This window comes from Arthrobacter sp. E44, assembly GCF_041877125.1.
GTDB lineage: Bacteria > Actinomycetota > Actinomycetes > Actinomycetales > Micrococcaceae > Arthrobacter.
Genome location: NZ_JBHDJA010000010.1, coordinates 112,184 through 161,990, shown reverse-complemented (window position 1 = coordinate 161,990; position 49,807 = coordinate 112,184). Strand labels below are relative to the sequence as shown.

At 66.4% G+C, this 49,807-nt stretch carries 52 protein-coding genes and 1 pseudogene (1 of these 53 only partly in view); 27 read left to right on the top strand and 26 right to left on the bottom strand.

Going from position 1 to position 49,807, the window contains the following annotated elements; genetic code table 11:
• Window positions 1–373: hypothetical protein (locus tag ACETK3_RS11295; RefSeq protein WP_373992890.1), on the top strand; the 373-nt coding region annotated here is incomplete at its 5' end.
• A gap of 283 nt (window positions 374–656) precedes the next feature.
• On the opposite strand, the gene rpsN is transcribed toward ACETK3_RS11295, so the two are convergent.
• From rpsN to rpmB, 3 genes are read right to left on the bottom strand one after another with little or no spacing between them, the layout of a single operon-like run.
• A complete protein-coding gene (gene rpsN / locus ACETK3_RS11290) occupies window positions 657–962 on the bottom strand; it encodes a 30S ribosomal protein S14 (RefSeq protein WP_009358853.1) in 306 nt (101 codons plus the stop codon).
• Between the two features lie 2 nt (window positions 963–964).
• On the bottom strand, window positions 965–1,132 hold the full coding sequence (gene rpmG / locus ACETK3_RS11285) for a 50S ribosomal protein L33 (RefSeq protein ID WP_013602737.1): 168 nt from the start codon (window positions 1,130–1,132) through the stop codon (window positions 965–967).
• On the bottom strand, window positions 1,132–1,368 hold the full coding sequence (gene rpmB / locus ACETK3_RS11280) for a 50S ribosomal protein L28 (RefSeq protein ID WP_003798559.1): 237 nt from the start codon (window positions 1,366–1,368) through the stop codon (window positions 1,132–1,134). The genes rpmG and rpmB overlap by 1 nt, the downstream gene beginning before the upstream one ends.
• Window positions 1,369–1,682: 314 nt before the next feature.
• On the opposite strand from rpmB, the gene ACETK3_RS11275 reads away from it, so the two are divergent.
• Genes ACETK3_RS11275 through ACETK3_RS11265 form a run of 3 tightly spaced genes read left to right on the top strand, consistent with a single transcriptional unit; the run spans window position 1,683 to window position 4,538 of the window.
• Entirely contained in the window at window positions 1,683–3,152 is a 1,470-nt protein-coding gene (locus ACETK3_RS11275) for a ferric reductase-like transmembrane domain-containing protein (protein ID WP_373992889.1), read from the top strand.
• The gene (locus ACETK3_RS11270; RefSeq protein WP_373992888.1) at window positions 3,149–3,736 is read left to right on the top strand and encodes an FMN-binding protein; all 588 of its coding nucleotides are present in this window, start codon (window positions 3,149–3,151) and stop codon (window positions 3,734–3,736) included. The genes ACETK3_RS11275 and ACETK3_RS11270 overlap by 4 nt, the downstream gene beginning before the upstream one ends.
• Before the next feature lie 46 nt (window positions 3,737–3,782).
• Complete coding sequence (locus ACETK3_RS11265; protein WP_373992887.1) at window positions 3,783–4,538, top strand: FAD:protein FMN transferase; 756 nt, start codon at window positions 3,783–3,785, stop codon at window positions 4,536–4,538.
• Window positions 4,539–4,568: 30 nt separating this feature from the next.
• Here the strand turns inward: ACETK3_RS11265 and ACETK3_RS11260 are convergent, their stop codons facing one another.
• Both ACETK3_RS11260 and ACETK3_RS11255 read right to left on the bottom strand, forming a co-directional pair.
• Entirely contained in the window at window positions 4,569–5,330 is a 762-nt protein-coding gene (locus ACETK3_RS11260; RefSeq protein ID WP_236800194.1) for an SGNH/GDSL hydrolase family protein, read from the bottom strand.
• A gap of 56 nt (window positions 5,331–5,386) precedes the next feature.
• On the bottom strand, window positions 5,387–5,872 hold the full coding sequence (locus ACETK3_RS11255; RefSeq protein WP_236800195.1) for a MarR family winged helix-turn-helix transcriptional regulator: 486 nt from the start codon (window positions 5,870–5,872) through the stop codon (window positions 5,387–5,389).
• A 59-nt stretch (window positions 5,873–5,931) separates the two neighbouring features.
• Between ACETK3_RS11255 and ACETK3_RS11250 the strand changes: the two genes are divergently transcribed.
• Entirely contained in the window at window positions 5,932–6,237 is a 306-nt protein-coding gene (locus tag ACETK3_RS11250) for a YciI family protein (RefSeq protein WP_236800196.1), read from the top strand.
• Here ACETK3_RS11250 and ACETK3_RS11245 read toward each other — a convergent pair.
• The 6 genes from ACETK3_RS11245 to ACETK3_RS11220 all read right to left on the bottom strand — a co-directional run bounded on the left by ACETK3_RS11245 (window position 6,234) and on the right by ACETK3_RS11220 (window position 12,525).
• A complete protein-coding gene (locus ACETK3_RS11245; RefSeq protein WP_373992886.1) occupies window positions 6,234–7,076 on the bottom strand; it encodes an SGNH/GDSL hydrolase family protein in 843 nt (280 codons plus the stop codon). The two genes, ACETK3_RS11250 and ACETK3_RS11245, sit on opposite strands and share 4 nt — an antisense overlap.
• Window positions 7,077–7,365: 289 nt before the next feature.
• Complete coding sequence (locus ACETK3_RS11240) at window positions 7,366–8,373, bottom strand: siderophore-interacting protein (protein ID WP_306971160.1); 1,008 nt, start codon at window positions 8,371–8,373, stop codon at window positions 7,366–7,368.
• Window positions 8,374–8,432: 59 nt separating this feature from the next.
• A complete protein-coding gene (locus ACETK3_RS11235; protein ID WP_306971141.1) occupies window positions 8,433–9,248 on the bottom strand; it encodes an ABC transporter ATP-binding protein in 816 nt (271 codons plus the stop codon).
• Window position 9,249: 1 nt separating this feature from the next.
• Entirely contained in the window at window positions 9,250–10,323 is a 1,074-nt protein-coding gene (locus ACETK3_RS11230; RefSeq protein WP_306971161.1) for an iron chelate uptake ABC transporter family permease subunit, read from the bottom strand.
• 20 nt (window positions 10,324–10,343) lie between these two features.
• Window positions 10,344–11,426 carry a FecCD family ABC transporter permease gene (locus ACETK3_RS11225; RefSeq protein ID WP_373992885.1) on the bottom strand — a complete coding sequence of 361 codons (1,083 nt, stop codon included), beginning with the start codon at window positions 11,424–11,426 and terminating at the stop codon, window positions 10,344–10,346.
• Window positions 11,427–11,436: 10 nt separating this feature from the next.
• A complete protein-coding gene (locus ACETK3_RS11220) occupies window positions 11,437–12,525 on the bottom strand; it encodes an iron-siderophore ABC transporter substrate-binding protein (protein ID WP_306971143.1) in 1,089 nt (362 codons plus the stop codon).
• 356 nt (window positions 12,526–12,881) lie between these two features.
• Between ACETK3_RS11220 and ACETK3_RS11215 the strand changes: the two genes are divergently transcribed.
• Window positions 12,882–13,376: an FBP domain-containing protein gene (locus ACETK3_RS11215; protein ID WP_237429216.1), complete on the top strand. Its 495-nt coding sequence runs from the start codon at window positions 12,882–12,884 to the stop codon at window positions 13,374–13,376.
• 76 nt (window positions 13,377–13,452) lie between these two features.
• On the opposite strand, the gene ACETK3_RS11210 is transcribed toward ACETK3_RS11215, so the two are convergent.
• The 4 genes from ACETK3_RS11210 to ACETK3_RS11195 form a co-directional block, all read right to left on the bottom strand.
• A complete protein-coding gene (locus ACETK3_RS11210; RefSeq protein ID WP_237429217.1) occupies window positions 13,453–14,136 on the bottom strand; it encodes a hypothetical protein in 684 nt (227 codons plus the stop codon).
• 124 nt (window positions 14,137–14,260) lie between these two features.
• A complete protein-coding gene (locus ACETK3_RS11205) occupies window positions 14,261–17,740 on the bottom strand; it encodes an ATP-binding protein (protein ID WP_237429218.1) in 3,480 nt (1,159 codons plus the stop codon).
• Window positions 17,737–18,555, bottom strand: coding sequence for a DUF4194 domain-containing protein (locus ACETK3_RS11200; RefSeq protein WP_236800204.1), 819 nt, complete (start codon window positions 18,553–18,555; stop codon window positions 17,737–17,739). Before ACETK3_RS11200 ends, ACETK3_RS11205 begins: the two co-directional genes overlap by 4 nt.
• Window positions 18,548–20,005, bottom strand: coding sequence for a DUF3375 family protein (locus tag ACETK3_RS11195; RefSeq protein ID WP_237429219.1), 1,458 nt, complete (start codon window positions 20,003–20,005; stop codon window positions 18,548–18,550). Before ACETK3_RS11195 ends, ACETK3_RS11200 begins: the two co-directional genes overlap by 8 nt.
• A 268-nt stretch (window positions 20,006–20,273) precedes the next feature.
• Between ACETK3_RS11195 and ACETK3_RS11190 the strand changes: the two genes are divergently transcribed.
• The 3 genes from ACETK3_RS11190 to ACETK3_RS11180 all read left to right on the top strand — a co-directional run bounded on the left by ACETK3_RS11190 (window position 20,274) and on the right by ACETK3_RS11180 (window position 23,611).
• Entirely contained in the window at window positions 20,274–20,576 is a 303-nt protein-coding gene (locus ACETK3_RS11190; RefSeq protein ID WP_237429220.1) for a hypothetical protein, read from the top strand.
• A gap of 61 nt (window positions 20,577–20,637) precedes the next feature.
• Window positions 20,638–22,638, top strand: a complete 2,001-nt coding sequence (locus ACETK3_RS11185; protein ID WP_237429221.1) for an acyl-CoA dehydrogenase family protein — start codon at window positions 20,638–20,640, stop codon at window positions 22,636–22,638.
• A gap of 64 nt (window positions 22,639–22,702) precedes the next feature.
• Window positions 22,703–23,611, top strand: a complete 909-nt coding sequence (locus tag ACETK3_RS11180; RefSeq protein ID WP_236820788.1) for a TIGR04086 family membrane protein — start codon at window positions 22,703–22,705, stop codon at window positions 23,609–23,611.
• On the opposite strand, the gene ACETK3_RS11175 is transcribed toward ACETK3_RS11180, so the two are convergent.
• On the bottom strand, window positions 23,612–23,980 hold the full coding sequence (locus tag ACETK3_RS11175) for a YchJ family protein (RefSeq protein WP_237430565.1): 369 nt from the start codon (window positions 23,978–23,980) through the stop codon (window positions 23,612–23,614).
• A 196-nt stretch (window positions 23,981–24,176) separates the two neighbouring features.
• Between ACETK3_RS11175 and ACETK3_RS11170 the strand changes: the two genes are divergently transcribed.
• From ACETK3_RS11170 to ACETK3_RS11150, 5 genes and pseudogenes are all read left to right on the top strand, one after another.
• The gene (locus ACETK3_RS11170; protein ID WP_236800210.1) at window positions 24,177–24,827 is read left to right on the top strand and encodes a hypothetical protein; all 651 of its coding nucleotides are present in this window, start codon (window positions 24,177–24,179) and stop codon (window positions 24,825–24,827) included.
• 39 nt (window positions 24,828–24,866) lie between these two features.
• The gene (locus tag ACETK3_RS11165) at window positions 24,867–25,871 is read left to right on the top strand and encodes an aldo/keto reductase family protein (protein ID WP_236820790.1); all 1,005 of its coding nucleotides are present in this window, start codon (window positions 24,867–24,869) and stop codon (window positions 25,869–25,871) included.
• Window positions 25,872–26,732: an SDR family oxidoreductase gene (locus tag ACETK3_RS11160; protein ID WP_237429222.1), complete on the top strand. Its 861-nt coding sequence runs from the start codon at window positions 25,872–25,874 to the stop codon at window positions 26,730–26,732.
• A 91-nt stretch (window positions 26,733–26,823) separates the two neighbouring features.
• Window positions 26,824–27,939 (top strand): annotated as a pseudogene (locus ACETK3_RS11155) (sulfite oxidase).
• Between the two features lie 34 nt (window positions 27,940–27,973).
• Window positions 27,974–28,357, top strand: coding sequence for an RNA-binding S4 domain-containing protein (locus ACETK3_RS11150; RefSeq protein ID WP_236800214.1), 384 nt, complete (start codon window positions 27,974–27,976; stop codon window positions 28,355–28,357).
• Window positions 28,358–28,374: 17 nt separating this feature from the next.
• On the opposite strand, the gene ACETK3_RS11145 is transcribed toward ACETK3_RS11150, so the two are convergent.
• The gene (locus ACETK3_RS11145) at window positions 28,375–28,887 is read right to left on the bottom strand and encodes a hypothetical protein (RefSeq protein ID WP_237429224.1); all 513 of its coding nucleotides are present in this window, start codon (window positions 28,885–28,887) and stop codon (window positions 28,375–28,377) included.
• Window positions 28,888–29,097: 210 nt separating this feature from the next.
• On the opposite strand from ACETK3_RS11145, the gene ACETK3_RS11140 reads away from it, so the two are divergent.
• The 8 genes from ACETK3_RS11140 to ACETK3_RS11105 all read left to right on the top strand — a co-directional run bounded on the left by ACETK3_RS11140 (window position 29,098) and on the right by ACETK3_RS11105 (window position 37,839).
• The gene (locus ACETK3_RS11140) at window positions 29,098–30,594 is read left to right on the top strand and encodes an HNH endonuclease signature motif containing protein (RefSeq protein WP_237430566.1); all 1,497 of its coding nucleotides are present in this window, start codon (window positions 29,098–29,100) and stop codon (window positions 30,592–30,594) included.
• A complete protein-coding gene (locus ACETK3_RS11135; RefSeq protein WP_236800217.1) occupies window positions 30,581–31,462 on the top strand; it encodes a cytochrome c oxidase assembly protein in 882 nt (293 codons plus the stop codon). The genes ACETK3_RS11140 and ACETK3_RS11135 overlap by 14 nt, the downstream gene beginning before the upstream one ends.
• Before the next feature lie 102 nt (window positions 31,463–31,564).
• Window positions 31,565–32,182 (top strand): uracil-DNA glycosylase, encoded by a 618-nt coding sequence (locus tag ACETK3_RS11130; protein WP_236800218.1) that lies wholly within the window; start codon window positions 31,565–31,567, stop codon window positions 32,180–32,182.
• A gap of 182 nt (window positions 32,183–32,364) precedes the next feature.
• On the top strand, window positions 32,365–33,000 hold the full coding sequence (locus ACETK3_RS11125) for a DedA family protein (protein ID WP_236800219.1): 636 nt from the start codon (window positions 32,365–32,367) through the stop codon (window positions 32,998–33,000).
• A 42-nt stretch (window positions 33,001–33,042) separates the two neighbouring features.
• Window positions 33,043–33,750, top strand: a complete 708-nt coding sequence (locus tag ACETK3_RS11120; protein ID WP_236800220.1) for a FadR/GntR family transcriptional regulator — start codon at window positions 33,043–33,045, stop codon at window positions 33,748–33,750.
• 30 nt (window positions 33,751–33,780) lie between these two features.
• Window positions 33,781–34,863: an asparaginase gene (locus tag ACETK3_RS11115; RefSeq protein WP_236800221.1), complete on the top strand. Its 1,083-nt coding sequence runs from the start codon at window positions 33,781–33,783 to the stop codon at window positions 34,861–34,863.
• Between the two features lie 8 nt (window positions 34,864–34,871).
• Complete coding sequence (locus ACETK3_RS11110) at window positions 34,872–36,302, top strand: aspartate ammonia-lyase (protein ID WP_236800222.1); 1,431 nt, start codon at window positions 34,872–34,874, stop codon at window positions 36,300–36,302.
• A gap of 22 nt (window positions 36,303–36,324) precedes the next feature.
• Entirely contained in the window at window positions 36,325–37,839 is a 1,515-nt protein-coding gene (locus tag ACETK3_RS11105; protein ID WP_236800223.1) for an amino acid permease, read from the top strand.
• 91 nt (window positions 37,840–37,930) lie between these two features.
• Here ACETK3_RS11105 and ggt read toward each other — a convergent pair whose 3' ends face one another.
• Window positions 37,931–39,763: a gamma-glutamyltransferase gene (gene ggt / locus ACETK3_RS11100; protein WP_237429225.1), complete on the bottom strand. Its 1,833-nt coding sequence runs from the start codon at window positions 39,761–39,763 to the stop codon at window positions 37,931–37,933.
• Between the two features lie 87 nt (window positions 39,764–39,850).
• On the opposite strand from ggt, the gene ACETK3_RS11095 reads away from it, so the two are divergent.
• Together ACETK3_RS11095 and ACETK3_RS11090 are read left to right on the top strand one after the other, a co-directional pair.
• Window positions 39,851–40,798, top strand: a complete 948-nt coding sequence (locus ACETK3_RS11095; RefSeq protein ID WP_237429226.1) for an L-lactate dehydrogenase — start codon at window positions 39,851–39,853, stop codon at window positions 40,796–40,798.
• Window positions 40,799–40,872: 74 nt separating this feature from the next.
• The gene (locus tag ACETK3_RS11090; RefSeq protein ID WP_236800226.1) at window positions 40,873–42,189 is read left to right on the top strand and encodes an ATP-binding protein; all 1,317 of its coding nucleotides are present in this window, start codon (window positions 40,873–40,875) and stop codon (window positions 42,187–42,189) included.
• Here ACETK3_RS11090 and ACETK3_RS11085 read toward each other — a convergent pair.
• Complete coding sequence (locus tag ACETK3_RS11085) at window positions 42,186–42,794, bottom strand: HD domain-containing protein (protein WP_237429227.1); 609 nt, start codon at window positions 42,792–42,794, stop codon at window positions 42,186–42,188. The two genes, ACETK3_RS11090 and ACETK3_RS11085, sit on opposite strands and share 4 nt — an antisense overlap.
• Window positions 42,795–42,803: 9 nt before the next feature.
• Complete coding sequence (gluQRS, locus tag ACETK3_RS11080; protein ID WP_237429228.1) at window positions 42,804–43,703, bottom strand: tRNA glutamyl-Q(34) synthetase GluQRS; 900 nt, start codon at window positions 43,701–43,703, stop codon at window positions 42,804–42,806.
• A gap of 341 nt (window positions 43,704–44,044) precedes the next feature.
• Between gluQRS and ACETK3_RS11075 the strand changes: the two genes are divergently transcribed.
• Window positions 44,045–44,515 (top strand): Lrp/AsnC family transcriptional regulator, encoded by a 471-nt coding sequence (locus ACETK3_RS11075; protein WP_236802963.1) that lies wholly within the window; start codon window positions 44,045–44,047, stop codon window positions 44,513–44,515.
• Window positions 44,516–44,517: 2 nt separating this feature from the next.
• On the opposite strand, the gene ACETK3_RS11070 is transcribed toward ACETK3_RS11075, so the two are convergent.
• On the bottom strand, window positions 44,518–44,973 hold the full coding sequence (locus ACETK3_RS11070; protein WP_236800229.1) for an Lrp/AsnC family transcriptional regulator: 456 nt from the start codon (window positions 44,971–44,973) through the stop codon (window positions 44,518–44,520).
• A gap of 106 nt (window positions 44,974–45,079) precedes the next feature.
• On the opposite strand from ACETK3_RS11070, the gene ACETK3_RS11065 reads away from it, so the two are divergent.
• Complete coding sequence (locus tag ACETK3_RS11065; protein ID WP_373992884.1) at window positions 45,080–45,721, top strand: LysE family translocator; 642 nt, start codon at window positions 45,080–45,082, stop codon at window positions 45,719–45,721.
• Between the two features lie 32 nt (window positions 45,722–45,753).
• Here the strand turns inward: ACETK3_RS11065 and ACETK3_RS11060 are convergent, their stop codons facing one another.
• Window positions 45,754–46,731: a hypothetical protein gene (locus tag ACETK3_RS11060; RefSeq protein WP_237429230.1), complete on the bottom strand. Its 978-nt coding sequence runs from the start codon at window positions 46,729–46,731 to the stop codon at window positions 45,754–45,756.
• Between the two features lie 139 nt (window positions 46,732–46,870).
• On the opposite strand from ACETK3_RS11060, the gene ACETK3_RS11055 reads away from it, so the two are divergent.
• Window positions 46,871–47,101 carry a hypothetical protein gene (locus tag ACETK3_RS11055; protein ID WP_236800232.1) on the top strand — a complete coding sequence of 77 codons (231 nt, stop codon included), beginning with the start codon at window positions 46,871–46,873 and terminating at the stop codon, window positions 47,099–47,101.
• Between the two features lie 20 nt (window positions 47,102–47,121).
• On the opposite strand, the gene ACETK3_RS11050 is transcribed toward ACETK3_RS11055, so the two are convergent.
• The 4 genes from ACETK3_RS11050 to ACETK3_RS11035 form a co-directional block, all read right to left on the bottom strand.
• Window positions 47,122–47,496: a nuclear transport factor 2 family protein gene (locus ACETK3_RS11050; RefSeq protein ID WP_237429231.1), complete on the bottom strand. Its 375-nt coding sequence runs from the start codon at window positions 47,494–47,496 to the stop codon at window positions 47,122–47,124.
• A 40-nt stretch (window positions 47,497–47,536) separates the two neighbouring features.
• Window positions 47,537–48,040 (bottom strand): DUF456 domain-containing protein, encoded by a 504-nt coding sequence (locus ACETK3_RS11045; protein WP_236800234.1) that lies wholly within the window; start codon window positions 48,038–48,040, stop codon window positions 47,537–47,539.
• 108 nt (window positions 48,041–48,148) lie between these two features.
• Window positions 48,149–49,348, bottom strand: coding sequence for an NADP-dependent malic enzyme (locus tag ACETK3_RS11040; protein ID WP_236820799.1), 1,200 nt, complete (start codon window positions 49,346–49,348; stop codon window positions 48,149–48,151).
• A 287-nt stretch (window positions 49,349–49,635) separates the two neighbouring features.
• Window positions 49,636–49,807: the end of a TetR/AcrR family transcriptional regulator gene (locus ACETK3_RS11035; RefSeq protein ID WP_237429232.1), read on the bottom strand. Its footprint extends 437 nt past the window's final position; 172 of the gene's 609 nt are visible here — the last part of the coding sequence; its start codon lies off the right edge, out of view; the stop codon is at window positions 49,636–49,638.

Sequence of the window (49,807 nt, the reverse complement as noted above, 5' to 3'; positions counted from 1 at the left end):
AGACACAACCACAACCACCGGAAATAACGGCGACCACGGCTGCACAAAATTTGAAACCAGCCAAAAACACCATGCACACCACGGGGTGGCGGCACAGCACAATCAACCAATCACATTACATTACATAATCGGTATCAACAAACTTGGCACACTATTGAGTTCTCAAACAACAGACACACCCGGCACCACCCAAACCAACGTTCAGGATCGCTCCGGAGCAACTTTTCGAACTTACCCGATCCCCGCATCCGACGCAAATCCGTCTTTCAGGATTCTCATCGATGTGGAGGTCGGTTCCCCACCAGTTTCCAGCGCCCTAAAGAGCAACCAGAGTCTGGCTTTGATTTTTGGGGGTTTTGGCCGCCCGTGGTGATCAGTTCTTCACTGTCTCCCCCGCGGCGACTTAGAAAACAATACACGGAGTCGGGGCCCACCGCAAACCGTCGTCCGGAAGCGGTGAAAACCCCGGAATTGCGCGGCAGGACGGGCCATTGTGCCGCCCAGGCTGCCTGCCGTCGTCGTGATTCCCGTCTGTGGTCTCCGGCACAGCGCCCGCGTGGCGCTCCCAGCGCGCAGGGGAGGGACTTAAACGCAGAAGGGCCGGCAACCCTAAGGTTGCCGGCACTTCTCAGGCAGCTGGTATCAGCGGTGCTGGATTACCAGGATGACTTGGTGATGCCCGGGAGTTCGCCCTTGTGTGCCATGTCGCGGAAGCGAACACGGGAGATGCCGAACTTCTGGAAGGTGCCACGGGGGCGGCCGTCGATGATGTCGCGGTTACGCAGACGGATCGGGGACGCGTTGCGGGGCAGCTTCTGCAGGCCCAGGCGGGCTGCTTCGCGTGCTTCGTCGGTTGCGTTTTCGTCAACCAGGGTCTTCTTCAGCTCGAGGCGCTTTGCAGCGTAACGCTCAACGATGACCTTGCGCTGCTCGTTGCGAGCAATCTTGGACTTCTTAGCCATGTTTAGCGCTCCTCTCGGAATTCGACGTGCTGGCGGATCTTGGGGTCGTACTTCTTCAGGACCATGCGGTCAGGATCGTTACGACGGTTCTTGCGGGTTACGTAGGTGTAACCCGTGCCCGCGGTCGACTTGAGCTTGATGATGGGACGTACGTCCTTGTCCTTAGCCACTAGAGCTTCACCCCGCGAGCCAGAATGTCGGCGACGACAACGTCGATGCCGCGTACGTCGATGGTCTTGATGCCCTTTGCAGAAACCTGCAGCGTGACATTACGGCGCAGGGACGGAACCCAGTAGCGCTTCTTCTGAATGTTCGGATCGAACCGACGCTTGTTGCGGCGGTGCGAGTGCGAAATGCTGTGCCCAAAGCCCGGCTCGGCCCCGGTCACTTGGCAGTGTGCTGCCATGACTTCTCCTCAAGAATTGAAAGTAATGATCCGCATATCTGCTGCTGGACCATGCTGCTAAGGGCGACCCACAGAATGTACGGGCAACGGTTAGTTACGCAACTTGAGCCCCTAACTACCGGCCACCCTGGAGAAAATTACCGGGCAACCGGAGCAATTGCGCACGCTCCGCGCACTTAGCGCCTACCAAGTCTACGAGTTGACGCAATTAAAGACCAATCGGGTGTATAAGGGAGCCGCCGCCGTCCAAGGTCACAGCTTGCGGTTGACCCTTTTCACAGCAGCGGCATAGCTTCGCCCAGCATGTTGGATGCATGAACACGCAGCTCCTGCCGGCATCACCGGCCGCAAGCAGCTCCGGCCGCCCGGAGCTATCACCGACCACAAAGAGCCCCGCCCGCAGCTGGTTCTCCCGGCAACACCGCCAGCGCATGCTGCGGACGGATCTCCTGACCGTCATTGCCTGGGCGTCCGTTGCCGCCGCAATCGCTCTGTGGCTTGCCGACGGCGGGGCCACCGACATCACGTCGCCCGCCTCTTTGTTCACGGCGGCAGGGGTCGTAGCCGGACTGGCGGGCATGGACCTGGTCCTGCTCATGCTGCTCCTGGCCGCAAGGATCCCCTTCATTGACCGCACCATCGGGCACGACCGCGCGCTGGAGTTCCACGGCAAACTGGGGAAACCCTCCCTCTACCTGCTGCTGGCACACGGCGTGCTGCTGGCCATCGGGTATGGCATGGCAGAAGGACTGGATCCGGTCAGCGAGTCCATCAACCTGTGGTTGCAGGTGCCCGACATGTGGCTGGCCTTCGTCTCCATGGCGCTGTTCATCGCCGTCGTGGTGACGTCGCTGGTGGCTGTCCGCCGCCGCTTCCCCTACGAGTTCTGGTACGTGGTCCACCTGTTGACGTACGCGGCCGTTGCCACCTCGATCCCTCACCAGTTCAGTGTGGGCGGCCTCTTTGCGGCCGGGACGTGGCAGCGCTGGTACTGGCTTGCCATCTGCATCTACACCGGTACGGCCCTGGTGTACTTCCGCATCCTGGAGCCGGTACTGGCATCGGCACGGCACCAGCTGACCGTGGCCCGCGTTGAGCCCGTGGCACCGGGCGTGGTGAACATTGTGATGCGGGGCCGGAAGCTTGACCAGCTGGCGGGAACGGGCGGACGCTTCTTCATCTGGCGCTTCCTCTCCCCGGGCATGTGGTGGCATCCCCACCCCTTCAGCCTGTCCGCCGAACCCGTCTTCAACGGCCCGGACGGCCAGGGGACCCTGCGGGTGACGGTCCGCAACCTTGGCAATGGCTCCGCCCAGCTCCTCCGGCTGCGGAAGGGAACCAGAGTGGCACTGGAGGGCCCTTACGGCCTGCTCAGCACAGCTGCCCGGACCAGGAACAAGGTGGTGATGATCGGCGCCGGCATTGGCATCACGCCCCTGCGGGCATTGCTGGAAACCACGCCTTTTGCACCCGGCGAGGCGACGGTCCTGCTCCGCGGCCATACAGACCAGGAGCTGTATCTCAGCAGCGAGATCCTCGACCTCTGCCAGGCCCGCGGCGTCCGGCTCTTCCACCTCACGGGACAACGCTCCCGCACCACGTCCACGTGGCTTCCCGAGGACGCCGTCCGGAGCGGTTACAGCCTCACCTCCTACGTGCCGGACATCGCGGATGCGGACGTCTACGTCTGCGGCCCGGCGGTGTGGGCGGCCAACGTCATAGCGGACGCCGGGAAGGCCGGCGTCCCCGAGGAACAGATCCATCACGAAAGGTTTGACTGGTGAAAATACGCGGAACAGTTGCAGCGGCCCTGGCCTCCGCCGGGATCCTCCTGGCGGGCTGGCAGACGGGCACGCAGGCAGGCGGCATCAGCACCGTCGCATCGAGTACGACGGCGGCAGGCACCACGGGGTCGACGGGTACCGGTTCGTCCGGCACGGGAACGTCCGGGTCTGGGTCCGCTGGCTCGTCCAGCTCCTCAGGCTCCGCAGGTTCCGCCGGCCCGTCCAGCTCCGCAGGTTCCGCCGGCCCGTCCAGCTCCTCAGGTACCTCAGGGTCGTCCGGCTCCTCCGGGTCCTCGAACTCCTCGGCCGCCGGCACCTACAAGGGCAACACGGTGCAGACCCGGTTCGGTCCCGTGCAGGTCCAGATCACGGTGGCCAACGGGAAAATCACGGATGTCACAGCCCTCCAGCTCACCAATACCGACGGCAAGTCCATCCAGATCAGCAACCGCGCGGCTCCCCTGCTTCGCAGCAAGGTCCTCGCGGCACAGTCGGCAAATGTCCAAACCGTCAGCGGCGCCACCATCACCAGCGACGCGTACCTGACCTCACTCCAGGCAGCCATCGATGCAGCAAACCTCTGACCCCCGGACGGCGACCAGCACATTGAAGGCGCGCACTTTTCAGTGCATGGGAACCGTCATCGGGCTCACCATGCCCGTGGACTCCCCCGCGGAAGGGCAGCCGGGGTTCGATGAGCTGGGCGCCGCCACCGCCGTCGTCGAATGCCTTTTCCGGGACCTGGACGAAACGTTCAGCCTGTACCGCCCCGATTCGGAGGCCAGCAAACTGGCCCGGGGTGACCTGAAGCTTCCGCAGGCCTCGGCGCAGATGCGCGAACGGTACGCCGAGGCGCATGAATGGCGGCTCCGCACGGAAGGCGCCTTCACCCCGGAAAGGCCTGACGGCGTGCTGGACCTGTCCGGGATCGTCAAGGGCCATGCCATCCGCGAGGCAGGAACGTCGCTGCTGGCCCTGGGCCGGCGGGACTGGTGCCTCAACGCCGGCGGCGACGTCCTGGTGAGCGGCTCGCCGCATCCCGAAAGAACGCAGCCGTGGAAGGCCGGCGTCGTGGGTCCCGCGGACCGCCGCCGCCGCACCCTGATCACCGGTTATCCGCTGGGCGGGAACAGCCGCCACGCGGCAATAGCCACATCCGGCTCTGCCGAACGCGGCGAGCACATCTGGCGGGTGGGAAACGGCGGCGAATTCGTCCAGGTCACCGTGGCAGCCGCGGACATCGTTACCGCCGATGTCCTGGCCACCGCAATCGTCGCCGGCGGGACGCGCATGCTGAACCGCGCCGCGGTCGGGTGGGATGTTGCTGTGATGGCCATCCGGGCCGACGGCTCCATGCTGGCCACGCCGGGCTTTCAGCCCTCCTGACGCGGGTTGGGCGGTTGGCCGGTATTCCCGCTACAGCCGGGTGAACTGCGGGTACTTGGGCTGCAGGTTGTCCCCGGATGACTTGCCGGTGACGCGGCGGACCACCCACGGCGCTGCATACTCACGGAACCACTGGGCGTTGGCGCGGATGGCTTCGGAACGGCTCAGCTCCGGGACGGGCGTCATGGGCGGGACGTCGATGGAGTGGTCGTATTTGAGGACCTCAAGGACGCGCTTGGCCATGTTGCCGTGGCCGGCGGCGGACATGTGCATCCGGTCGTGCCCCCACATGCCCCAGTCGTAGTACTCGCTGAAGCGCCAGTAATCCACCAACAGGGCGCCATGGTCCCCCGCGATCCCCCGGACCAGCTCGTTGTAGATGGCCGTGCGGCCGCGCATGGTGCCGAAAACCTTTGAACCCCGGGCATCGAATCCGGTGAACATCACCACGGTGGCGCCGGTTGCAGACAACTTTCCGACGGCGTCGTTGTATTCCGCCAGGAGGTCGTCGATGTCCACTTTGGGACGCAGGATGTCGTTGGCACCGGCGTAGATGGTCACCAGGGTGGGGTTAAGTTCGACGGCGGCGTCCACCTGCTCTGCCAGAATTTGGCGGAGTTTCTTACCCCGGATGGCGAGATTGGCGTAACCGAAGTTGGGATCGGCGGCGCAGAGCTGTTCAGCTACGCGGTCTGCCCAGCCGCGGACACCGTTGGGGCGCGTGGGATCGTCGTCACCAACACCCTCCGTGAAGGAGTCGCCAAGTGCCACGAACCGGGAAGTGAAATCCATGCGGCTAGTTTGCCATCCGTTGCCGGAAGCAACCAATCGACCGGCGTCTGCCCGGGTCAGGCCGGCTTTTCGCGAAGAATCCAATGGTCCGTGTCCAGCCGGCCCACCACTTTTTCGCCGATGCGGGCCAGGTCCAGCACATCCTGCTCAGTCAGGGCGTCGAGGAACAGGTCCCGGACGTCCTCCACGTGGGTTGGGGCCAGCCCCACGATGGTGGCCATGCCTTCCTCGGTGAGGTGCGCGGTGGTCACCCTGGCATCGGAGGGGTGCGGACGGCGTTCCACCCAGCCCCGTTTCTGCAGCTTGGTGACCACGTGCGAAAGGCGGGACAGCGACGCGCTGCTGCGGGCGGCGAGTTCGCTCATGGGCAGGAACCGGTCCTCCGCTTCGGAGAGCATGGCCAGCACGGTGTAGTCGAAGAGGGACAGCTTCCCCGCAGCGTGCAGCCTGGTGTCCAGGGCCGCCGGCAGCAGGGTGTTGATGCTCACCAGTGCCAGCCAGGCACGGCGTTCGTCAGCGGTCAGCCAGCGGGGTTCGGTCATGGTCCCCATTCTACGATTGATCCTTCAACCAGCCGCTCCGGCCCCGGTAGGCTTGCCGCATGTATGTTGTCTCCCTCACCTACCGCGTGCCCCAGGAGATTGTCGACTTCCACAACGACGCCCACATCGCCTGGCTGCAGAAGGCGTTCGACGACGGCGTGTTCATCGCCGCCGGCCGGAAGATCCCCCGGACCGGAGGGCTGCTCCTCTCGCAGGCCGAACGGGAAACCCTCGATGCGAGCCTGGCGCAGGATCCGTTTTACACCAACGGTGTTGCCGACTTCGAAGTGATGGAGTTCCACGCCGGCCGGGTGGCCTCCGGGTACGAAATCCTGCTGGACACCCCGCCCGCGCCTACCGCTTAAGGCACCGTCCCGCTGTCGTATTCTTCTGCGGCCAGCTTCTTCAGTCCGCCTTTCCGCGGCACCTTCACCGGCTGCGGCCAGCGCGGGGTGAGCGTGTCCCCCAGCGTGACGCCGCGGAGCTTGCGGCCAAAGAGCGGCAGGACCCAGTCGTGGACCCAGCGCCGTTGCCGCCGCTCCCATTCGCGCAGCCCCAGCCTGGGCGGCGGTTCCCAGTCCTTGGGCTTGATCTTGTGCGGTACGCCCAACTGGCCCAGAACTTGGCCCGCCAGGTATTTGTGCCCGGCTTTGGACATGTGGAGCCGGTCCGAGTCCCACATCCGGCGGTCGTGGAACGCGTCCAGGCACCAGTAGTCCACCAGTACGGCCCCGTATTTCTCCGCAATCTCCCGAACCCGCTGGTTGTAGTAGGTGTTGCGCTTCTTCAGCGGCTCCAGCAGCGCGGACACCTTGACGTCGAAACCGGTGAAGAGGACAAGAACCGCACCCGTGCCGGCGAGTTTCGCGACCAGTTGCTCGTACGCCTCCATGAGCGCGGGCATGTCCGTTTTCAGATCCAGGATGTCATTGCCGCCGGCGTACAGGGTGACCAGTGTGGGCCGCATCCGCAGTGCGGGTTCCAGCTGCTCAACGATGATGTGCCGCAGGCGCTTGCTCCTGATGGCCAGGTTGGCGTATCTCCACCCGGGCTGCGCCTTGGCAAGTTTCTCGGCCACCCGGTCGGCCCAGCCCCGCACCCCGTTGGGCAACCGCTCATCCCGGTCCCCCACCCCTTCGGTAAACGAGTCCCCAAGGGCAACAAACACCCGCCGCCCGGAATCAGGAAGCAAGGATTCAGGCACCGCCCCAACGTAACGGCGGAAGGAAAAGGAAGTACGACGCCGGGATGAACAGTAAGTGAGCGCGCGTCGCGAAAAAACCAGCAAAATCTGATGAGGCGTTGGCGGGAAAGTGATCAAAGGTGAGCGCGCGTTTAGGTGCCGTGCGCGACAAGCCAGCGGCGCGGTTTTGCGTAGGAGCGCATCGCCGACCAAAGCGGAGCAAGGCCGCCCGCGGCCGAGCGAAGCGTCGGGAGGTGTCTAAGCGACGGCAAAACGGCGCCGGTGGCGAAGCCAGCCCGGAGGAAGAAACCTACCCCTCGGCCTTGCCCTGCCGCCAGTAACCCATGAACGCCACCTGCTTCCGGTCAATCCCTACGTCCCGGACAAGGTACCGGCGGAGGTCCTTGATGACGGCGGCTTCACCCGCGATCCAGGCGTAGAAGGGCAGGGCACCGGCCGGCAGGTGCGGGGTTCTGGTTGCGCTGATCTCCCCGGTGTCCAGGCGGGCGGGTGTCTCCCACAGGATGTCTTCATCGACGTTGACGTCTTCGGGCTCGGGCCCTGCGCCGCCGTCGTCCACTTTGACGCCCACCCAGCCGGGCACGGGGACGGCTTTGCGGACCGCCTCCTGCAGCAGCTGACCGTGCGGCCGGGACCTGCCGATAGCGGCACCGCGGGCCAGCCACGTAATCTCGATGGCGGCCGGAGAGTTGAGTTCCAGGAAGTCGCCCGCCTGTGGAACCTCCAGGAACGCGTGGCCGCTCATGTATGACGGGAGGGTTTCGAGGATGGCGGAGATGGCCGGGACGGCTGTTTCGTCGCCGGCGAGCAGGATGCGCTGGGCCAGGCCCGGGCGCCACTCGATGCCGGAGTAGGTTTCCGCCGTGATGCAGTGCGCGGCCCGGTTGTTGGGGCCGATGATGGTCAGTGCGTCGCCGGGCTGGGCGTTCCATGCCCAACCCGCGGCCGGCCCGGCCTGCCCGTCCCCGTCCACGTGCATCACGAAGTCGACGTCGATCTCCGGGTACACCCCGTCCAGCCGGGCTTCCCGGACGGTGTAGGTGCGCATCGAGCCGCGCAGATCCGGATCCATCGCCAGCCAGTTCCGGTACCAGCCGGCATCACTCGTCTGGAAGGCTGGGAGCGGCAGCGGTGTGCCGTCCGCGGCCAGCGACGGAATCACGAGCTTGATCCGCAGGTCCCGCGTCTCCCCATGAACGCCGAAGTCCCGCAACGAGTAGCCGCCGAACGTGATCCTCCGGAACGTGGGGCTGAGCTGCCGGACGGCGGAGACCGTGACCTCGAAAGCCAGGCTCATGGGCTGGGCCGACACCGGCTGCGCGGCGATTGGCTGGGCTGCTGCGGTTTCGCGGGTTCTCACGGGATGAGCTCCAGTTCGTTGGCTGTGGCGTGGTGGCGGCCAATGGGAATGATGAGTGGGGTACCGGAAACGGGATCGGGGATGACACTGCTGTCCAAACCGAACACGTCACGGACCAGGCCTTCGGTCACCACCTCAGCCGGTAAACCCATGGCCACTACCGCACCGTCCTTCATGGCGATGACGTTGTCCGCGTACCGTGCAGCGAGGTTTAGGTCGTGCAGGACGATGGCCACTGTGGTGCCGCGGGTGCGGTTCAGGTCCGTCACCAGGTCCAGGATTTCCACCTGGTGAGCCAGGTCGAGGTAGGTGGTGGGCTCGTCCAGCAGCAGGACCTCGGTTTCCTGCGCCAGCGCCATCGCGATCCAGGCCCGCTGCCGCTGCCCGCCGGAGAGCTCGTCCACGTCGCGCCCGGCAAGCTCCAGCGTTCCGGTGGCTTCCAGCGCGCGCTGCACCGCGGCGTCGTCCTTTTCGCTCCAGCTGCGGAAGAAGCCCTGGTGCGGGTAGCGGCCCCGGCCCACCAAGTCGCGCACGGTGATGCCGTCCGGAGCGGTGGAGTGCTGGGGCAAGAGGCCCAAGGTACGGGCCAGCTCCCGGGCCGGGCGGGTGTGGATGTCCTTGCCGTCCAGGGCCACCGTGCCGGCAGCGGGCTTCAGGAGCCGGGACAGGCCGCGGAGCAGGGTGGATTTTCCGCAGGCGTTGGCGCCCACGATCATGGTCACCTTTCCTTCGGGGATCCGGACGCTGAGCCCGTCCACGACGCAGCGCTGGTCGTATTTGAGGGTCAGGTCCTGGGCTTCGAGAACTGCCACGTCAGGCATCCTTTCGGTTGGCCGTGACCAGGAGCCACAGCAGGAACGGGGCGCCGAGCGCACCGGTAATGACGCCCACCGGCAGGACGGTGCCGTCCAGCAGCAGGGGCGCCAGGTTGGCAGCGAAGTAGTCCGCGGCCAGGACAATCAGTGCACCCACAAGGGCCGACGCCGGCAGGCTGGCTTTCCCGGTCACGCGGCGGGCGATGGGCCCGGCCAGGAAGGCGACGAATGAGACCGGCCCGGCTGCCGCCGTCGCCACTGCTGCCAGTGACACCGCAACGAACACCAAGACCAGCCGCGCTGTGTTCACCCGGACGCCGAGGCCCGCAGCGGCGTCGTCACCGAGCTCAAGGATTCGCAGCGGCCCGGCGATGAGCGCGACGGCGGGGACCAGCGCCGCGAGCGCGAGGATCAGGATGCCTGCGCGTTCCCAGTTGGCGGAGTTCAGGGATCCGTTGAGCCATACGAGGGCGTCGGCGGCGGTGCGGATGTCGGCGCGGGTCATCAGGAAGCTGACCACAGCCTGCAGGGCAGCGGCGATGCCCACGCCGGCCAGCACCAGCCGGTTTCCCGCAGCGCTGCCCCGCCCGGTTCCGCGGCGCTTCCCGCCGCTCGAGATTGCGTGAATCAGGGCAGCAACGGCCAGGGCCCCCGCCAGCGCCGCCCCGGACACCGCGGCGCCGGCTGCCCCGAATACGACGATGGCAACCACGGCGGCGGCACTGGCGCCGGAGCTGATGCCGATGACATCCGGGCTGGCCAGGGGGTTGCGCAGCATGGTCTGGAAGAGAGCGCCCGCCAGGCCGAAGGCAATCCCGATCAGGGTGCCGATCACGGCCCGGGGCAGCTTGCTCTCCATCACGATGAAGCTGGCGCCTGGCATCCTCGGTCCGCCGGTCAGGTGGTTGGCGACGATGGTGAAGAAATCCGGAACGGTCACCGTGTAGCTGCCCAGCAGGACCGATGCGAAAAACATCAGCATCACACCGGCGGCCAGGATCGCGGTCCGGTTTCCTCCGCGAGATGGCAGATAACCCCAATGTCTGCGCGCAGGACTGCCGTTAAGTGCCATCTCGCGGGGTTTGGTGAGGCTCACAGCCCGGCTCCCTTCCCGCGGCGGATCAACCACACGAACACCGGGGCACCGACCAGGGCGGTCATGATGCCCGCCGGGACTTCGCCGGGCAGCAGCGCCACCCGGCCGATGATGTCCGCGCCCAGGAGCAGCACGGGGGCGGCGACCAGGGAGAAGGGCAGGATCCAGCGGTAATCGGGGCCGGTGAGGAACCGTACCGCGTGGGGCACCACCAGGCCCACGAACCCGATGGGCCCCGCCAGCGCTGTTGCCGTGCCGCACAGCAGGACGATTCCCAGGGCGGTCACGGCACGGGACAGGCCAACCCGCTGCCCCAGTCCGCGGGCCACATCGTCCCCCAGGGCCAGGCTGTTGAGGCTGCGCCCGGCCAGCAGCACGATGAGCGCACCGGCGGCCAGGAAAGGCAGGCAAGGCAGGAGAACGGACCAGTCCCGGCCCGCGATGCCCCCCACTTGCCAGAAGCGGAACCTGTCCAGGGTGTCCTGGCTGGAGACCAGGATGACGTTCATGAGCGAGGACAGCCCGGCGCTGAGTGCCGCACCCGCCAACGCGAGTTTCACGGGTGTGGCACCGTCCCTCCCCAGCGAGGCGATGAGGTACACCACGACGGCGGCTGCGGAGGCCCCGAGAAAGGCGAACCAGATGTAGCCGGAGAAGGTGGTGACACCAAAGAGGTAGATGCCGGTGACCACTGCCAGGGCGGCGCCGGCGTTGACGCCGATGATGCCGGGGTCGGCCAGCGGATTGCGGGCAACGCCCTGCATCGCGGCCCCGGCCAGGCCCAGCGCGCCGCCGGCCAGCAGGCCCAGGACAGTCCGCGGAATGCGGGCGTGGACCACGGCATGGTCACCATTGGCGGGGTCGAATGCGGTGAGGGCACGCCATACGCTGCCGAGCGGAACGTCACGGGCACCCACGGCCAGCGATGTGCCGGCCAGCAGCACCAGCACGACGACGGCGGCACCCAGCCAGGCAGTCCGCTTCCCTCTCGAAAGATCACCGCGGAGGGTGGCGCCGGCTGCCTTGCCAGGCACATGCGTGCCTGTGCCTCCTGCGGGGCGCGCCGTCGTCGTACTCATGGGAATTCCCCTACTTCACGGCATCTGCGGCGGCGGCCAGCCGTGGCAGGAATGTATCCAGCGACCAGGGCAGGCTCAGCGGCGATGAAGCCGAAATGGACAGGGTGAGGGTGTTGTCCGAATCGGCCACCAGGGCGCCATTTTTGATGGCCGGAATCTGGCCGAGCAGCGGGTCAGCCTTGATGGCGTCCGCGGTGGACGCGTCGGGAACCCAGGTGACGAAGATGTCCGACTTGAGTTCGTTCGCCTTCTCAGCCGACCACGGAATGTAGAACTCCTTGGAGCCCTGGGACTTGTCCGCAACCACCGGGGCCAGGGTCATGCCGATTTCCGTGAGGAAGCGGGGGCGGTTGTCGTTGGCGGTGTAGACGTTGACCCCATCACCCTTGGCGGGTTCCAGGTTTCCGTAAATGAAGCTCTTGCCCTGGAGCTGCGGGAACTCGGAGACCTTGTCCTTGACAGTGGCCTCGGTGTCGGCGACGAGCTTGGCAGCCTCGGTGTCCTTCCCCAGTGCCTTGCCGATAATGGTGGTTGCGTCCTGCCAGGAGGTTCCATAGGCCACGTCCGGATGGGCCACCACGGGGGCAATCCCGCTGAGTTTCTTGTAGTCCTCTTCGGTGAGACCGGAGTAGGCGGCGAGGATGACGTCGGGGCTGAGCTTGGCGATCTCAGTGAAGTTGATGCCGTCGGCCTCCGAGTACTGGACCGGCGCCTTGTCCGAGCCGAAGCCGGCGCCCAGCTTTTCGAGGGCCGCGTCCTTCCAGGGTGTCGAGCCCTGGGAGTTGCCGCCCCAGTCATTTTTTGGAACGCCCACCGGGACAACACCCAGGGCGATGGCGACGTCGTCGTTCACCCAGGAGACAGTGGCAACGCGGGTGGGCTGCTTCTCGATGGTGGTCTCGCCGTAGACGTGCTTGATGGTGACCGGGAATGCGGTGCTGCTGGTTGCGTTGCCTGCATCCGCAACTGAGGAGGTTGGCCCCGTGCTGCAGGCGGAAAGCGTGAAGGCTGCGGCGGCTAACACCGCCGCAGCCTTGCCGGCGGAAGAGAAGAGCGTCCGGCGGGTGGGTGCGGGGCCGGGGAATGAGGGGCTGGTCACGGGACTCCTTGAATCAGGCTGACGAAAACTTAAGTAAGGCTAACCTATCTAAATGGCTATTACGCAACACTTTCATTGCCTAATGCAGGGAAGGTGATGGAGAGCACAAACCAGCGCAGGTCCTTGGACAGGAAGCCACTGAACTGGCAGGATGTCCTTGCCGGACCGGCGGCAGAGACACCGGGATGCTGAACAGGAACAGGACAACGGGAACAATGCGCACGCAGATGGTCACTTGGACCGCCGCTGCCGTGGAAAGCGGGGTGGCCGCTTTGGCCTGCACCGCGGAGACTGACTGACTCCCCCGTTACCCCTGGCCCGGCTCCGGGCCGCCCACCCTTTACGAAAGTTCAGCCATGCAATCAGTCACGCCTCAACAGATCCGCTCATCCTTCGTCAACGCCAGCCGCTCGGAAGCTGCAAAGCTCACGCTGCCCAAGAACTTTGACTCCCTCGCCTGGGACAGCCTGGAGTTCCTGGGCTGGCGCGATGAGAAGATGCCGCTGCGCGGCTACCTGGTGGTTCCCGGACCCAAAGGCCTCACCGGAATCATGCTCCGGGCGCCTGAAGGAGGGGCCCGGAAGAAGCGCTCCGTGTTGTGCGAGCTCTGCCGCGACGTGTTCTCAAAGGAGGATGTGCTCCTCTGGGTCGCCAAGCGCGCCGGCCAGTCGGGTCGTGACGGCAACACCGTGGGAACGCTGATCTGCGCCGAATTCCTGTGCTGCGGCAATGTCCGCAAGGAACCGCCGGCCAACGAGATCAATCCGGACCCGGCCGTCGTCGTGGAACGCCAGATCCGGGGCCTGCAGGACCGCACCGCGCAGTTCCTGGCCCGCGTCCAGTCGAAATAGGAGTGCCGGGCAAGTAGGCAGTCATATGGGAGCCCTCCCCCACGCTTGGGAGGGGGAGGGCTTCCCCGCTTGCCGCTCACCGGTAGGAGAAACTCATCAGCAGGGCCTTCAGCATTTGGCCTTCGCCGCTCCAGTACCAGGCTTTTGCCGCCTCATCGTCAGGGAACGGGGCACCGGCGAACAACACATCTGCGGTCAGGATGCGGTCGCCGAGCATCACGAGGCCATATTGCACCTTGCCGTCCGGCGACACCGGCGGTCCCGCCGTTAGCCCCATGTGGTAAGTGGCAGTGCCGAAAGCGTGATCAACAAAGAACGATGAACTGGGCGTGGGAACAGCAGCCCCGATCAACCCCGGCACCGGGTCAGTATCGAGTACGAACCTGGAGACGTTGCCGGCCGTGACGTCACCCACCTGGCTGTAGTAGATGGCCACCTGCTCCTTGCCGCCGGCATCGGAGACCGTCGCGATTTCCACTGCCGGGGACGCCGATACCTGTTCATGCTTCACGTCCCAGCCCTCCGGCCGCGCAAAGGACAGGCGGCCGTCTGCGAATGTGAAGATCACCGGCCCGGCGGGAGCGGGAGACGAGGTGGCGGCGGGAATGATTGATGCAGGCGGACCTGCTGCACTCGTCCCGGCGGCAGACCCCGTCGAGGCACCTCCGCCGCCGGCCGTGCCGTCCGCACAGCCCGTGAGGCCGAGGGCCCCAGCCGCGGCGAGCGCCATGAAGGTGGAGGCGCGATGTGCTGGGCGCATTTGCGCTGCCTTTCATGAAGGCAAGTGGTTAACGCCCACAGGATGGCACCAGGACAGCACCGTTCAACAGCACCCGAACGATAATATCCATTGATTTGTTATAAAGTACGGGCGCCGGCAGCAGCTAACGCAGGACGATGTCCACCGGGTTCGCCTCGGACCGCCAGGCCCCTTCCTCCCCCGGACGGGGCCGGATCACCGGCGCGGTGAGGATGCCCGAGCGGTTGGTGCGGCGGTCGCGGAGGATCTCCGTGACCGAGCCCAGGTGCCGGGACAGGTCGATCACGTTTTCAGGCGCAGCCAGCAGCAGCTGGAACCCGAATTCGTGCAGGGCCTTGATCCCGGCGCCTGCGAACTCCTCCGAGGCGAGGACGAACGCCTCGTCCATCATCACCGTGCCGTAGGTGGTGAAGCCCTGCTCCGCGATGCCCAGCTGGTAGCTGAGGGCCGCGGCCATGATGAAGGCCGTAAACCGCTGCCGCTCGCCGCCGGACATGGATCCTGTGTCGGCGTGCATGAACACCTCGGTCTTCCTGACGCCGCCCTTCTTTCCGGCGGCCGGGCCGGTGACCTCCCGGTGCTCCTTGCACTGGATGAACAGGTGCCCGCGGACATCGAGCACCTCGGCGCGCCACCGACGGTCCTCGGGCGCCTGCGAGCCGAGCCTCTTGACCAGGGTTTCCAGGGTCTTGTAGCGGGCGGTGAGCTCGCCGTCGTCGTCCCTCTCCGGGCCGGAACCCTCTGCACGGCCAGCTTCCGACTTTGCAGGGCGGGTATGACGCGCCTTCAAGGCGTTCTGGATGGCGTCCTTGAACTGCTTGGCCGTGGGCGGCAGCGTCTGCTTGATGTCCAGTTCCAGGTAGCTGCCCTCGTGGAAGTTCACCTGCGACAGGATGCCGTTCAGGGGCAGGATGCGGCTGGTGATGGAGCGGCGTTCCTCGTCCAGCAGGTGCAGCAGGGTGCTGAAGGACTCGTGCGTGCGCTGGTTGAAGAACTGCCGGAACTCCGCCTCCTGCGCGGGCAGCCCGTCGTTCACGATCGCGTGGTAACGGGCCTCGAATTCGCTGGCGGCGCCGATGCTGGTGCCATGGTCCGCCGAAATGGCACTGCCCCACTCGCGCACGAAGCCTTCGAAAATGCGGGTGAGCCGCTCGGCCGTCGCCTGTCCGCGGGACTCCGCGGTGTGCAGCTCACCCAGCAGGGCGGTCCGGACCCGGTTGGCCAGGTTGTCCAGCTCGTGCATCTCGGTGACGTCGCCGAATTCCGCGAAGTACGGTTCCAGGGCCTTGACGGTGGCGTCCGACGGCGGCGCCTGGGCAAGGCGGTCGCGTGCAGCTTCCAGCAGGGTGTCCGCAGCCGTCAGCTGGCGGTCGAGTGCCTTGTATTCGCTCTGCAGCACAGCAGCGGACTCGGTGCTGGACTGGTGCTTCTGCCGGACCTCCTCGATGGTGGCGCGGAGTGGCTCCAGGTCCGCCTGCGCGGCGAGGGCGTCCTTGAGCCGCTGCTCGATCCGGGCGAGCTCGTCGGCCGCAACCGCAGCGGAGACCTGTTCCCAGGGGCGGTCGTCTTCGGCGATCCGTCGCAGCGCATCGAGCTGCCGGCTCATGCCCTGGTGTGAGTCCTCGCGGCTCTGCGCCAGCTCGGCGGCCTTGGCCACTTCCTGCCGAAGGTCCTCCACCTGGGCTGCCACGAGTTCCAGCTTGGCGGCGTTGTCGAAGCCGAGGACGTAGTCCTGGCGGCTGGTGAAGCGGTCGTCCTTCTCCACCGTGTGCCGGTTGCGCTTGACCACCCCGCCCAGGCTCAGGCCCTTGTCCAGCGCCGCCAGCTCGTCGGGGTCCTCCACGCAGGGGAAAGCGAAGTCCAGCGCGATGCGTTCGCGCACCCATTCGCCGGCTTCGGCAGCCGTGCCCGAGGCGAGGATGTCCAGCTTGTTGAGCAGGTCGCCGTCGCGCGCGTCCTCCACGGCCAGCGCGCCGCCGGCGAGCGGCTTGGAGACATCCACTGCACGCAAGGCGCCGCGCACATTGTGGTCGTTGAGGTAGCGGGTCACGGCGCCGAAGTGCTCACCCGGCACCAGCAGGGTGGTGGCCAGGCTGCGGAGCGCGCGCTCGGCCGCGGGGCGCCACCGTTCCTCACCTTCAGCGAGGTCCATGAGCTCGCCGGCGAACGGCATGCGGTCCTCGGGGATGCCTGTTGCGGCGGCAATGGCGGCGCGGTTTTCAATGCTCGACGGCGGCAGCAGGGACTTGCGCGTCTTCAGCGAGACGAGCTCCTGCTCGGCTGCCGCCAGCTCACGTTTCCGGCCGGCGTGCGCATCGAACGCCTCAAACCGCAGTTCCTGCAGGGCCTGCGAATCATCCTTCAGCTCGGCGGACCGGGCGGCCGCCTGCTCGTGGGCCTGCTCCCAGCCGGATGCGCTCCACTCAAGCTGCAGCCCGGCGTCGGCCAGTGCCTGCTGGGCCGCCTCCTCCACCTGTTGGCGGAGCTTCAGCCCCACCCGGGCGTTCTCCAGCGACTGCTCGATCGCCGAGATCGCGTTGCCGCCCTGGTTGTTGTAGTCGGTTTCCAGCTGCCGCAGTTCCTTGGCCAGTCCGTCCCGGACCGTACGCTCGGCGCCCAGTTCCTTGGCTTTCGCCTGGGCGAGCTCGCGGAAGCGGAGCAGGGTCTTCTGGTGGACCGTGACGGCGAGCTGCTGCCTGTAGGCCTCGAATTCCTCGCCCACCAGCTCCCGAAGCCGGTTCGCGTCCAGCAGCGACTGCGCGTACTCCCGGTTCAGCCCCGGCACCGGCGCCAGCTGGTCGCGCTGCTGCCGGACGTCCTCCAGCCGCTGGCGGATGGACATCAGGTTGCTGAACTCCTCCACCACATCATCCGCGGCGGCCAATGTTGCGGGCGCGTCCAGGACCTGGTCGCGGAAGAACGTGTTGACGCTGCCGCCCAAGCCCTTGCCGGCCTGGATCACGCGCAGGAGGGGCAGGGCCTGGTCCGAGTTGATGCCCAGCAGCCGGCGGAACCGCTCTGCGAACGCCTTGTGCACGTCGAAAACCTGGGCGTGCGGGAAGATCGCCTCCAGCGCACCCTTGGTGAACCGCTTGTCGGCGATGCCCTCCAGCGCCTCCAGGTCCAGGGGCACGTTGTCCACCAGGTAGAACCGGCCCACGCTCGATTCCGTGCCGTTCTTGGGCAGGTCGAACAGCGCCGACACCGTCACCCGCGTGCCGGCAGCGTTATCGAACGTCAGCGCGACGGCGGACCATGTGGCACCGGGGCGCTGGAAGGCACTCGCCGACCCCTCGCCCACGGCCTTGTCGCCCACCTTGCCGCGCATGTACGTGAACGTGGTCCGCTTGTCCTCCACGGCACCGCCCGACCGCTGCGCTGCCGCCTCATTCGACCGCGGCCGCGCATCGAAAACCCGCAGCATCGCATCGAACAGCGTGGACTTACCCACGCCCGAATTACCCGTCAGCAGCGTCCCGTTCCGGTCCACGTGCATCGTGTGGGCCCCATGGAACGTCCCCCAGTTGACCACCTGCACCAACGCAAGGCGCATCTGGCCGGGGTTCGTGACATCCCCCAACGGAAGCATGCTCGCGATGCTCACTTGGCGTCCTCCGTGTCGTCGTTGTCGTCCCCGGTTTCGGCAGGCTCAACCGCAGGATCTGGCTCAAGGTCGAGCATCGCTTCTGTGCCAGTGGGGTCGGCCGAGGCGGCTACCAGGGCTTCGATATGGGCCGGGATGTCGCCGATGTTTTCGAACGGCAAGGCCAGGGGCAGGGCGTTCGAGATGGTGTACACGTCGTCCAGGCCCGTGGGGAGCAGGAGTTGGCGGGCCAGGAGCTTGGTGATGGCGCGGGTCACCACGTCGGAGTCGCGGAGGGCGTCCTGCTGACCGGCGGGCTGGTAGTGCGCCACAAGGTCCGTGATTTCCTCGCGGGTGATCGTGGGGTCTGTCTGGGCGGTGACGTGCCGGTCCAGCAGCAGGCGCAGGCGGAGCAGCACGATGGTTTCCACCCGGCTCAGGGCGCGCTGCTGGCGCAGGATGCTGGACCGGGTGCTGCCGCCGATCACCTCCGGATCAACGGGGCGAAGAACCGCGATTTTCCGCTCGTGGTCCAGCTGCAGGGTCAGGAACAGCTCGGAGAGGCGGCTGCGCAGGATCACCTGGTTGTCCAGGAGCACCGTCCACAGCTTCTCGTCCCGGCCGCCGTCGATGTACGGTCCCTTGAGCAGCTTCACCAGGGCCTGGCGCACCTTCATGGACAGGACGCCGGTGTCGCCGGGGAACAGCGCAGCGCCGTCGACGAAGGTGTCGCGCGGGGAAACGGTAAACGGGCGCTCGGCCGCCGGCACCTGCTCGGCGTCTGGCTGGATGTCCTCCGCCTCATCGAGCCCGTTGTCGTGTGAAACCTCAGTCATCTGAATCCTTTGCGAGCGTGACCACCGGCAGGTAGGCCCTGCGGGTGGAGCCGTCTATCTGTTCGAAGTCCAGGCCGTCCCAGGCGCCGCGGTCAAAGTCAGCCCCGGCGTGCAGGGCTTCGGACAACAGGGCCCGGATGGAATTGATGTGCTGCTCCCCGGGCGGCAGCTGCTGCCAGGCATCGGCGAGCGTGGCAGCTCCTGCCATGGCCGCCCGGACCACCGCCGGTTTGGCCTTGCCCGTCCGCGGCGAGCGCACCCGGTCCGAGTCGGTGAAGGCGATGGGGTCCGCCAGGCGGGGCGGCGCCGCAAACTCGTCCGGGTCGAAGAGCTTGACCATGGACAGGGACTCGAACCCGGCGTTGTACAGGACCGGCCCCGGAACAAGGCCGGGGCGTTCCCGCTCGTACGGGAGGGAGCGGATGGCCTGCTCGGCTTCGCGCAGGACCTGCCGCAGCCGGACCGACTGGCGGAAGTCGTCGCTCTGCACGTACGTGTTGAGGCTTTCGCTGAGCTTGCCGTAGATGCGCTGGATCTGGCTATGCTGCTGGCGGAGCTCGGCCACCAGGCTCTTCAGGGTCTCCCGGTCCTCGGGTGAGAGGTCGTCCGCGAACTGCCGGCTCAGGACCTCGCCGATTGCGGAGCGGAAGCGAAGCTGCTGCTGCGGGTCCTCTAGGAACGCGGTGAAGGACCGGAACGTCCTGCCCTCGGGGCTCTGGCGCAGCCGCTTGTCGGCTTCAAGGACCTGGGCCATGGTGGCGCCCTTGGTCAATGACTCCTCGATGATCTGGTTGCGGAGCTCGCCCACCAGTTCCTCGATCCGGTCGCGCATCTTCTTGTAGTCCGCCGGCAGGCTGGCAGCGAGGTCCAGAATGTTCCCGGCGGCTTCCAGGGCTTCGTCGTCGTCGAGCAGGCCGTCGAACTCGCCGGTGCTGATGTCCTGGATCAGCTGCTGCCGCTCTTCGATCTCCTCTTCCAAGGCTTCGAGGCGGGCGCTTTGGTCCGGGTTGGTTTCGTTGGCGAGCTTTTCCACGTCCCCCAGCAGGGTGCCCAGGCGGGAACCGTTCAAAGTGGACCGTTCACTGGAGAGGCTGTCGAGGAAGGCGAGCACACGGGCGGCAGGCTCGGTGGCCTCGTAAACGATCTGGCCGGACTGGTTCCGGCGCGTCAGGAACTGCCGCCGGGTCCACTCATCGCCAAAAGCCTTGCCATTGGCACCTCCTCCCAGGCCGGGATCCTGGCGCCGGAGCTCCTCAAGGAAGGTGTCGACGTCGGCATGGAATTCCTCGAGCGGCACCTGCGGACGTGTGCGGGTGAAGGAAGCCTGCAGTACCGCGATCACCCACGGGGCCGAGCGCGTCAGGGCCCAGGCAGGTCCCTTTGTGAGGAGTTCGAGGTCCCGGAGCCGGGCGCTGATGGCGTCAGCAGATGACCTGGCGGAGCGGGGCACACACTCTCCTTGGGCTGTTGGCTGGTAGTTGTTCGGGGTCTGGGCAGGGCGCTCCGAACAGAACGGACCGGAAAACTGCCAACTACAAGGTTAACGCAGGCCGCCGCTACCGCTCCGTGACCTACCTGCCGGTAGTGTTTCAATCCCGTATCAAGAGTCACATAGGCCCCACCGGCTCTGGCTGGGCGCGCACCCGTCCCCCTACGCTTCTGCTACTGGTTCTCGCCACAGCAGTCTTTCGCAAAGCAACGTCGCAGCAGGGGGATTCATGCAGTTCGATCTAAGCTCCGTGGAAACAGCCACTTTGGTCTTCATCGGGACACTGGTGTTTGGCGCAATTCTGGCCGCATTCGTGCTCACCGCAGGACTGATCGCCCTGGTGGTGCTGGGCGCGGGCAAGCTCACCTGGATGGTGGTTATCAATACGCTCATGGCATTGGTCCACGGGATTAATGCAGGGTGGGACAAGCTGGTCCACCGCGCTTCCGCCGTCGAGCTTCCGGGAGATTTCCAGGGCCAAACGTCCCCTAGTACCGGAACCTACCCGCGGGTAATCTTGAGGGACAGCTGAAGGGTTCTCCAACCCCGGCGGATCCATGGCTACACCGGCCATCCGGCCAAGGAGATGACCCATGACCTCCGCCACTGACAGCCAGGCCAAGGACGCCCCGGCTGATGAGACACCCGTCCCGACCGGCAAGATCGGCGCCGGGGCCACCGCTGAAGATGCACGGGCCGTCGCCGAAGCCGCCCGTGAATCCGGCTGGGACCGTCCAAGCTTCGCCAAGGGCCTCTACCTTGGCAGCTTCGACCTGGATCTGGTCCACCCCTGGCCCGCCGCTGACCCTGCGTCCGTGGAACGGGGCGAGGAGTTCATGGGCCGCCTCACGGAATTCGCCAAAACGATGTCCGGCCGCGTCATTGAGCGGGAAGCGAAGATTCCCGACGACTACATCAAGGGCCTGGCGGATCTGGGCGTCTTTGGCATGAAGATCCCGGAGGAATACGGCGGGCTTGGGCTCTCGCTGGTGTACTACGGCCGCGCCCTTGCCCTGCTGGGCAGCGTGCACCCCAGCCTGGGCGCCCTCATCTCTGCCCACCAGTCCATTGGCGTGCCGGAGCCGGTAAAAGTCTTTGGTACGCCGGAACAGAAGCGCGAGTACCTGCCGCGCTGTGCCGCCGGCGCCGTCACCGCGTTCCTCCTCACCGAACCGGACGTGGGCAGCGATCCCGCCCGCCTGGGCAGCACCGCAACGCCAACGGACGACGGCGACGCGTACCTTTTGGACGGCGTGAAACTTTGGACCACCAACGGGGTGATCGCTGAACTGGTGGTGGTGATGGCGGTGGTGCCGGCGCACACCGACCCGGACGGCACCAGGCACAAGGGCGGCATCAGCGCGTTCGTAGTGGAAATGGACTCGCCGGGCATCACGGTGGAAAACCGCAACGCGTTCATGGGCCTGCGCGGCATCGAGAACGGGGTGACCCGCTTCCACCAGGTGCGGGTGCCGGCCACCAATCGATTGGGCCGCGAAGGGCAGGGCCTGAAGATCGCGCTCACTACGCTTAATACCGGCCGTCTGGCGCTGCCCGCCCTCTGTGTGGCCTCCGGGCGGTGGAGCCTGAAGATTGCCCGCGAATGGTCCAACGCCCGCACGCAGTGGGGCCGGCCCGTGGGCGAACACGAAGCCGTAGGCAAGAAGATCGCTTTCATCGCGGCCTCGGCCTTTGCCCTGGACGCGGTCTTTGAACTCTCGGCCGAGCTCGCGGATGCCGGACAGAAGGACGTGCGGATCGAAGCGGCGCTTGCAAAGCTGTGGGCCACGGAGATCAGCTGCACCATCGCGGATGAGCTGGTCCAGATCCGTGGCGGGCGGGGCTTTGAGACCGCGGAGTCGCTCGCTGCGCGCGGCGAACGTGCGGTGCCGGCCGAGCAGCAGTTGCGGGACCTGCGTATCAACAGGATTTTCGAAGGCTCTTCCGAAATCATGCGGCTGCTGATCGCCCGGGAAGCGGTGGATGCGCACCTGGCGGCCGCGGGCGACCTTGCGTCCCTGGATGCGAGCCTTGCCGACAAAGCGAAGGCCGCCGTCGGGGCTTCCAGCTTCTATGCCAAATGGCTGCCCAAGCTGGTGGCCGGCGCCGGCATGGACCCCCGCTCCTACAGCGAGTTCGGCAGGCTGGCCAAGCACCTCCGCTTCGTGGAACGCTCGTCGCGGCGGCTGGCGCGGCAAACCTTCTACGGCATGGGGCGGTGGCAGGCCAAGCTGGAGCGGAAGCAGGCATTCCTGGGCCGCGTGGTGGACATCGGCGCTGAACTCTTCGCCATGACGGCCTGCTGTTCCCGCGCCGAGATGCTCCTCAAGACCTCCCCTGACAAGGCCGCCGGCGCCTATGAGCTGGCCGACGCCTACTGCGAGCAGGCCAAGGTGCGCGTTGACGAGTACTTCGACCAGCTGTGGCGGAACACGGACGACGCCGACCGGGAGCTGACGCGCAAGGTCCTGGCCGGCGACTACACCTGGCTTGAGGCGGGAGTCCTGGACCAGTCGGAAGGCACCGGCCCGTGGATTGCCGACGCGTCGCCGGGCCCGTCAAAAAAGCAGGACCTGCACCGGAAATACCGGTAAAACCGCAGGTCACAAAATAGTAAGCACGCTTGCTATCAGGTGGGGCGGGTGGTTGAGTTGAGGCATGAGCAGCTCAACGGACCCAGAGAACCTGCCTCCCCGCCGCGCCCGGGAGGACGAAACCACCCGCAGCGGAAGCTACCGCGACGCAGCCGCGGACGACACGGCCACGCGCTCGTTTGACCAGGCGCCTGCCCGGGAAGGAGCACCGGCCCGGGACGGGGCAACTGCCCGTTCAGTGGACCGGGAGCGCCTCTCTGACCGGGAGCGCGCCAGGGACCTCAGCGCCGAACGCGACTACGACGCGACCCCGCCCAAGGCGGAGCGGGAGTACCAGCCCGCCCCCACCACTGCCACCCCCGTGGTGGACGCCGGCCTCGCGGACAGGGAAACCGCCGTCGCCCGCCAGAGGGAGCGGTTCGGCGGCATCAAGGTGGGTTCGGCGTTCTTTGGCTGGCTGACCGCCACCGGCATGGCTGTGCTGCTGACTGCGCTTGTGGCCGCCGCCGGGACCGCGGTGGGGCTCGCCAACAACACGGACGTCAACCAGGCGGTGAACCAGGCCGCGCAGAACAGCGGCACGGTTGGACTGGTGGGCATCATCGTCCTCCTGGTGATCCTGTTCCTTTCCTACTACAGCGGCGGCTACGTTGCCGGCCGGATGGCGCGCTTTAACGGCGCCAAGCAGGGGCTCATGGTGTGGGTGTGGGCGTTGATCGCGGCCATCGTAGTAGCGATCCTGGGGCTGGTGGCAGGGCAGCAGTTCAACGTTTTGGCCAACCTGAACAGCTTCCCCCGCATCCCCATCAACGAAGGACAGCTCACCACCACCAGCATCATCGCCGCGGTCGTGGTGGCAGCGGTGGCCCTCATCGGGGCCATCCTCGGCGGCCTGGCCGGCATGCGCTTCCACCGCAAGGTTGACCGCGCCGGCTTCACCCCGGACAGCGAGTTTTACGACGACGAAGAGTAGTCAGGCGAGGATGTCGCCGTCCACGTAGAACCACCGGCCGCCCTCGCGGACGAACCTGCTGTTCTCGTGCAGGACGCCCCGTTCCTTGCCGTGCCGGTAATACGCCTTGAACTCCACAGTGCCCTCGGTATCGAATGGGCCTCCCTTGCCGGTGGCCACGATGTCCAGGCGGCGCCACTCCATGGCCGGATCCAGGTCAAGGCTCGCCGGCGCAGTGGAGGGATGGTGGGTGCGCAGCAGGTAATCCTCATCCAGCCGGACAAATGCGCTGTACCGTGACCGCATCAGCTGCTCCGCGGTGGCCGCTTGGGCGCGGCCCGAATGGAACCGGCCGCAGCACTCGTTGTACGGCTCCCCGGACAGACACATGCAGTTTAAGGAATCAATTGGGTCGGTCACCCGGCGATGCTGTCACATCCGGTAACAGGTTCGCTACAACCCCGGCCATGATGCTGTGGACGGCGGCACGTCCGGCCAAAAATCCGTATGGTGGAGAAGGAGCTTGCGGGTCCGGCATTTGTTACCCGGACGCAGGCCCAGGATGCAGGCAGAGAGGAGAGATGACGTGGACCACCCGGACACTCTCGTCCTCAACCTGACCTTCCTTGGCACTGTGGGCGTGGCCCTGATGATGTTCGGAGTCCTCTTCCTGCTGGGGGTCATCACCCTGGTTCTCGCGGGCCTTGGCCGGCTGGCCGCCCTCGTGCTGATGGCCCTGTTCGGCCGCGTTCCGGGCAGGACCGGCGAAGGGCGTTTCGCCAACGGGGAAACCGGCCGCACTCAGCCCCGCAAGCCGCTCCGGGAACGGGCCGCCGCGCTGAAACCGGACCGGGTGAAGGAGTCGCTCCGCACCGCCGTCGTACGCCATCCCAAGCTTGCCGCCGCACGCCCTGAACCCGCGGTCCTCGCGGAAGACTGGGCCTCCGCCGTTGCCGAGGCGGATAAGCGCGCCCAAGCCAGGGCACGTGCGGAACGGCCTGAAATCAAGCTGTCGGTCCGGGATCTACCGGACCCGGCCGTACCTGCGGACAAGGTCTCCGAAGTGGCCCCGCTGGTGGAGTCCGCCCTGCACAACCACCGACCGCCGCATGAAATGCCGCGGTCATTCAAGAAGCCGCAGCCGCTGCACCCGGTGCCGCCGCTGGATACCGGGTCCCTTGTGTCGCTCGCCGGCCCGCAGCAGGTGCTCAAGGAACAGGCCAAGGAGAACGGCTAAGCCCTTACCCTGAGCAACCATCTGCGTTAGCGTGAACACATGGAATTCAGATACCTCGGAAACAGCGGCTTCAAAGTCTCGGAAATCACGTTCGGCAACTGGCTGACGCACGGCTCGCAGGTGGAGAACGATGTCGCCACCCAGTGCGTGCGCGCGGCCCTCGACGCCGGCATCAGCACCTTCGATACAGCAGACGTCTACGCGAACACGGCCGCGGAGACCGTCCTGGGCCAGGCCCTGAAGGATGAGCGCCGCGAGTCCCTGGAAATCTTCACCAAAGTCTTCGGCCCCACGGGCCCCAAGGGCAAGAACGATCTTGGCCTGTCCCGCAAACACATCATGGAATCCATCAACGGGTCCCTGCGCAGGCTGCAGACCGACTACGTGGACCTTTACCAGGCACACCGCTACGACTTCGAAACGCCGCTGGAAGAGACCATGCAGGCGTTCGCTGACATCGTCCGGCAGGGCAAGGCGCTGTACATCGGCGTGAGCGAGTGGACCGCGGAGCAGCTCCGAGAGGGCCACAAGCTGTCCAAGGAACTGGGCTTCCAGCTCATCTCCAACCAGCCGCAGTACTCCATGCTGTGGCGCGTGATCGAAGCCGAGGTGGTCCCGGCGTCGGAAGAGCTGGGTGTGTCCCAGATCGTCTGGTCCCCCATGGCGCAGGGTGTCCTCAGCGGCAAGTACCTGCCCGGCCAGCCCGCTCCCGAAGGCAGCCGCGCCACGGATGAAAAGGGTGGCGCCAAGATGATCCAGCGCTGGATGCGCGACGACGTCCTGGCCGGCGTGCAGGAACTGAAGCCGATTGCCCAGGAGGCAGGGCTGTCCATGCCTCAGCTGGCCGTGGCGTGGGTGCTGCAGAACCCCAACGTCGCGTCCGCCATTGTGGGTGCATCCCGGCCCGAACAGATTGCCGACAGCGTAGGCGCCGCCGGCGTGAAGCTGGAGGCGGAGGTCCTCAAGCGGATCGACGACGCCATTGGCGGCCTCGCCGAACGGGACCCGGCACAGACCAAGTCGCCGGCCACGCGGGAAGCGTAAGTGGCGTCCCCGTCGGAACTGCCGGACCTCGCGGTCACCGGCTCCACCGGAGGCTTGGGCGGAATGGTGGCGCGGCAGCTTGCCGCGTCCGGTTTCGCCCAGCGCCTGCTGGTGCGCGACGCCGCGCGGGCCCCGCAGCTGGACGGCGCGCACGCGGTGGTGTGTTCCTACGGGGACGGCGCCGCCTCCCGGCACGCCCTTGAGGGGGCGAAAGTCCTGTTCATGGTGTCCGCCGCGGAGGCCGAGGACAGGCTACAGCAGCACTATGCATTCGTGGACGCCGCCGCCGAGGCCGGGGTGGAGCACGTGGTGTACACGTCCTTTTATGGGGCCGCGCCGGATGCCATCTTCACCCTGGCCAGGGACCATTACGCCACGGAGGAGCGGATCAAGGCGTCCGGGATGGCCTACACCTTCCTGCGCGACAACTTCTACCTGGACTTCCTGCCGCTGATGACCGGGGACGACGGCGTGATCCGCGGACCTGCTGGTGACGGCGTGTTTTCTGGGGTGGCGCGGGAGGACATTGCCCGCTCCGCATACGCGGTGCTGCGCGATCCCGCCATCCACAAGGGCATGACGTACAACCTGACCGGCCCGGAGGAACTGTCCATGGCGCAGGCCGCTGAGATACTGAGCGCAGGGACCGGGCGGACCGTGCGCTACCAGCCGGAGACGGTGGAGGAAGCCTACGCGTCCCGGGCCTCCTACGGCGCTCCGCAGTGGCAGCTGGACGCCTGGGTCAGCACCTACACGGCCATGGCAGCGGGTGAAATGGCAGGGCTTTCGCCTGACGTCCACGGCCTCACCGGGCAGGACCCCATCACGCTTGCGGAGTTCCTGACCCGGCCGGTGCTTTAGCCGGCTCAAACCCGTTGACGGGCGTGGTGGCCCGGCGTAGACCTGTTGGTGCCGGGGGCGTTGTCAGTCCGCCAAGCAGAATCGCACCGCCATGAAATACAGCAATCAGCAGTCAACCCGGCAGGGGCCGGCGCCGGCTCCTGCCACCGCCGCGCAGCCCACGTCCGGTCCGCTCACCCGGGAGGAACTGCAGCTCGCCGCACGGAACCATTCCATGCCGCTGGAGGCACTCCGCCGCGACGTCACCCCGCCCGGGCTCCACTACGTGCTGACGCACTTCGACATCCCGGACCTCGACGGTTCGTCCTGGCATCTGCGGATCAGCGGGGCAGTGGAACGGGCCCTGGAACTCAGCATGGCAGCGCTCCGCAGGGACCCGGCCATCACCGTTCCCGTGACGCTCGAGTGAGCGGGAAACGGCCGGTCGCTGCTTGAGCCGCGGCCGCTGAGCCAGCCATGGGTCCTGGAGGCGGTGGGTACGGCGCACTGGACCGGCGTTCCGCTTGCCTACCTCCTTGGCAAAGCGGGGGTGCTCCCGGACGCGGTAGAGGTGGTCTTCACCGGGGCCGACGCCGGGGTACAGGGCGGCGTCCCCCAGCGCTACGCACGAAGCCTGCCGATCCGCGAGGCGCTGCGTCCCGACGTCGTCCTCGCCTACCAAATGAACGGCACCGACCTGCCGCCGCAGCACGGCTACCCCCTGCGGCTGGTGGTCCCGGGCTGGTACGGGATGGCCAGCGTGAAGTGGCTGGAGTCCATCGAGGTGGTAAAGACGCCCTTCGCCGGCTTCCAGCAGGAGGTCGCCTACCGCTACCAGGACTCCGCGGACGACGCCGGCACGCCGGTTTCGCGGATCAGGGTGCGTTCGCTGATGGTCCCGCCGGGCGTGCCGGACTTCTTCACCCGGCAGCGGTTCCTCCGCGCGGGTCCAGTCCTGCTGGTGGGCAGGGCGTGGTCGGGGGAAGGTGCCGTGACCGCCGTCGACGTCGGAATCGATGGCACTTGGCTGCCCGCCCATTTGGACAAGCCGGCGGGTGGCTACGCGTGGCGGAGGTGGAGCCTGCCCTGGGTCGCCAACCCCGGCGAGCATGTCCTTTCCTGCCGCGCGACGGACATCACAGGTGCCAGCCAGCCGCTGGAGCAGAACTGGAACCTGCAAGGGATGGGCAACAATGTGGTGCAGCGGGTGCACGTGACGGTGGAGTGAAGTTGCGGGCCCGGGGCTATACTCGGTGCCAATCATGACCAGCCTCCCTTCCTCCCCCGCCAGCGTCCGCATCGATGCCTGGCTGTGGGCCGTCCGCGCCTATAAGACGCGTTCTGCCGCCACCGCAGCCTGCCGCGCCGGGCATGTCCGCCTCAACGGCAACCCGTCCAAGGCATCGGCCACCCTGGTAACCGGCGATACGGTCACCGTCCGTATGCCCGGATACGAACGCATCCTCGAGGTGCGGCGGCTCATCGCCAAACGCGTGGGGGCCGAGGCCGCCTCCCACTGCTTTACCGACCACACACCCCCTCGGCCCGTCCTGCCGGCACTTGGACTTCCGCAGCGGGACCGGGGCGCCGGCCGGCCCACCAAGAAGGACCGCCGGGAGATGGAGCGGCTTCGCGGACCTGCGTGACAGACGTGCTGCCGACGTCAGGCGCCTGCCTTGGTACGTGCCTGTACGAGGTTAGCGAACGGTAAACGGCCGAATTCCTCCACAAAAGCAGCGTGGTAACCCGCTTCTGCACGGTTCAGCTGGTCCGCCGGAAGTTCCTTCCACGCAATGGCCAGTGACCCGGCGTCGGCGAGTTGCCAAATAAGCCGCCCATCCCAGTGGCCGGGCGGCTTCCCTTGCCCAAAGTCAACGAATTCCTGGATCTGGCGCCGAAGTCCGCGGTTACTTTTGCTTCCGGGGCCGGCCCTTCCCACGTATAGAACAACGGCGGCGTCCACCCACTCGTCGGCTATCGCGGCCGCGGGGAGGGACGGGTCCTTCTTCTTAAAGACGCCTGCGGTGCTTTTCGTGAGCAGGCGGGGCTGGAAGCCGTCCGGGGCAATCACGGCGAAGAGGCCTGTTCCCTGTGGGATCCTCATGGTCTCGAGGTCCTGGATTAACCGGAAGCCGGCGAAACCTTCGGCCTTCAGGCCTTTCCTGGTGAACTGCATAATCCATTGAACAGCAGGCCTGGGACCACCGCCGACTTTGCGTTTTCCACATAGGGGTTTTGGGTGGCTGTCGATGTCACACCCTGGTGGAAGACTTTGGTCATGGAAGCGGTTGTGGGGACGGCGGGAGTGCTGCAGGCAGAATCTCGGGGGCTGTTTGCTGCTGACCGGCGTCAATCCCCGTCAGTTGTTCAACCCGCCGCCCCTTCCATGGGTGACGTCCTGAACCTGTTGGCCCGTGTTCCGGCCCCTGCGGATGGTGCGGGCATGATTGACCAGCTGCGCGGGTTGGAAGACCTGAAGTGCCTGGCGGGTGCGCAGCAGGCCGAGGTTGCTGTGGCGTTTGATCGTCAGCAGCGGCAGGTGCAGGCTGCCGCCGGGGTCCCTGCCGGGGAGCAGGGTGCCGGGGTGGCGGCGCAGATCGCGCTGGCCCGGCGCGAGTCCCCCGCGAAGGGCTCTCGACTGCTGGGCTTGGCCAAAACCCTCACCGGGATGCCGCACACCTCCGCTGCGTTTCGAAGTGGTTTGTTGAATGAGTGGCGGGCCACGCTGATCGTGAAGGAAACCATTTGCCTCTCGCCGGAGGACCGGGCCGGGGTGGATGAGGAACTCGCCGCCGACACCGGCGCCCTCGACGGCATGGGCGACAAAGCCATCACCGCCGCCGTCCGCGCCGCCGCCTACCGGCGGGATCCGGCCTCGGTCGCGAAGCGGGCAGCCCGGGCCGTGGCCGAGCGGTGTGTGAGCCTGCGCCCGGCCCCGGACACCATGACCTACCTGACCGCCCTGCTCCCCGTCGCCCAGGGGGTGGCCGCCTACGCCGCCCTGGCCCGGGATGCGGACACAGCACGCTCAGGCGGGGATGAGAGGTCGCGGGGGCAGGTCATGGCAGACACCCTCATCGAGAGGGTCACCGGCACCCCCGGCGGGATCAAAGGCGTGGAGGTCCAGCTCGTCATGACCGACCACACCCTCCTCCAAGCCGACCCCGAACCCGCACGGCTCCCCGGGTACGGCACTATCCCCGCGGCATGGGCCCGGACCATCGCCCTCACCGGCGAACCAGCCCCGGGAACACCGGTAACAGTCCCCGGCCCCGGCAACCTTGGTTCTCCGGCCACTGCCGATACTGACGGACACGGCACCGCGGCCGGGACCACCGCCGTTGACGCTGGCGATGCCGCCGCGGACACCGCCACGGATGCCGCGGCCACCCCTGAAGTCGCTGGTGACGCCACCGTGGACGCGTCCGGCCGTCATCACCTGAATCTCTGGATCCGCCGGCTCTACACCGCCCCCGGCAGCGGGGAACTGGTGGCGATGGACTCCAAAGCCCGGCTGTTCCCGGCAGGGCTCAAACGCTTCCTCCAGATCCGGGACGATACGTGCCGGACCCCGTACTGCGACGCCCCGATCAGGCACCACGACCACATCAGGCCTTGGCACAGCGGCGGCCCCACCACCGCCGGCAACGGCCAGGGACTCTGCGAAGCCTGCAACCACGCCAAGGAAACACCTGGCTGGACCGCCAAACCCGTCCCGGGTGCACGCCACACCGTGGCAACCTCCACTCCAACAGGCCACACCTACCACTCCACCGCACCACCACTCCCCGGAACCCCGCCGGCGGGAGCGCAGCCCCGGGGAGGCACTCGGTCATGCAGCTCTCAGGAACGGCGGCTATCCTTGGCGCGTGCCACCCCTTGAGATCCTGATGTCCTCCTGGCAACTCGACTGGGCCGCCGCCGCCTTCGTCGTCGTGGCCGCTGTCTTATACGGGTGGGGAATGCGCTCAGCCGCCCGCCGTGGCCAGGGCTGGCCCGTGTGGCGGGCCGTTGCGTTCTACGTCCTGGGCCTGGGCGCTTTTGTTGTCCTGACCTGTGGGTTCACCGGCGTGTACGGCGCGCAGCAGCGGTGGGCGTTCACCATCAAGATCTCCATGCTGCTCTTTGTTGTTCCACTGTTTATCGGGCTGGGAAAGCCACTCACCCTGGCCAGGACAGCGTTGCCCGCCAAGGGCATAGACACCCTAAACACGGTCCTGGCCAGCCGGCCTGTTAGGTTCGTCAGCAACTCTTTCGGCGCGCCACTGCTGGGGCTGGCGCTCTTTTCCACATTCCTGACACCAGCTTTCTACACGCTCCGGACAGATCCCGTGGCCGGCGGACTCCTCACCCTCGGTGTACCTCTGCTTGGCATGCTGATGGCGCTGCCCATCATCGAGGAGTCCGACTTCCAGCGGTCCAGCGCCTACTTGACCCTGGAATTCATGTTCGTGTTCATCGAACTGTTGATCGATGCGATCCCCGGAATCCTGCTTAGCCTCAACGGCCAGGTGCTTGACCATGTGATGTCAGTCCCCAGCCCGCAGTGGTGGTTCAGGGACGCGTTCCAGGACCAGCAGTTTGCGGGAAATCTGCTGTGGTTCATCTGTGAAGTGTTGGACCTCCCCTTGATCATCCTTATGTTCGTTCGCTTCTCACGAAGCGACAAGCGTGAAGCGGGCGTCTTTGACGAGCTGACCGATGAGCAGCTCAGCGAACTGCACAAGCAGCACCTGCGCGGCCCGCACTAGGTTGGCCTGCTCCAAAAAATTCGGTGTGCCCACCCCTCCCCGGGGAAGCGTAGAGTGACATAGGACGCCTGATTCTGGACGCCTCGCTGCCAAGGAGAAATCGTGACGATTGATTGGGACGAAAAAAAGGCCCTGCTGCAGGAACCGAATATCGCGCAGGTCACCCAACTGTGCGATGAACTGATGGAAAAGAAGCCGGGTTCCACCGTCCCCTACATCGACCCCGTCCACGACGAAGATGAATGCAGGATCATCAGCCTCCAGGCCAGCCCCGGCAAGGGGACGGAATCGGGATTTGTCTCCCATTACAACGATGACGAAGCGGCCCGCCGTGCGACCCAAATCTATGAGCTCGCAGAACTGGACCCCCGCTACGTCATGCCCTGGAACGCCTATCCCTGGGTGCGCGAGAGCGGCAGCCCGTCGGCCCTTAGCGTCCAGGAGAAGACCGACGGCCTCCGCCCATTCCGGCAGTTCCTCAAGATCAACTCCCGCGTTTCGGCCATCATCGCCCACGGTACGGATGCATCCACGTTCCTGACCCTGTTCGAGAAGACCTACCACTCGTCGCTGAAGAACAACGGCATCAAAATCTACAAGGCCACTGCCCTTGGCGGCAGGGCCTTTGCTGTTTCCGAGGCCAAGCAGGAAGAGCTCCTGGCCAAGAACGTGGAGACCTACCGGGACGCGATGCAGCGGGCCGGAATCCAGCACCTCTAACGGATACCACAGCTTTCTTTCAGCCGCACCTGCGCATACTCGTAGGTACACCTGACCGGCGAAAGAACCAGGCTGAACCTTGACGTCCTCCGCAAAGCGCCCAACCGGGGCAGCATCCCCAGCCGGGAGATTCCTGGTGAAGCCCGGCCCCGTCCCCGCTCCGCGGGCTTAAAGTTGGTTCCATGACGGGCTTCATCGACGGACTCCTGAACGTCAGCCCGATCGTGGCGTACATAGCCGTCTTCTGCCTGGTCTTCGCCGAAGACGCCATATTCGTCGGTTTCGTGATCCCAGGTGAGACGGCAGCCGTCCTGGGCGGTGTGGTGGCCAGCCGGGGCGAGGTGCAGCTGGGCATCATGATGGCCCTGGTGGTGTTCGCCGCCATCATCGGCGACAGCGTGGGCTATGAAGTCGGCAAGCACCTGGGAGCCCGGCTCGTGAAGACAAAAGTGCTGGCACGGCACTCCCGCAAGCTGGAAAACGCGCAGGAATTCCTCCGGCGCAAGGGCGGTTCCGCCGTGTTCCTGGGCCGCTTCACCGCTTTCCTGCGCGCCGTCATGCCCGCCCTGGCCGGTACATCCCGGATGCCCTACGGCCGGTTCCTCGCCTACAACGCTGCCGGCGGCATTGTCTGGGGCATCGGCTTCGTCCTGCTGGGCTTCCTCGCAGGCAACTCCTACGAGGCCGTAGCCCAGGCAGTGGGCCGGGACCTCGCCGTCGTCATCGCCGCAGTTGCGGTGGCAGGGCTCATCGCCTGGCACTTTCGCTCACGACGGCGGCAGCAGCGGCGGCGCGCAGCGAACCAGCGGCAGGACTAGGGAGAGTTTGACACCCACTGTGACCAGTGCCATATTTAAGGCGTGAACCTGTCAGACAGCCGGACAGCAGGACAGCCTGTAGTCCGCCCCCTTGCCCGGCTGAGCGCTGCAGAGGCGGTGTTCAACACCATCCGCCAGGACATCGAGTCCGGCGCGCTTCCGGTGGGGAGCAAACTGAGCTCGGAAGCCACCCTCGCACAGGTGTATGGAGTCAGCCGCTCGGTGATTCGGGAAGCCCTCCGATCCTGCACCGCCCTGGGGCTGACGGTAACCAGGACCGGCAAGGGCACGTTCGTCGTCGCCAGCAAGGTGGCCAATGACCTCACCCTGGGGCAGTACTCGGCACGCGACCTGACGGAAGCACGCCCGCACATCGAAGTCCCGGCCGCTGGACTGGCGGCTGAACGGCGCACTGCGGAGGAACTGGAAATCCTGCGGGGGATCGTCGCCGCCATGGCCGTGGAAACCGATCCGGAGTCCTGGGTGGCCCTGGACTCCAGCTTCCACGCCACCATCGCCCGCGCCAGCGGCAACAAAGTGTTTGCCAGCGTCGTGGCAGACATCCGGGATGCCTTGGCGCACCAGTCCGAGACACTGAACATGGTGGCGGACCGCCAGCACGCCTCCGACATTGAGCACCAGCAAATCCTTGCCGCGATCGAGTCCGGCTCCGCGGAAAAGGCCCGCGCTGCGATGGCGCACCATCTGGACGCCGTGGGCGTGGCCCTCGACTCCATCCTCAATAACTAGCCAGCTTCAACCGACCCTTCCAAGGACCCCATGCCCTCCCCCGTCTTTTCTGCTGCCCATACTGCTGCCCCGGCCGAGTTGGCCCTGCCGCAGCACACCCCGTTGGTCGCCACCGTGCGCGACGGCCTGGTGGAGAGCGTCCACTACGGCTCCGCAATCGCCCTGGGTGCCGACGGTTCAGTGGCGGCAACTGCGGGTGATCCCTTGGCCCCCTTCTACCCGCGCTCCGCACTCAAGCCCCTCCAGGCGGTTGCCATGGTCCGCGCCGGCCTTGAACTCCCGGCCGACCTCCTGGCCCTGGCCGCCGCCAGCCATTCCGGTGCGGCTGCACACCGGGACGGCGCTTTGCGCATCCTCGAACTGCACGGGCTGGCCCCGACCGACCTGGAAAACAGCACGGACCTGCCCTACGGCACGGCGGAGCGCGAGGACTGGCTCCGCACCGGGGGCAGCGCCACGCAGATCACCCAGAACTGCTCGGGCAAGCACGCCGCCATGGTGGCCACCTGCAAGATCAACGGCTGGCCCGTGCGGGGGTACCTTGACCCGTCGCACCCGCTGCAGCAGCTCGTGGCGGAAACGGTCCTCGACCTGACCGGCGAGGAGCCCTCAGCTGTAAGCACCGACGGCTGCGGCACCCCGCTGTTCGCCCTGACGCTGGGCGGCATGGCCCGAGCCTTCGGCCGGATCGCCCGGGCGGCCGCGGCCTCCTTGGACGGAAACGACGACGACGGCAGCCCGGCGGCCGCCGTCGGGCTCGCCATGCAGCGGCACCCGGAGATGGTGGCCGGGGAAGGCCGCGATGTCACCGCCCTGATGCGCCTGGTCCCCGGCGCCGTAGCCAAGGACGGCTTTGAAGGCGTGCAGCTGGTGGGCCTGCCCGACGGCAGCGCCGTCGCCGTAAAGATTTCCGACGGCGGCGACCGCGCCCGGATGCCCGCCACCGTCAGCCTCCTGGAAGCGCTGGGAATGGATACCGAGCCTCTTGCCGGGATCGCCACGGCCCCTGTCCTGGGCGGCGGCCACCCTGTGGGCCAGCTCCTGGCCACCGACTTCCTGAACCCTGCTTTCCTGAACACCAACCAGTCCACGCCCGACAACGAAGCCCTGTGAGGACAACCATGACCATCACCGAAACCGCGGCGGAAGCCACCTCCGCCCCAGCCAGGTCGGAGCACGACCTGCTCGGCGACCGGGACGTCCCAGCCGACGCGTACTGGGGCGTGCACACGCTTCGCGCCGTGGAAAACTTCCCCATCACCGGCCAGAAGCTGTCATCCAACATGCACTTGGTCCGCGGCCTTGCGGCGGTGAAGCTGGCCGCCGCCCGCACCAACCGTGAGCTCGGCCTGCTGGACGCCGAACGCGCCGACGCCATCGGGCAGGCGTGCCAGGACGTCCTGGACGGCAAACTTGCCGACCAGTTCGTGGTGGACGTTGTGCAGGGCGGTGCGGGGACGTCGTCGAACATGAACGCCAACGAGGTCATCGCCAACCGCGCCCTGGAAATCCTGGGCCACCCCAAGGGTGACTACGCGCGGCTGCACCCTAACGACCACGTCAACCTCAGCCAGTCCACCAACGATGTGTACCCCACGGCCGTCAAGCTGGGCACCATCTTCGCCGGCCGGGAACTGCTGGCGGCACTCGAAGAACTCGAGGAAGCCTGCGCCGCCAAGGCCATGGAGTTCCGCACCGTGGTGAAGATGGGCCGCACCCAGCTGCAGGACGCCGTCCCCATGACCCTGGGCCAGGAATTCGGAACCTACGCCATCACCATCGGTGAGGACCGGCTGCGCCTGGCGGAGGCCGAGCTGCTGATCCACGAGATCAACCTCGGAGCTACCGCCATCGGCACCGGCCTGAACGCCCCCGCCGGTTACGCCGCAACAGCCTGCCGTCATCTGGCCGAGATCACCGGACTCCCGCTGGTGACCGCCGTCGACCTGATTGAAGCCACCCAGGACGTGGGCGCCTTCGTGCACCTGTCCGGCGTGCTCAAGCGGGTGGCGGTCAAGCTGTCCAAAATCTGCAACGACCTCCGTCTGCTCTCCTCAGGCCCGCGCGCCGGCTTCGGCGAGATCAACCTGCCGGCGGTGCAGTCCGGGTCCTCGATCATGCCCGGCAAGATCAACCCGGTCATCCCGGAAGTGGTCTCGCAGGTGGCCTACGAGGTGATCGGCAACGACGTCACCATCACCATGGCCGCCGAAGCCGGGCAACTGCAGCTCAACGCCTTCGAACCGATCATTGTCCACAGCCTCCACAAGAGCATTTCCCACCTGGAAGCAGCCTGCCGCACCCTTACGGCCCGCTGCATCCGGGGTATCACCGCCAACACCGATCACCTGCGCCGCACCGTGGAGCAGTCCATCGGCCTGGTCACCGCATTGAATCCCCACCTCGGCTACGCCACTGCAACCGCCATCGCGCAGGAAGCACTTGCCACCGGCAAGGGCGTGGCGGAACTGGTCCTGGAACACGGGCTCCTCACCGACGCCCAGCTCCAGGAACTCCTCAGCCCCGAACGCCTGGCCAACCTCAGCAAGTAATCCGTCTTGTAAGGACACCCCCATGACAAACACCCCCCTTCCAGACCACCTGATCGATGGTGGGCACGCGCATGCCACCGAGACCTCCCTGCACGCGGAGGACAAGGGTTACCACAAGAACCTGAAGCCGCGGCAGATCCAGATGATCGCGATCGGCGGTGCGATCGGTACCGGCCTGTTTCTGGGCGCCGGCGGCCGGCTGAACGCTGCAGGCCCGTCCCTGGTCATCGCCTACGCGGTGTGCGGGTTCTTCGCGTTCCTGATCCTGCGCGCCCTGGGCGAACTGGTCCTGCACCGCCCTTCGTCGGGTTCGTTCGTTTCCTACGCCCGCGAATTCTTCGGTGAAAAGGCCGCGTTCGTTTCCGGCTGGTTCTACTGGATCAACTGGGCCACCACCACCATCGTGGACATCACCGCCGCCGCCCTCTACATGCACTTCTTCGGCAACTACATCCCCTGGATGGCCGACGTCCCCCAGTGGGCCTGGGCACTGACCGCCCTGATCGTGGTCCTGGCCCTGAACCTGGTCTCCGTGAAGGTCTTCGGCGAAATGGAATTCTGGTTCGCCCTGATCAAGGTCGCCGCCCTGGTCGCCTTCCTCATCATCGGCACCTACTTCGTCATCTTCGGCACCCCCGTGGACGGACAACAGGTCGGCATCAACCTGCTGTCCGATAACGGCGGGATCTTCCCCAACGGCCTGCTGCCCATGATCATCCTCATGCAGGGCGTCCTGTTCGCCTACGCCTCGATCGAACTGGTGGGCACCGCCGCCGGCGAAACCGAAAACCCGGAAAAGATCATGCCCAAGGCCATCAACTCCGTGGTCTTCCGCATCGCCGTGTTCTACGTCGGCTCCGTAATCCTGCTGGCCCTGCTGCTGCCGTTCACGTCCTACCAAAAGGGCGTCAGCCCCTTCGTGACCTTCTTCGGCTCCATCGGCGTCCAGGGCGTGGATGTCATCATGAACCTCGTGGTCCTCACCGCCGCCCTGTCCTCGCTGAACGCAGGGCTCTACTCCACCGGCCGGATCCTGCGCTCGATGTCCGTCAACGGCTCGGCCCCCAAGTTCGCCTCCCGCATGAACAAAGCCGGCGTCCCCTACGGCGGCATCGCCATCACCGCCGTCGTCTCCCTTCTCGGCGTGCCGCTGAACTACCTCGTCCCCGCCGAAGCCTTCGAGATCGTGCTGAACATCGCCTCCGTGGGCATCATCATGACCTGGGCCACCATCGTGCTGTGCCAGATCCAGCTCAAACGCTGGGCGGACAAGGGCTGGGTGGAACGCCCCTCGTTCCGGATGTTCGGCGCCCCCTACACGGGCTACCTTTCACTGCTCTTCCTGGTCGGCGTCCTGATCATGGTCTTCATCGACTCACCGCTCACCATGCTCGTCACCGCGATCGCCTCCATCCTCATGGTCATCGGCTGGTACGCCTGCCGCACGCGCATCCGTGAAATCGCCGAAACCCGCGAAGGCTTCACGGGAATGTCCCCCGTGGTCGCCAACGCCCCGGCTGACACCTTCAAGAAGTAACCGCGCTTTAAACATCCGACGGCGGCACCTGGGTTCTGGAATTCGCAGAATCCAAGTGCCGCCGTCGGGGTTTAACGGTGGCTGCTGCCGGTCACTTGGACGGCTTGACCACCATGGCCGATCCGCCGCCGCGCCTGACCGGCTCCGCGGCCGCCAGGACGCGCCCGTCATCAAGGAACTCGATGGCGGTGGCTGCGCCAATCTCAGAGGCCGACGTGAACGAGTCACCCGACGGTGTCAGCTTGTGGCCGAAGCGGGATGTCAGGGCCGCGCCGTATTTGTCGATAAAGGCCGGCTCGGCAGTGACGCTGGCCGTATTCCGCTGGGACGCACGGGGTGCCGCAATGGCATCAGGGGTGCTCATGCCCAGGTCGATCCGGTTGACGATGGTCTGCAGGACCGTGGTGATGATGGTGGAACCGCCCGGGGAACCCAGGGCCAGGAACGGCTTGCCGTCCTCCAGGAGGATGGTGGGCGACATGGACGAACGCGGTCGCTTGCCCGGCTCGATTCGGTTGGGGTCGGTGGCGCTGTAGACCGTGGAAAAGTCGGTGAGCTCGTTGTTGAGCAGGAAGCCACGACCGGGGACAACCATGCCCGAGCCGCCGGTCTGCTCAATGGTCAGCGTGTACTCCACCACGTTGCCCCACTTGTCCGAGACAGTCATGTTGGTGGTGGAGATGTTCTCGGTGTCCTTCTCATCGGCGAGCGCCGCCGGTGCCGCCGGGCAGGTGCCGTCGTACGAGGTGACGTCGCCGGGCTGCACGGGCTTGGTTGCCGCCGTGTTGGGGTCGAGCTCGCAGGCGCGTTCCTTGCCGAAGATGGGGTCAGTCAGGGCTTTGGTCGGCACCTTCACAAATGCGGGGTCTCCTACGTACTTGCCGCGGTCCGCGAACGCCAGGGCGCTGGCCTCGAGGTAGTGGTGCAGCACAGCAGGCTGGTCCTTCTTCAGCGCCGGAAGGTTGAACACATCCAGGATGTTCAAGGACTCACCAACGGTGGTGCCGCCGCTGCTGGAGGGGGCCATGCCGTAGACGTCATAGCCGCGGTAGTTCACGTGCGTTGGATCCTGGTCCAGGGCTTCGTAGTCGGCCAGGTCCTCCGCCGTCATGGAACCCACCGGGACGGGGAGGGTGGTGTCCGGGGACTTGGGCGGATTCTGCACCGTCTTGGCGATCTCCTCCGCCAACGGGCCGGTGTAGAAGGCACTCATGCCATCCTTGGCCAGCATGCGGTAGGTGGCGGCGAGGTCGTGGTTCTTGAAGATTGAGCCAACCTCGGGCAGCTTGCCGCCCTGCAGGTACAGGTCCTTGGTGGAGGTGAAGGCCGCAAACCGTGCCTGGTTGTCCTGGGTCTGGTTACGGAAGGTCTCATCCACCACGAAACCACGGTCTGCAACCTTGATGGCAGGCTTCAGGGCGTCGCCCAGGCTGAGTGTGCCCCAGCGTTCCAGCGCCCGTTCCCAGGTGGCCGGCGTGCCGGGAACGCCTACCGAGACGCCGCTGGTGACCAGTTCAGGAGTGAAACGGTAAGGCTTGCCCGTAGCTGGATCGATGAACGCATCTTGCTTGATCCCGGCCGGTGCCGTTTCCCGCCCGTCGATGGTTCTGACTTTCCCGGACTTCGCATCGTAATAGACAAAGTAGCCGCCCCCGCCGATCCCGGCGCTGTACGGTTCAGTGACGCCAAGGGTGGCTGCCGCGGCAACGGCGGCGTCCACCGCGTTTCCACCCTTGCTGAGGACTTCGATGGCCGCCGCTGAAGCGTCGGGGTCCACCGTACTGACGGCCCCACCGTAGCCGGTAGCCGTGGGATTCTTGTCGGTTTGCCGGGGGTCGGCAGACGCGGGGCTGATGGCCCCGGTGGTGACGCTCATTGCCAGCGCGGCAGTAACAGCCGCGAGCCGGCGTCCGAGATGTGGCATGGTGGCTCCTACATGGGGTTCGAGTGGTGTGGGCCACGCTACTCTTCGGGTAGGACACTCTCAACGACTCCGGATGGGACGGACACGATGGCAGGATCCAAACTCGCAGTGGTGGGCGCGGGCAGCGTCGGCACCTCGCTGGCGTACGCCGCCCTGATCCGCGGCTCCGCCAGCAACATCGCGCTGTTCGATGTCAACGCGCCAAAGGCGGAGGCGGAAGCCCTGGACCTGGCGCACGGCAGCCAGTTCGCCGCAGCCTCGGCAACCGTCACCGGAGGCGGGGATATCGGCGTGACGGAAGGCGCCGACGTCGTGGTGATCACGGCGGGTGCCAAGCAGAATCCGGGCCAAAGCCGCCTGGACCTGGCCGGCACCAACGTGCGGATCCTGGAGCAGCTAATGCCGCAGCTGCTTGAGCGCGCGCCGGACGCCGTCTATGTCCTGGTCACCAACCCCTGTGACGTGCTGACGGTGGCCGCCCAGCGCATTTCCGGGCTGCCGGCGCAGCGGATCTTCTCCTCCGGGACGGTGCTGGACACGTCCAGGCTGCGCTGGCTGCTGGCCCGGCGGGCGGGCGTTTCCGTCACCAGCGTCCACGCCAGCATGGTGGGCGAGCACGGCGACACCGAATTCCCGCTGTGGTCCGGCGCCACCATCGGGCCGGTCCCGATCCGGGACTGGACGGACGACGGCGAGCGTATCTTCACGCCCGACTACCTCGCCGCCACCGCCAAGGAGGTGGTCCAGGCGGCCTACAAGGTGATCGCCGGCAAGGGCGCCACGAACTACGCCATCGGGCTGTCCGGCGCCCGAATCGTGGAGGCGCTGCTGCGCGACGACAACGCCGTCCTGCCGGTCTCCACCGTACTGTCGGGGCTGCACGGGATCTCCGGGGTGGCACTGTCCCTGCCCAGCGTGGTGGGCCGGGGCGGGGTGCACCGCGTCCTGGAAACACCCATGGACGACGGCGAGCTGGCGGCTTTGCGGCATTCCGCGGACACCCTGCGCAACACCATGGACGCGTTGGGAATCTGACCACCGCGCCCGGTCACCTATGCTCAGCTAAGGCGGCAACGCAGGCTCAACGACGAACCAAACAGGAGCAACGCATGACCAACTGGCGCATCAGGGATTTCCATTCGGCTGACCTGGACGGGATTCTGCACCTCTGGGAGACGCTCAAGGCCCACAATGTGGAGCCTGTCTACGCCCTGTCAGAGGTCCTCGCGTCCTGCGAAAAGGACCACGCCGTGGTGGCGGTGCAGGGCGAGCAGGTGGTGGGTGCCGCCGTCGGGCGCGCCGCGCACGACCAGGGCTGGATCGTCTTCCTCGCCACCCTGCCGGAGTACCGTGGCAGGGGCATCGGCACCTCGCTGCTTGCCGCCGTCGAGAACCGCATGGCCCCGCACGGCCTGAACAAACTGTCGGCCCTCATGCCGGAATCCGAAACCCGGGTGGAGGCCTTCCTGGGGCGCGGCTTCGCGCTCAAGAAGAACCTGCGCTACTTCGAGCGCACCATCCCGGTCCAGCGGCAGGAGCTCGGCGCCCTGGGCCAGCTGGGCGGCCGCGTCCTGGCCCGCGACCTGTGGGAGAACGTGGCGGGCATGCGCAAGGAGAAGGAACTGCTGGAACGGCGCCTGGTGCTGCCGCTCGCCGAGGCGGACCTGGCCGATGAATTCGGCGTGGTGCCGCCGCGCGCCGTCGTCCTCTTTGGCCCGCCCGGTACCGGCAAGACCACCTTCGCCAAGGCCATCGCGTCCCGTTTGGAGTGGCCGTTCGTGGAGGTGTTCCCCTCCCGCCTGGCCGGCGATCCCCAGGGCCTGGCCGGTGCCCTCCGCGAGACCTTCCTGGAGATCGCGGAGCTGGAGCACGCCGTGGTGTTCATCGACGAGGTGGAGGAGATCGCGTCCCAGCGCGCGGGCGATCCGCCGTCGCCGCTGCAGGGCGTCACGAATGAACTGCTCAAGATCATCCCCGCGTTCCGTGAACAGCCGGGCCGGCTCCTGGTCTGCGCCACCAACTTCATCCGCGCCCTGGACTCGGCCTTCCTGCGCCACGGCCGGTTCGATTACGTCATCCCCATCGGGCTGCCGGACCGGCAGGCGCGGGAAGCGATGTGGCAGCGGTTCATCCCTGCGGCGGTGGTGGACGGCGTGGACGTGGAACTGCTCGTGGAGAAGACCCAAGGCTTCTCCCCTGCTGACATCGAGTACGCAGCCCGGAGCGCCTCCCAGCGGGCGCTGGAAAAAGCAGTGTACGACGACGGCGGGCTGGCCTCCGGAGGCGGGGTTTCCGTCCGCGAGGCGGTCCGGAAGGGCCCCTCCACCCAGGACTACCTCGACGCCATCGGCGACACGCGCACCACGGTCAGTCCCGAAGTGCAGGCGGACTTCCTGGAGGACATCGAGGCGTTGGGCCGGGTCTAGCTCCCGGGAGCGTCGTCGTATCGGAGGTTTTCGTAGTCGGTGTCATCCGCCTCGTCCAACTCTGCGTCGAACTCCTCCAGCAGCCAAGGGTTGACGCGGGCCAGGATTTTGCGGATCTCCTCCGCTTCAACGGCGGCGTAAAGCACCGGCCGGGCGTCCCGGTATTTGGTAACAGGCGGCTTATCGGGCCATTTTTCGGCCAGCGCACGGACGCGTTCGGGCAGTGAGTTGTGCGCGTTGTCGGCGATTTTGACCAGGGCGGCGTCATGATCCTGGGCTATCTCATGGATACCGGCGAGGTAGTCATCGGGGTTGCTGTGCAGCCGATTGGTGACGCGTTCAATGATGTCGACCGCGCGCTCGGAAACCCCCATTTCAAGCAGAGCCTGCCGGGTCATCGGGGTGTCTTCGGCAATGTCATGAAGATAGCCGGCGATCCGGACGTCGTCGTCGAAGTCTGCCAGGGCATCCCCCACTGCCAGCACGTGGTCTTTGTAAGGCCGCTTGAGCTTGTCCTTCTGGCGGTTGTGCGCCACCTCCGCAAGGACACGGGCCGTCTCGGGAGTGAAACTGCTGGCAGAGCGCTGATCAGTGGATTCCGGCATGCCACCAGCCTACGGGGCGGAGCGGCCGCCCGGGGCGGACCAGACCCACGGTTCCCTGGGCAGAAGTCCGGGATTGAACTCTGCCAAGGCGCGTTCGAGCGGACCCGGCAGGAGCCCCAATGAGCCGAGCAGATGGTCCCGCACCGCGTCGGCAGGAGTGCCCCGGGCTGCCAGGTCCGCCAGCGTTACGGCTCCGTCACGCTTGGCCAGCCTGGCGCCGTCGTGGTTGACCACCAATGGAACATGAGCATATTCCGGAACGGGAATATTCAGGAGGGACGCCACATATGCCTGCCGCGGGGTGGACGGGAGCAGGTCATCGCCGCGGACCACCTGGTCTATGCCCTGATCGGCATCGTCCACCACGACGGCGAGGTTGTACGCCACCACGCCGTCGTTGCGGCGCAGCACAAGGTCGTCAACCACTCCCGTGTAGTCGCCGCGGAGGACGTCCCGCACCGTGTATTCCGCCACATCCGCCCGCAACCGGATGGCGGCAGGACGCATGGACCGCTTGAACTCCAGTTCTGCGGGGTCCAGGTTGCGGCAAGTCCCCGGGTAGGCACCTTGGGGCGCATGCGGGGCCGAGGGCGCCTCTTGGATTTCGCGTCGGGTGCAGAAGCACTCGTAGGTCAGGCCCGCTTCCTTCAACCGGGTAATCGCTTTGGCGTACAGGCTTTGCCGATCCGTCTGTCGAACGACGTCCCCATCCCAAGTCACGCCAATTGCGGCCAAGTCGCGCAACTGCACGGCTTCCGCTCCAGCACGGGCGCGGTCGAGGTCCTCCACCCGCAGCAGGAACCTGCGCCCGGTGGAGCGGGCAAAGAGCCAGGCAAGGATGGCGGTCCGCAGGTTTCCCACGTGCAGTTCACCGGAGGGACTGGGGGCAAAGCGGCCGGCGGAGGTCATGGACCCAGCCTATGCGGGAGACCGGAATGCCAGGACAACACAAGAGCCCCTCAGCTACCGATGACTGCGGAATTCCGACGTCGGTAGCTCAGGGGCTCTTGCCGTGTTTGCAGAGTGAGCGTGGTGTGAACAAGACTCATCCAGCGGCGGCCTCCTTGCGGGAAGCGGTGTCCAGCGTGCCGGGTGGTGTGCCGGGAAACTGTAGCCTGAGGGGACCAGCGGTAGCTTTTGCCCTTGTTGCCACAATTTCAGCAGACACCATACAGTTGGGACAACCGACAGGAGTTGGATTGGTCACTCTGACTAATTCCTGACGCTAGAACAAGCAGGGAGTGGTCAGATTGCAGGAACTGGACGCCACGGACAAGCGCATCCTGAATGCCCTGGACGAGGACCCGCGAGTCCCGATCATGGTGCTGGCGCAGCGGCTTGGCCTTGCCCGCGGAACCGTGCAAAGCCGGCTGGAGCGGATGACGGCGTCGGGGGCGCTGCGGCCCAACAGCAGCCGGGTGCTGCCGGCCGCCCTTGGAAGGGGCGTGGCCGCAGCCGTCAGCGCCGAACTGGACCAGAGCCACCTCAACGAGGCCATTGCCGCCCTCCGCAAAATTCCCGAAGTCCTGGAATGCCATGCACCGGCCGGGGACACCGACCTGCTGATCCGGGTGGTGGCCAAAAGCCCGGACGACCTCTACCGGGTCTCCGAAGAAATCCGTCTCTGCCCAGGCATCGTCCGCACCTCCACCAGCATGTTCCTGCGTGAGGTCATCCCGTACCGCACCACCGGCCTCCTTCAGGGTGAGCCGGAGCGCTGAGGCTAAACCGGCGGACCCGCGTTTGATTTCAGGTTCTTCATCACCAGTGTTGAGGTCAGCCGCTCCACCCCGGGCAGGGACGTGAGCTCGGTATCGTAAAAGCGCTGGTAGGCCGGCAGGTCCTCGGCGATGACCTTCAACAGGTAGTCCGGGGAACCGAAGAGCCGCTGCGCCTCGATGATGTTGGGATTCTCCGCCACCCGGTTCTCGAAGATTTCCATGGTGGGCCGGTCCACTTGCCGCAGCGTGACGAAGACGATTGCCTCGAAGCCCAGGCCCACGGCTGCCGGATCGACGTCCGCCTTATACCCGCGGATCACCCCGGACTGTTCCAGGTCCCGTAGCCGCCGGTGGCATGGCGCCACCGTTAGGCCCACCTTCGAAGCGAGGGCGGTGGCAGTCATCCGCCCATCCTCTTGGAGGTGGCGCAAAATACTTCTGTCGATGTTGTCCAGCACGCAATAAACATACTGCTTGGGCCGTGAGTCGGGCGAAAACAGGAGAGCACTTTTGGCCGGATTCTCCCTATGGTTGCTCCTGAGAGCCCTTCGACAGGAGAAACCCATGAATCCGCAGCTGTTCCTGGCCTTTCTGGTGGTGGCCGCAGCACTGGCCTGCACTCCGGGAGTGGACTGGGCGTACACCATTGCCGCAGGGCTCCGGCAGCGCAGCTTCGTCCCCGCGGTGGCCGGGCTCTGCGGTGGTTACGTCCTCCACACGGTCCTGCTGGTGGCAGGGCTCGCCGCAGTGCTGGCCGGGATGCCCGGCGTCCTGGGCTGGATCACGCTGGCGGGTGCTGGTTACTTGCTGTGGCTAGGGGTGGGAACCCTGCGGTCCTGGCGCGGTGCCAGCTTCAGCGCCTCTGCCGACGGCGGTGCCGGCACCCAACTGCGTACCTTCCTGCAGGGGATGGGCACCAGCGGGATCAACCCCAAGGGCCTGCTCTTCTACGTGGCGCTCATCCCGCAGTTCATCAGCGCCGACGCTTCACTGCCCGTGCCGGTGCAATCCGGGCTCCTCGGCATGACGTTCGTGGCGCTGGTGGGCGTGGTCTACACCGTTGTGGCCCTGCTCTCGCGCAAACTGCTGCAGAGTAGGCCCGGCGCCGCCCGGTCAGTGACCCTGGCCAGCGGCATCATCATGGTGGCGCTGGGGGCAGTGCTGCTGGGTGAGCAGCTGGTGCCGTTCCTGGCCGGGCGGGCCTAGATCCCGGCCATGCCTGGTTCACAGCGGAATTCCTAGTCCCCGCTGAGTTCCTTCCAGTCCTGCTCCCAGATCCGGCGCATTTCCTCGTCCTTGCGGATGGGTACCGGCGCCTCGAGCTCACGCTGCGGTTCCGGGTCTTCCCGCCGACGTCCCCAATCACGCGGGTTCAGGGACCGGCGGCTTGATTCCAGCACCAGCAGTGCACGGTCCGTGAGCGCGTCGTTGCGGAGCGCCAGGTGGGTCTTGCGGCGGCGAAGCACCTCGGCGATCGCCTGGTGTGCAGCATCCAGCCGGCCCTCCCGGCGCAGGGCACGGGCGCGGACCAGCAGCAGGGCGGCCGAGAGGTCGTCCGCGTTCAGCAGGCCCTCGGTCCAGTCGATGACGGTTCGGCTCCGTCCCAGCGTGAGGGCCAGCGAACAGCGCGCCAAGGCCATGGGGAGCGACGGCGGCAGGCCGGCGAGTGCATCAAGCGCAGCTTCCGTGCGGCCCGTCTCGCGCAGCGAATGGGCCAGCGCCAGGAACACCGATTCCTCGCTGAACAGGACAGGGATCTCCACCCGCTCGGCGAGTTCGATCCTAGTGACGATGCGGGTGAGGTAAGTGGAGGAGTAGCGGTTCGCTTCGTCGTCGTTCCTGGTGGTGAGCCCGCGCTGGAGAAGCTCGGAGGCCCGCAGGTAGCCGCCGTGCTTGTACACCAGCAGCCCGGCCATCAGGTAGCAGAGCCCGGCCCAACCAGGGTAGGCGCGGGCCAAGGTGATCAGGCGCTCCGGTTCACGGCTGGTGAAGACGGCCTCGTGGACCGCCTTGGCCGGCTTGGGCATCAGGCGCTTAAGCCGCGGCACCTCGCCGTCGATGGACAGCAGGGCCGGATTGCGTCCGCCCAAAACCCCTGTGAGCAAGCCACCTACTCCCCCAGCAAGGTCATGGACCGGGGTGCGCAGTTGGGCCTGCCCGAAAGGAGTGAGGTCGCGGCTGTCCCAGTAGATCGGTGCAGTATCCCCGGAGCTCATCCTTCCATGCTAGCTGTGGAGACCTCCCGCCGGACGCGGTCTCCAAGGCGCGGACCCCGAGCCCGGCCCTTGTCCCCGGCGCCGTTTTCAGGAAGGGTGGTAAGCACCCTTAGCAACTATCCTCAGTAGGAGAAATGCCATGCAGATCGACAAGAACCAGATCCTCGAACTCCTGCGGTCCCAGGGAGACCAGGACAAGGCGTCGCAGGCGGAGTCCGAGCTGCCGGACCAGGTGGACACCGAACAGCATGCCGGCCTGCTTTCCAGGCTCGGCATCAATCCCGCGGACCTGCTGTCGAAGCTTCCCGGCGGCCTGGGCGACAAACTTCCCGGCGGCCTGGGCGACAAGCTCGGCGGACTGGGCCTGTAGGACTACCGGGCCGGGAAAGGTCAGCTCCTGGCCATGAACCATTCGGTGAAGGAGGCGGCGCGGCCTGACTCGGTAAACCTGATGACCCACAGGTTGTCGTACGTCGGCCCGCCGCCCGAATAGACGGTGACGCCCTGGACAAAGGCGGTGGCGCCGTCGCACCCGAGCAGCTCCCAGGTGAACGTCCAGCCTCCCGGTTCATCCCGGGCCGCCAGCCAGCCGTCGACAATCCCGTCCCTGCCCCGCCACGCTTCGGGATCATGGGGACGGGTTTCATCGACGGCGTCAGGGGTGAAGAGGGCACCGATATCGTCGGCCGCGTTGCTGGTCCAGGCGGCCTGGTATCGCTCCATCCAGGCGTGGACGTGCTCGGAGGCTGAAGCTGGCTGGGTCATATCTTGGTTTTACCCGCGCCGCACTTAGCAAGCAACGGCTTTAGCCATTGGCAGCGGCTATCCACACGCCAATGATCCAGGTGCTGGCGGCGAGGCAGGCGAGTCCGAATTCGGCGAGCATGCCCAGGCCGGTGGCCTTCAGCGCCGCCCAACTGGATCTCGCCGCCGTCGACATGTCCCGCGTCCGCAGGAACTCGCTGACCAGCAGGCCGGCGGCAAAGCCCACGAAGAGCCCCACGACCGGGATGATGAACATCCCCACCACGCCCGCCACCAGTGCCACCACGATGCTGCGGCTGGGAATGGCATGCTGCTTCAGCTTCCTCCCCGTGAGGACCGCCCCGGCAGTCATCCCCGCGGCGACAAAGATCATGGCCACCGCGAAGACCACCCATCCGGCAGTCCCGGCGCCGCCCCAGATAGCCCAAGCCAACAGGCTGACGCCGATCAGGACACTTCCGGGCAGGACGGGGATGATGGTGCCCGCCACCCCCACCAGGATCGCCAGGCCGCACAGGATGGTCACTACGGTCTCGGAGCTCATGGTCCCCAGTCTAGGGGCCGCTTAACGCGCGGCTTCTTAACCACGACGGCGGTGCCTCCTTCACAAAGGGGCCGCCGCCGTCGTGGTTTCCTGCAGGAAGAAGAAGCCTTACTCCGCTTCCACCGCCGCGGCGACTGCCGCGGTGACGGCGGGGGCAACACGGGGGTCCAGCGGGCTGGGCACGATGTACTCTGCCGAAAGGTCCTCTGCGGCGAGGTCCGCGATGGCGCGGGCCGCCGCCAGCTTCATGGCCGGCGTGATGCGGCGGGCACCGGCATCAAGGGCGCCGCGGAAGATGCCCGGAAACGCCAGGACGTTGTTGATCTGGTTGGGGAAGTCGCTGCGGCCGGTGGCCACCACTGCGGCGTACTTCACGGCCACCTCGGGCAGGACCTCGGGGTCCGGGTTGGACAGCGCGAACACGATGGCGTCCTGGTTCATGGTGGCAAGGTGTGCCTCGTCCAGCTTGGAGGAGGAGACGCCGATGAAGACGTCGGCTCCGGCCAGTGCCTCGGCGGGGCCGCCGGCAACGCCACGGGGGTTGCTGCGGCCGGCGATGTCGGCCTTCTTGCTCGTGGAGTCTGCTGCCAGGTCCGGGCGGCTGCTGTTGAGGACGCCGCGGGAGTCCAGGAGGACGACGTCGCTGATGCCGGCGGCCAGCAGGATTTCGGCGACCGCGATGCCCGCAGCCCCTGCGCCGGACACCACCACCTTGAGCCCTTCCAGGCCGCGGCCGGTCACCTTGGCGGCGTTGGTCAGGGCGGCGAGGGCCACGACGGCGGTTCCGTGCTGGTCGTCGTGCATGACCGGGCAGTCCAGGGCCTCGATGAGCTTCTCCTCGAGCTCGAAGCAGCGCGGAGCGGAGATGTCTTCAAGGTTGACGGCACCGAAGCTGGGGCGCAGGCGGACCAGGGTTTCCACGATCTCGTCCACGTCGGTGGTGTTGAGGACCAGCGGGATGGAATCGAGGTCACCAAAGGTCTTGAACAGGGCGGACTTGCCTTCCATGACGGGCAGCGAGGCGCTGGGGCCGATGTTGCCCAGGCCCAGGACGGCGGTGCCGTCGCTGACCACGACCACCAGGCGTTCGGCCCAGGTGAGGGTTCGGGCCAGTTCAGGCTTCGCGTGGATGGCGCGGCTGACTTCGGCGACACCCGGCGTGTAGGCGATGGACAGGTCACGCTTGTTCGACAGCGGGGCTGTGGTGCTGATGGACAGCTTGCCGCCCTGGTGGGCTCCGAAGATCTCGTCCTCGGTCAGCGGGGCGGTAGCGGAATCGTCAATGGCAGTGATTGCGTCAATGGACACGTCGTTGTCTCCTGGTGCTCGCCGTGGGCGCACGGCACATGGGGCTGGAGCCCGGCCGGGCCCAAGCAGGGAAAGTAGTGCGACAGGAAACCCAGGGGTGGCGGGTCCGTGGGAACGCCGGGGATGTTTCCGCCCTGCCGCTCCTGTGCCTCCATGGTAGGCAGGCCGGGAACCGGCTTCTGGCGCCTCTTGACAGGAATGGACGGTGAAAAAACGTTTAGGCACCCGTTTTTATGGTCCAGATCACGGCATTATGGCGGATTTAATCCGCTTTTGGTCTAGACCAGTTACGCGGATTTGGTAACTGTGAACCCGGAGTCGGCCGCGGGAGACAGCCTGCCGCACGCCTTTTTGAGGTCTTCCTCGGCTTCGAAGAGGGAAAGCCGGCGGTTCCGGACGGACTGGACCAGACCAGTGACGGTCAGCAGGAGGACCCGCGCCCCTACGGCGTCGCCGCAG

Coding starts and splice junctions, on each gene's coding strand:
- rpsN (WP_009358853.1), bottom strand. CDS start 962: ATGGCTAAGAAGTCCAAGATTGCTCGCAACGAGCAGCGCAAGGTCATC.
- rpmB (WP_003798559.1), bottom strand. CDS start 1,368: ATGGCAGCACACTGCCAAGTGACCGGGGCCGAGCCGGGCTTTGGGCAC.
- ACETK3_RS11275 (WP_373992889.1), top strand. CDS start 1,683: ATGAACACGCAGCTCCTGCCGGCATCACCGGCCGCAAGCAGCTCCGGC.
- ACETK3_RS11265 (WP_373992887.1), top strand. CDS start 3,783: ATGGGAACCGTCATCGGGCTCACCATGCCCGTGGACTCCCCCGCGGAA.
- ACETK3_RS11260 (WP_236800194.1), bottom strand. CDS start 5,330: ATGGATTTCACTTCCCGGTTCGTGGCACTTGGCGACTCCTTCACGGAG.
- ACETK3_RS11255 (WP_236800195.1), bottom strand. CDS start 5,872: ATGACCGAACCCCGCTGGCTGACCGCTGACGAACGCCGTGCCTGGCTG.
- ACETK3_RS11250 (WP_236800196.1), top strand. CDS start 5,932: ATGTATGTTGTCTCCCTCACCTACCGCGTGCCCCAGGAGATTGTCGAC.
- ACETK3_RS11240 (WP_306971160.1), bottom strand. CDS start 8,373: ATGAGCCTGGCTTTCGAGGTCACGGTCTCCGCCGTCCGGCAGCTCAGC.
- ACETK3_RS11230 (WP_306971161.1), bottom strand. CDS start 10,323: ATGGCACTTAACGGCAGTCCTGCGCGCAGACATTGGGGTTATCTGCCA.
- ACETK3_RS11225 (WP_373992885.1), bottom strand. CDS start 11,426: ATGAGTACGACGACGGCGCGCCCCGCAGGAGGCACAGGCACGCATGTG.
- ACETK3_RS11215 (WP_237429216.1), top strand. CDS start 12,882: ATGCAATCAGTCACGCCTCAACAGATCCGCTCATCCTTCGTCAACGCC.
- ACETK3_RS11210 (WP_237429217.1), bottom strand. CDS start 14,136: ATGCGCCCAGCACATCGCGCCTCCACCTTCATGGCGCTCGCCGCGGCT.
- ACETK3_RS11200 (WP_236800204.1), bottom strand. CDS start 18,555: ATGACTGAGGTTTCACACGACAACGGGCTCGATGAGGCGGAGGACATC.
- ACETK3_RS11190 (WP_237429220.1), top strand. CDS start 20,274: ATGCAGTTCGATCTAAGCTCCGTGGAAACAGCCACTTTGGTCTTCATC.
- ACETK3_RS11185 (WP_237429221.1), top strand. CDS start 20,638: ATGACCTCCGCCACTGACAGCCAGGCCAAGGACGCCCCGGCTGATGAG.
- ACETK3_RS11180 (WP_236820788.1), top strand. CDS start 22,703: ATGAGCAGCTCAACGGACCCAGAGAACCTGCCTCCCCGCCGCGCCCGG.
- ACETK3_RS11175 (WP_237430565.1), bottom strand. CDS start 23,980: ATGTGTCTGTCCGGGGAGCCGTACAACGAGTGCTGCGGCCGGTTCCAT.
- ACETK3_RS11165 (WP_236820790.1), top strand. CDS start 24,867: ATGGAATTCAGATACCTCGGAAACAGCGGCTTCAAAGTCTCGGAAATC.
- ACETK3_RS11150 (WP_236800214.1), top strand. CDS start 27,974: ATGACCAGCCTCCCTTCCTCCCCCGCCAGCGTCCGCATCGATGCCTGG.
- ACETK3_RS11145 (WP_237429224.1), bottom strand. CDS start 28,887: ATGCAGTTCACCAGGAAAGGCCTGAAGGCCGAAGGTTTCGCCGGCTTC.
- ACETK3_RS11140 (WP_237430566.1), top strand. CDS start 29,098: ATGGGTGACGTCCTGAACCTGTTGGCCCGTGTTCCGGCCCCTGCGGAT.
- ACETK3_RS11125 (WP_236800219.1), top strand. CDS start 32,365: ATGACGGGCTTCATCGACGGACTCCTGAACGTCAGCCCGATCGTGGCG.
- ACETK3_RS11115 (WP_236800221.1), top strand. CDS start 33,781: ATGCCCTCCCCCGTCTTTTCTGCTGCCCATACTGCTGCCCCGGCCGAG.
- ACETK3_RS11110 (WP_236800222.1), top strand. CDS start 34,872: ATGACCATCACCGAAACCGCGGCGGAAGCCACCTCCGCCCCAGCCAGG.
- ACETK3_RS11105 (WP_236800223.1), top strand. CDS start 36,325: ATGACAAACACCCCCCTTCCAGACCACCTGATCGATGGTGGGCACGCG.
- ggt (WP_237429225.1), bottom strand. CDS start 39,763: ATGCCACATCTCGGACGCCGGCTCGCGGCTGTTACTGCCGCGCTGGCA.
- ACETK3_RS11095 (WP_237429226.1), top strand. CDS start 39,851: ATGGCAGGATCCAAACTCGCAGTGGTGGGCGCGGGCAGCGTCGGCACC.
- ACETK3_RS11090 (WP_236800226.1), top strand. CDS start 40,873: ATGACCAACTGGCGCATCAGGGATTTCCATTCGGCTGACCTGGACGGG.
- ACETK3_RS11085 (WP_237429227.1), bottom strand. CDS start 42,794: ATGCCGGAATCCACTGATCAGCGCTCTGCCAGCAGTTTCACTCCCGAG.
- gluQRS (WP_237429228.1), bottom strand. CDS start 43,703: ATGACCTCCGCCGGCCGCTTTGCCCCCAGTCCCTCCGGTGAACTGCAC.
- ACETK3_RS11065 (WP_373992884.1), top strand. CDS start 45,080: ATGAATCCGCAGCTGTTCCTGGCCTTTCTGGTGGTGGCCGCAGCACTG.
- ACETK3_RS11060 (WP_237429230.1), bottom strand. CDS start 46,731: ATGAGCTCCGGGGATACTGCACCGATCTACTGGGACAGCCGCGACCTC.
- ACETK3_RS11055 (WP_236800232.1), top strand. CDS start 46,871: ATGCAGATCGACAAGAACCAGATCCTCGAACTCCTGCGGTCCCAGGGA.
- ACETK3_RS11050 (WP_237429231.1), bottom strand. CDS start 47,496: ATGACCCAGCCAGCTTCAGCCTCCGAGCACGTCCACGCCTGGATGGAG.
- ACETK3_RS11045 (WP_236800234.1), bottom strand. CDS start 48,040: ATGAGCTCCGAGACCGTAGTGACCATCCTGTGCGGCCTGGCGATCCTG.